Source organism: Rubellimicrobium rubrum (assembly GCF_006152115.1).
Classification (GTDB): domain Bacteria; phylum Pseudomonadota; class Alphaproteobacteria; order Rhodobacterales; family Rhodobacteraceae; genus Rubellimicrobium; species Rubellimicrobium rubrum.
In genome coordinates this window covers 57,672-113,834 of record NZ_VDFU01000007.1, presented here as the reverse complement: position 1 = coordinate 113,834, position 56,163 = coordinate 57,672, and the positions used below count along the sequence as shown (strand labels likewise).

53 protein-coding genes and 1 tRNA gene (2 of these 54 running past the window's edge) are annotated in these 56,163 nt (G+C 65.3%); 32 read left to right on the top strand and 22 right to left on the bottom strand.

Annotation, left to right across the window (positions count from 1 at the left end):
- From bmt to FHG66_RS08225, 3 genes are all read right to left on the bottom strand, one after another.
- Positions 1–75 carry the 5' end (the start) of a betaine--homocysteine S-methyltransferase gene (gene bmt / locus FHG66_RS08235; protein ID WP_139076271.1) on the bottom strand. Its footprint begins 939 nt before the window's first position, so only the first 75 of its 1,014 coding nucleotides appear in the window; its start codon is at positions 73–75; its stop codon lies off the left edge, out of view.
- A gap of 12 nt (positions 76–87) precedes the next feature.
- Entirely contained in the window at positions 88–1,200 is a 1,113-nt protein-coding gene (locus FHG66_RS22870; RefSeq protein ID WP_139076270.1) for a DUF2156 domain-containing protein, read from the bottom strand.
- Between the two features lie 114 nt (positions 1,201–1,314).
- Positions 1,315–1,632, bottom strand: coding sequence for a DUF1476 domain-containing protein (locus tag FHG66_RS08225; protein WP_139076269.1), 318 nt, complete (start codon positions 1,630–1,632; stop codon positions 1,315–1,317).
- Positions 1,633–1,789: 157 nt separating this feature from the next.
- Between FHG66_RS08225 and purC the strand changes: the two genes are divergently transcribed.
- The 7 genes from purC to FHG66_RS08190 all read left to right on the top strand — a co-directional run bounded on the left by purC (position 1,790) and on the right by FHG66_RS08190 (position 11,027).
- The gene (gene purC, locus FHG66_RS08220) at positions 1,790–2,554 is read left to right on the top strand and encodes a phosphoribosylaminoimidazolesuccinocarboxamide synthase (RefSeq protein WP_139076268.1); all 765 of its coding nucleotides are present in this window, start codon (positions 1,790–1,792) and stop codon (positions 2,552–2,554) included.
- A 10-nt stretch (positions 2,555–2,564) separates the two neighbouring features.
- On the top strand, positions 2,565–2,804 hold the full coding sequence (gene purS, locus FHG66_RS08215) for a phosphoribosylformylglycinamidine synthase subunit PurS (RefSeq protein ID WP_139076267.1): 240 nt from the start codon (positions 2,565–2,567) through the stop codon (positions 2,802–2,804).
- 148 nt (positions 2,805–2,952) lie between these two features.
- A complete protein-coding gene (locus FHG66_RS22200) occupies positions 2,953–3,366 on the top strand; it encodes an alcohol dehydrogenase catalytic domain-containing protein (protein ID WP_246082515.1) in 414 nt (137 codons plus the stop codon).
- 527 nt (positions 3,367–3,893) lie between these two features.
- Positions 3,894–4,562 (top strand): phosphoribosylformylglycinamidine synthase subunit PurQ, encoded by a 669-nt coding sequence (gene purQ, locus FHG66_RS08205; protein ID WP_139076266.1) that lies wholly within the window; start codon positions 3,894–3,896, stop codon positions 4,560–4,562.
- A gap of 47 nt (positions 4,563–4,609) precedes the next feature.
- Positions 4,610–6,364, top strand: coding sequence for a sensor histidine kinase (locus tag FHG66_RS08200; RefSeq protein ID WP_139076265.1), 1,755 nt, complete (start codon positions 4,610–4,612; stop codon positions 6,362–6,364).
- A gap of 18 nt (positions 6,365–6,382) precedes the next feature.
- Positions 6,383–7,717, top strand: coding sequence for a sigma-54-dependent transcriptional regulator (locus FHG66_RS08195; RefSeq protein ID WP_139076264.1), 1,335 nt, complete (start codon positions 6,383–6,385; stop codon positions 7,715–7,717).
- A gap of 400 nt (positions 7,718–8,117) precedes the next feature.
- The gene (locus FHG66_RS08190) at positions 8,118–11,027 is read left to right on the top strand and encodes an Rne/Rng family ribonuclease (protein ID WP_139076263.1); all 2,910 of its coding nucleotides are present in this window, start codon (positions 8,118–8,120) and stop codon (positions 11,025–11,027) included.
- 37 nt (positions 11,028–11,064) lie between these two features.
- Here the strand turns inward: FHG66_RS08190 and FHG66_RS08185 are convergent, their stop codons facing one another.
- The 6 genes from FHG66_RS08185 to FHG66_RS08160 form a co-directional block, all read right to left on the bottom strand.
- The gene (locus FHG66_RS08185; RefSeq protein ID WP_139076262.1) at positions 11,065–11,307 is read right to left on the bottom strand and encodes a sulfurtransferase TusA family protein; all 243 of its coding nucleotides are present in this window, start codon (positions 11,305–11,307) and stop codon (positions 11,065–11,067) included.
- Positions 11,304–11,711, bottom strand: a complete 408-nt coding sequence (locus FHG66_RS08180) for a cupin domain-containing protein (RefSeq protein ID WP_139076354.1) — start codon at positions 11,709–11,711, stop codon at positions 11,304–11,306. Before FHG66_RS08180 ends, FHG66_RS08185 begins: the two co-directional genes overlap by 4 nt.
- 252 nt (positions 11,712–11,963) lie before the next feature.
- On the bottom strand, positions 11,964–13,238 hold the full coding sequence (gene eno, locus FHG66_RS08175; protein WP_139076261.1) for a phosphopyruvate hydratase: 1,275 nt from the start codon (positions 13,236–13,238) through the stop codon (positions 11,964–11,966).
- A 44-nt stretch (positions 13,239–13,282) separates the two neighbouring features.
- On the bottom strand, positions 13,283–14,185 hold the full coding sequence (locus FHG66_RS08170) for a DMT family transporter (protein WP_139076260.1): 903 nt from the start codon (positions 14,183–14,185) through the stop codon (positions 13,283–13,285).
- Positions 14,182–14,604 (bottom strand): Fur family transcriptional regulator, encoded by a 423-nt coding sequence (locus FHG66_RS08165; RefSeq protein WP_139076259.1) that lies wholly within the window; start codon positions 14,602–14,604, stop codon positions 14,182–14,184. The genes FHG66_RS08170 and FHG66_RS08165 overlap by 4 nt, the downstream gene beginning before the upstream one ends.
- 36 nt (positions 14,605–14,640) lie before the next feature.
- Positions 14,641–15,489 (bottom strand): GNAT family N-acetyltransferase, encoded by an 849-nt coding sequence (locus tag FHG66_RS08160; protein WP_139076258.1) that lies wholly within the window; start codon positions 15,487–15,489, stop codon positions 14,641–14,643.
- 47 nt (positions 15,490–15,536) lie between these two features.
- On the opposite strand from FHG66_RS08160, the gene FHG66_RS21520 reads away from it, so the two are divergent.
- Positions 15,537–15,674 carry a hypothetical protein gene (locus FHG66_RS21520; RefSeq protein ID WP_176556167.1) on the top strand — a complete coding sequence of 46 codons (138 nt, stop codon included), beginning with the start codon at positions 15,537–15,539 and terminating at the stop codon, positions 15,672–15,674.
- Positions 15,675–15,690: 16 nt separating this feature from the next.
- Here the strand turns inward: FHG66_RS21520 and tyrS are convergent, their stop codons facing one another.
- Positions 15,691–16,938, bottom strand: coding sequence for a tyrosine--tRNA ligase (tyrS, locus tag FHG66_RS08155; protein ID WP_139076257.1), 1,248 nt, complete (start codon positions 16,936–16,938; stop codon positions 15,691–15,693).
- A gap of 62 nt (positions 16,939–17,000) precedes the next feature.
- Here tyrS and FHG66_RS08150 point away from each other — a divergent pair, with 62 nt between their 5' ends.
- Positions 17,001–18,125: an anhydro-N-acetylmuramic acid kinase gene (locus FHG66_RS08150; protein WP_139076256.1), complete on the top strand. Its 1,125-nt coding sequence runs from the start codon at positions 17,001–17,003 to the stop codon at positions 18,123–18,125.
- Positions 18,126–18,232: 107 nt separating this feature from the next.
- Here FHG66_RS08150 and FHG66_RS08145 read toward each other — a convergent pair whose 3' ends face one another.
- Positions 18,233–19,450, bottom strand: a complete 1,218-nt coding sequence (locus FHG66_RS08145) for a pyridoxal phosphate-dependent aminotransferase (protein WP_139076255.1) — start codon at positions 19,448–19,450, stop codon at positions 18,233–18,235.
- Positions 19,451–19,482: 32 nt separating this feature from the next.
- A complete protein-coding gene (locus FHG66_RS08140) occupies positions 19,483–19,737 on the bottom strand; it encodes a hypothetical protein (protein WP_139076254.1) in 255 nt (84 codons plus the stop codon).
- Positions 19,738–19,961: 224 nt separating this feature from the next.
- Between FHG66_RS08140 and cysS the strand changes: the two genes are divergently transcribed.
- The 3 genes from cysS to FHG66_RS08125 are packed head-to-tail and all read left to right on the top strand — an operon-like array spanning position 19,962 to position 23,754.
- Positions 19,962–21,371 (top strand): cysteine--tRNA ligase, encoded by a 1,410-nt coding sequence (cysS, locus tag FHG66_RS08135; RefSeq protein WP_139076253.1) that lies wholly within the window; start codon positions 19,962–19,964, stop codon positions 21,369–21,371.
- On the top strand, positions 21,368–22,996 hold the full coding sequence (gene cimA / locus FHG66_RS08130) for a citramalate synthase (RefSeq protein WP_139076252.1): 1,629 nt from the start codon (positions 21,368–21,370) through the stop codon (positions 22,994–22,996). The genes cysS and cimA overlap by 4 nt, the downstream gene beginning before the upstream one ends.
- Entirely contained in the window at positions 22,993–23,754 is a 762-nt protein-coding gene (locus FHG66_RS08125) for a squalene/phytoene synthase family protein (protein ID WP_139076251.1), read from the top strand. Before cimA ends, FHG66_RS08125 begins: the two co-directional genes overlap by 4 nt.
- A gap of 5 nt (positions 23,755–23,759) precedes the next feature.
- Here FHG66_RS08125 and FHG66_RS08120 read toward each other — a convergent pair whose 3' ends face one another.
- Genes FHG66_RS08120 through cobA form a run of 3 tightly spaced genes read right to left on the bottom strand, consistent with a single transcriptional unit; the run spans position 23,760 to position 27,120 of the window.
- Entirely contained in the window at positions 23,760–24,992 is a 1,233-nt protein-coding gene (locus tag FHG66_RS08120; RefSeq protein ID WP_139076250.1) for an MFS transporter, read from the bottom strand.
- Between the two features lie 9 nt (positions 24,993–25,001).
- Positions 25,002–26,294, bottom strand: a complete 1,293-nt coding sequence (locus tag FHG66_RS08115) for a cobyrinic acid a,c-diamide synthase CobB (protein ID WP_139076249.1) — start codon at positions 26,292–26,294, stop codon at positions 25,002–25,004.
- 4 nt (positions 26,295–26,298) lie between these two features.
- Positions 26,299–27,120 (bottom strand): uroporphyrinogen-III C-methyltransferase, encoded by an 822-nt coding sequence (gene cobA, locus FHG66_RS08110; RefSeq protein WP_139076248.1) that lies wholly within the window; start codon positions 27,118–27,120, stop codon positions 26,299–26,301.
- Positions 27,121–27,212: 92 nt separating this feature from the next.
- Here cobA and FHG66_RS08105 point away from each other — a divergent pair, with 92 nt between their 5' ends.
- The 8 genes from FHG66_RS08105 (at position 27,213) to pgi (ending at position 35,434) form a co-directional block, all read left to right on the top strand.
- Entirely contained in the window at positions 27,213–28,304 is a 1,092-nt protein-coding gene (locus tag FHG66_RS08105; RefSeq protein ID WP_139076247.1) for a cobalt-precorrin-5B (C(1))-methyltransferase, read from the top strand.
- Complete coding sequence (locus FHG66_RS08100) at positions 28,301–29,044, top strand: cobalt-precorrin-6A reductase (RefSeq protein WP_139076246.1); 744 nt, start codon at positions 28,301–28,303, stop codon at positions 29,042–29,044. The genes FHG66_RS08105 and FHG66_RS08100 overlap by 4 nt, the downstream gene beginning before the upstream one ends.
- A 14-nt stretch (positions 29,045–29,058) precedes the next feature.
- Positions 29,059–29,682: a DNA-3-methyladenine glycosylase family protein gene (locus tag FHG66_RS08095; RefSeq protein ID WP_139076245.1), complete on the top strand. Its 624-nt coding sequence runs from the start codon at positions 29,059–29,061 to the stop codon at positions 29,680–29,682.
- A gap of 60 nt (positions 29,683–29,742) precedes the next feature.
- Positions 29,743–30,420 (top strand): alpha/beta hydrolase, encoded by a 678-nt coding sequence (locus tag FHG66_RS08090; RefSeq protein WP_139076244.1) that lies wholly within the window; start codon positions 29,743–29,745, stop codon positions 30,418–30,420.
- 137 nt (positions 30,421–30,557) lie between these two features.
- Positions 30,558–31,142, top strand: a complete 585-nt coding sequence (locus FHG66_RS08085; protein ID WP_139076353.1) for an HNH endonuclease — start codon at positions 30,558–30,560, stop codon at positions 31,140–31,142.
- A gap of 507 nt (positions 31,143–31,649) precedes the next feature.
- A complete protein-coding gene (zwf, locus tag FHG66_RS08080; protein ID WP_139076243.1) occupies positions 31,650–33,104 on the top strand; it encodes a glucose-6-phosphate dehydrogenase in 1,455 nt (484 codons plus the stop codon).
- 53 nt (positions 33,105–33,157) lie between these two features.
- Positions 33,158–33,829, top strand: coding sequence for a 6-phosphogluconolactonase (gene pgl / locus FHG66_RS08075; protein ID WP_139076242.1), 672 nt, complete (start codon positions 33,158–33,160; stop codon positions 33,827–33,829).
- Positions 33,830–33,832: 3 nt separating this feature from the next.
- The gene (gene pgi, locus FHG66_RS08070; RefSeq protein WP_139076241.1) at positions 33,833–35,434 is read left to right on the top strand and encodes a glucose-6-phosphate isomerase; all 1,602 of its coding nucleotides are present in this window, start codon (positions 33,833–33,835) and stop codon (positions 35,432–35,434) included.
- Between the two features lie 189 nt (positions 35,435–35,623).
- Here pgi and FHG66_RS08065 read toward each other — a convergent pair whose 3' ends face one another.
- The 4 genes from FHG66_RS08065 to FHG66_RS08050 form a co-directional block, all read right to left on the bottom strand.
- Positions 35,624–35,971 carry a RidA family protein gene (locus FHG66_RS08065; RefSeq protein WP_139076240.1) on the bottom strand — a complete coding sequence of 116 codons (348 nt, stop codon included), beginning with the start codon at positions 35,969–35,971 and terminating at the stop codon, positions 35,624–35,626.
- Between the two features lie 68 nt (positions 35,972–36,039).
- On the bottom strand, positions 36,040–36,279 hold the full coding sequence (locus FHG66_RS08060) for a hypothetical protein (RefSeq protein WP_139076239.1): 240 nt from the start codon (positions 36,277–36,279) through the stop codon (positions 36,040–36,042).
- A 54-nt stretch (positions 36,280–36,333) separates the two neighbouring features.
- Positions 36,334–36,407: transfer RNA gene (locus tag FHG66_RS08055), tRNA-Gly, on the bottom strand.
- A gap of 46 nt (positions 36,408–36,453) precedes the next feature.
- Positions 36,454–38,478 carry an ASKHA domain-containing protein gene (locus FHG66_RS08050; RefSeq protein ID WP_139076352.1) on the bottom strand — a complete coding sequence of 675 codons (2,025 nt, stop codon included), beginning with the start codon at positions 38,476–38,478 and terminating at the stop codon, positions 36,454–36,456.
- Positions 38,479–38,659: 181 nt separating this feature from the next.
- Here FHG66_RS08050 and guaB point away from each other — a divergent pair, with 181 nt between their 5' ends.
- The 3 genes from guaB (at position 38,660) to FHG66_RS08035 (ending at position 43,760) form a co-directional block, all read left to right on the top strand.
- A complete protein-coding gene (gene guaB, locus FHG66_RS08045; protein ID WP_139076238.1) occupies positions 38,660–40,108 on the top strand; it encodes an IMP dehydrogenase in 1,449 nt (482 codons plus the stop codon).
- A 2-nt stretch (positions 40,109–40,110) separates the two neighbouring features.
- Positions 40,111–41,271, top strand: a complete 1,161-nt coding sequence (locus FHG66_RS08040; RefSeq protein ID WP_139076237.1) for an RsmB/NOP family class I SAM-dependent RNA methyltransferase — start codon at positions 40,111–40,113, stop codon at positions 41,269–41,271.
- 359 nt (positions 41,272–41,630) lie between these two features.
- Positions 41,631–43,760 (top strand): hybrid sensor histidine kinase/response regulator, encoded by a 2,130-nt coding sequence (locus FHG66_RS08035; protein ID WP_246082513.1) that lies wholly within the window; start codon positions 41,631–41,633, stop codon positions 43,758–43,760.
- Positions 43,761–43,963: 203 nt separating this feature from the next.
- Here the strand turns inward: FHG66_RS08035 and FHG66_RS08030 are convergent, their stop codons facing one another.
- A complete protein-coding gene (locus FHG66_RS08030; protein ID WP_139076236.1) occupies positions 43,964–44,953 on the bottom strand; it encodes a glucokinase in 990 nt (329 codons plus the stop codon).
- 162 nt (positions 44,954–45,115) lie between these two features.
- Between FHG66_RS08030 and FHG66_RS08025 the strand changes: the two genes are divergently transcribed.
- Positions 45,116–46,786, top strand: a complete 1,671-nt coding sequence (locus tag FHG66_RS08025) for an alpha-glucosidase (RefSeq protein WP_139076235.1) — start codon at positions 45,116–45,118, stop codon at positions 46,784–46,786.
- Positions 46,787–46,810: 24 nt separating this feature from the next.
- On the opposite strand, the gene FHG66_RS08020 is transcribed toward FHG66_RS08025, so the two are convergent.
- Entirely contained in the window at positions 46,811–47,920 is a 1,110-nt protein-coding gene (locus tag FHG66_RS08020) for a Ppx/GppA phosphatase family protein (RefSeq protein ID WP_139076234.1), read from the bottom strand.
- A gap of 157 nt (positions 47,921–48,077) precedes the next feature.
- Between FHG66_RS08020 and FHG66_RS08015 the strand changes: the two genes are divergently transcribed.
- The 7 genes from FHG66_RS08015 (at position 48,078) to FHG66_RS07985 (ending at position 54,777) form a co-directional block, all read left to right on the top strand.
- Positions 48,078–48,374: a virulence factor gene (locus FHG66_RS08015; RefSeq protein ID WP_139076233.1), complete on the top strand. Its 297-nt coding sequence runs from the start codon at positions 48,078–48,080 to the stop codon at positions 48,372–48,374.
- Positions 48,375–48,400: 26 nt separating this feature from the next.
- Positions 48,401–49,330, top strand: a complete 930-nt coding sequence (locus FHG66_RS08010) for a methylenetetrahydrofolate reductase (protein ID WP_139076232.1) — start codon at positions 48,401–48,403, stop codon at positions 49,328–49,330.
- Positions 49,331–49,333: 3 nt separating this feature from the next.
- On the top strand, positions 49,334–50,383 hold the full coding sequence (locus FHG66_RS08005) for a methyltetrahydrofolate cobalamin methyltransferase (RefSeq protein WP_139076231.1): 1,050 nt from the start codon (positions 49,334–49,336) through the stop codon (positions 50,381–50,383).
- A 559-nt stretch (positions 50,384–50,942) separates the two neighbouring features.
- Positions 50,943–51,671 carry an RlmE family RNA methyltransferase gene (locus tag FHG66_RS08000; protein WP_139076230.1) on the top strand — a complete coding sequence of 243 codons (729 nt, stop codon included), beginning with the start codon at positions 50,943–50,945 and terminating at the stop codon, positions 51,669–51,671.
- A gap of 44 nt (positions 51,672–51,715) precedes the next feature.
- Positions 51,716–53,191 carry a glycerol kinase GlpK gene (gene glpK, locus FHG66_RS07995; RefSeq protein ID WP_139076229.1) on the top strand — a complete coding sequence of 492 codons (1,476 nt, stop codon included), beginning with the start codon at positions 51,716–51,718 and terminating at the stop codon, positions 53,189–53,191.
- A gap of 39 nt (positions 53,192–53,230) precedes the next feature.
- A complete protein-coding gene (locus FHG66_RS07990; RefSeq protein WP_139076228.1) occupies positions 53,231–53,971 on the top strand; it encodes an SDR family NAD(P)-dependent oxidoreductase in 741 nt (246 codons plus the stop codon).
- A 176-nt stretch (positions 53,972–54,147) separates the two neighbouring features.
- The gene (locus FHG66_RS07985) at positions 54,148–54,777 is read left to right on the top strand and encodes a nucleoside/nucleotide kinase family protein (RefSeq protein WP_139076227.1); all 630 of its coding nucleotides are present in this window, start codon (positions 54,148–54,150) and stop codon (positions 54,775–54,777) included.
- Between the two features lie 3 nt (positions 54,778–54,780).
- On the opposite strand, the gene FHG66_RS07980 is transcribed toward FHG66_RS07985, so the two are convergent.
- Entirely contained in the window at positions 54,781–56,001 is a 1,221-nt protein-coding gene (locus FHG66_RS07980; protein ID WP_139076226.1) for an ROK family transcriptional regulator, read from the bottom strand.
- A 154-nt stretch (positions 56,002–56,155) separates the two neighbouring features.
- Between FHG66_RS07980 and FHG66_RS07975 the strand changes: the two genes are divergently transcribed.
- A protein-coding gene (locus FHG66_RS07975; RefSeq protein ID WP_139076225.1) for a Gfo/Idh/MocA family protein crosses the window boundary here: on the top strand, positions 56,156–56,163 show its start. 1,069 nt of this gene lie beyond the right edge of the window; the window shows 8 of its 1,077 coding nt (coding positions 1–8); it begins with the start codon at positions 56,156–56,158; its stop codon lies off the right edge, out of view.

Sequence of the window (56,163 nt, the reverse complement as noted above, 5' to 3'; positions counted from 1 at the left end):
GAGGTTGGTGCCCGTCGCGCCGTCGGCTAGGAGCCAGTCACGGGTTTCGAGCAGGCGGGACAGGGCGTCGGTCATCCTTGAAACTTTCTACGAGGGCGGGCGCCGGCCGGAAAGCAGGAAGGCCACCGGCCGCAGTTTCGCCGGCTGCGCATCGCATGGCACGCGCGCGGGATCAAACCCAAAGTGGGGCCACCGCCGTCGTCTTTCCAGCCGCCTGCTCCTGAGGCGAGCGGCTGGCAGCGCAGGATCTCGCATCTCTGATTCAGGAATGGGGGGCTGTGGCCGATGGATGGCCAGGGCTACGGCGAGCAAACCCATCACAAGGGACGGTACATCCGGAGCCGCGGCATATCGCGGTACGAGAACTGGACCGAAGGACTTCTTGAACTGAGCTAGGCCGAGACAAGGTTGCCAGCGTGTCAGCCGACTTGCCCAGTCGGGCAGGGGTCGCGGAATGGCTGCAAGACTGAGTCGAGCACACCCCTCTGCGCGCGCTTTGGACGCTGCGGCGGCAATGAGCAGGTGCATCGTGCCGCTAGGGGTGTCCTCGACATGCCGCATCAGGTCGAGCGTCCACTCCTCCTGTGTGGCATGGAAGGTCGCGAAGGCGACAAGGCGTCCTTCAAGGTGAGCCAGGAAAGTGCGCTGGCGCCGCAGGTACGTGGGTTCGAAACGGCCCATGGAGAACCCTTTCTCGCCACCGTGCCTCTCGGACCAGACGCGGTTCACGGCCTCCATTTCCGCCAGAGGCAGGTCGGAGCCGGTCGAAACCCGGATGCCAGCCTTTTCGGCGGTACGGATCTTCCGGCGGAGTTGTCGGCGGGACGGACGTTCCTGGCTCCATTCCGCCAAGTCGAGCATAGCCTCTTGGCCAAGGCGAACCACACGCCACTTGTTCTGGCGTGCCGTCAGTGCCGTGGCCCTGTCACACTTGTAGAGCAGCGGCCGCCGTCCAGCGACATTGGCCGTGTGAAACAGCTCCTGCAGGCCGGCTCGTCCCAGGGGAAGACCAAGGGCCACCAGGCACGGGCCCGCGGTCAGGGTTAGCCAGCCTGCATTCTGGTCCGAGGTCAGGAGCACCTTAGCCCCTTGATGGACCAGTCCCCATTCGGCCTGAGGAGCATGCGCGAGCGCCCGATCCCGTGAAGCGCCTGTCGCCTCCTGCAGAAGCGGCAGGCGTGGTTTGGCCTGTAAGAACATTGAGCCTCCGGGTGCGGGCCGGGAACCAGTTCCCCAAGCCGCAGCAGTGTCCCCGGAAGGTCGTGAAAGTCGGGTTAACAGATCCGGCTTTTCGGAGATCGGTGCCCAAGGTCCTTAGTCGGCCTCGTTCATCAACTGAGCTTTCGCCTCGGCCATCAGGGCCCGCATGCGTTGGCGAATAGTGGCGTCGTCAACCGTTCCGTGAAGGTCGGACCTGATCTTCTCGAACACGTCCTCCTCGCCAGGCTGCTGGACGTCCGACTTGACGACGGCGCTGGCATAGGACGATGCTTCGTCTCCGGACTTTCCGAGCAGGCCGGCTGCCCACAGGCCCAAGAGCCGGTTGCGCCGGGCTTCGGCTCGGAACTGCATGTCGGCATCATGGGCGAACTGGGCCTCGAAGGCGCGCTCGCGGTCGTCGAACGTGGTCATGGCCGTGACCTTTCCTCCTGGAATGTGGCAATCCCCGATCGGGCTCGCCGTGGCTGCGCGTGGTATGACCCTGGGGTGACTTGCCCGCAAGGGGGCCTTGCCGTATGAGGCCAGCAACCTCATAGGAGCGGGTCCCCCGACCCCCAGGAGCCCCTTCATGGCACCACGTCGCAAGAAGATCTACGAAGGCAAGGCGAAGATCCTCTACGAAGGGCCGGAGCCGGGGACCATCGTCCAGTATTTCAAGGACGATGCGACGGCCGGCAATGGCGCCAAGAAGGAAGTTTTCGAGGGCAAGGGTGTCCTGAACAACCGCCTGAGCGAGTTCTTCATGACCGGCCTTCAGCAGATCGGCGTGCCCACCCATTTCATCCGCCGCCTCAACATGCGCGAGCAACTCGTTCGTCAGGTTGAGATTATCCCTCTCGAGGTGATCGTCCGGAACTTTGCCGCGGGCTCGATGGCCAAGCGACTGGGCATGGACGAAGGCACGCAGCTTCCGCGACCCATCGTTGAGTTCTGTTACAAGGATGATCGGCTCGGCGACCCGCTGGTGCCCGAGGAGTATATCATCGCTTTCGGCTGGGCGGCGCAGCAGGACCTCGACGACATCGTTGCGCTTGCGCTGCGGGTGAACGACTTCCTGTCGGGGGTCTTCATGGGCGTCGGCATCAAGCTCGTGGACTTCAAGATCGAGATCGGTCGCATCTGGGACGGTGATTTCGCTCGCTTGGTTGTGGCCGATGAGATCAGCCCGGACTCGTGCCGCCTTTGGGACATCGAGACTGGCCGCAAGCTCGACAAGGATGTGTTCCGCAACGATCTGGGTTCGCTGACGGAAGCCTATACCGAGGTCGCGCGTCGCCTTGGCGTTCTGCCGTCGAACGTCACGCATCGCCCCAAGCCTACTCTGATCAATTGAAGGCTCGCTGATGAAGGCCACTGTCACCGTCATGTTGAAGAACGGGGTTCTCGATCCCCAGGGGGAAGCCGTTCGACGTGCCCTGGGCTCACTGGGCTTTGAGGGCGTGAATGGCGTGCGCCAAGGCAAGGTGATCGAGCTCGACCTCGCCGCATCGGACCGCCCGACCGCCGAGACCGAGGTGCGAGCGATGTGCGAGAAGCTTCTGGCCAACACGGTCATCGAAAGCTACCGGATCGAACTGGCCTGATGCGCGAGGCGGTGCTGGACAAGCTCCACACCGCTCGTCGTCCAGAACCAACCTGACCCGGGCTGCCCTGACGACGGGTCGCGCTTCGGGTTCTGTCCTGCGTGGTCTCCCGCTCGGACTGGCACGGCGGGGTGGTGAGCATTGGCTCGTGAAGCCGGGGCACATCCTCGGCAAGGAGTATTCTGGAGAGCTCGTTGACGCTGGAACCCGGTCTCGCTGGAGGCTGGCCGATCAGGTCATAGCCCCATTCACTCTGGCTTGCGGCGAGTGTCCCTGCTGCCTAGCCGGGGAGTCGACCACCTGGGTCGATCAGGTGATTCCGGGCTTCACTACACAGGGAGCATTCGCCGAGTACGTGTCCGTGCCGCGCGACCACAATCTTACTCCTTCGCCTGTGCGACTGTCGCCTGACCTTGTGGCAGGGCTGGGTTGCCGGGCTTCGACAGCCTGGCACGTACTGACCGGGCGCACTGCTTCGAAGCCGGGCGAGTGGCTGGCCGTCCACGGACCTGGGCTCTTGGTCGTCCTCGGCCAAGCGACAAGTGCCGCATCAGGGCTGTGAACATGGTGAGCGATCCTGCGTAAAGACTTGGGGCCAACGCGGTCGCCAATGCGCGGGATGATGAACCCGCCCAGGCAATCCGGGATCTGAACGGCGCCGCCGCGCATGCGAGCTTGGAAGCCTTGGGCTCCCCTGCGCCCTGGATGCCTCGAGCCGCTGCCTACGACCCCTGGGGCGTCACGTCCAAGTCGGGCTGCCTGCCATTCACGGTCTCGGATCGAAGTGGACGTCATGTCCGTCTATTCGGGCCACCTGACCGGTCTTGGCAACCATGGGACGCCTACTGGGCAGCATCCTCCGCTTCTTGGGCTGATCGAGACCGGCCGAAGGGATCTGGCTCCGCTGGCTTCCAGCGAGACAGGACTTTCTGGTGTCTCGGCCGAAATCGCCGGCGATGGACGCCGGGACTCCTCTTGGCACGGCTGTGGCGGCCAGTTTCTTGACTTGGCTCTTGCGACACACCGCAGGGTTGACGGCGAAAGGCACGCAGGTCTTAAGGACCCTGCCCATCCTGAGGAGGTGTCACGATGAAGGCTGCCGTTGTCGTCTTCCCTGGTTCGAACTGCGACCGGGATCTCGCTGTCGCTCTCCGCCATGCGGGCGCAGATGTGAGCTTGGCTTGGCACAAGGATCATGCCCTGCCTGCGGGAACCGACCTCGTGGCCGTTCCGGGCGGGTTCTCCTTCGGGGATTATCTACGTTGCGGAGCCATCGCGGCGCAGTCTCCGATCGGCGCGGCCGTACAGGCCCATGCCAGGCGGGGAGGGTATGTGCTGGGAATCTGCAACGGCTTCCAGGTCCTCACCGAAATGGGTCTTCTGCCCGGGGCTCTCATGCGGAACGCCGGTCTGAAGTTCATCTGCCGCACGGCCACCCTGCATGTGGGTACGTCGGACTCGGCCTTCACCGAAGGCTACGCCACGGGTCAGGAGGTGCAGTTTCCGATCGCGCACCATGACGGGAACTACTTCGCTGACGACGAAACGATGGCCCGTCTCCGGGGCGAAGATCGGATCGCATTCACCTATGCCGCTCCGCTGAATGGTTCCCTGGAGGACGTGGCTGGCGTGCTTTCCGCCAATCGCCGGGTTCTCGGCCTGATGCCGCACCCCGAACGGGCGGCAGATCCCAATCACGGCGGCACGGATGGGCTGGCGCTTTTCCGCGGCCTCGTCGGCCAGTTTGCGACTGCCTAGGTCCGCCTTCCTTGAGGGCGGATGCGGCAAGGCTTAGACCACCAGGCATGAGCGACGTCCGAGACACCCCCAACGCTGGACTTGGCCGATCCTGGTGGCCGCGCATCGCGCTCGCGCTGTTCTGCCTAGCCGCTGTCGCGATCATCTGGATCACCAACCAAGTCCTGACCCAGCGTTTCACCGAAACGGTGAGAAACCGGGCCGAGGTCCGCTACACGCTCTATGTCGGTCAGCTCGTCTCAGAGCTTCAGCGCAATTCCATCGTGCCCCAACTGCTCGTACGTGATCCCGAGCTGATCAACGCGCTCCAGATCGGGGACTTCTCACGATCCACCCAAAGGCTCCTCGGTCTCGTGGACGAGATCGGGGCCGCCTCGATCATGCTCTACAATCGCGAAGGCCGTGTAGTGGCTGCCACCGAGCGCAGGCGGCTAGGCGAGGTGCACGCGGCCACGGCTTACTTCACCGAGGCTCTGCGGGGAACCGGAACGGAGTTCACGGTCGTCGAGCAGCCCACCGGCGCCTTTGGATTCCTCTACTCCCGCCGCGTCGAGGAGGGCGGCGAGGTCTTAGGCGTAATCTCCGTTGAGGTGAACCTTGCGCGCCTGGAGCAGAGCTGGGCCGGAACGCAGGACGCCGTCATGGTGACCAATGCCAGCGGGGACGTCCTCCTTGCCACCGAGCGGCGCTGGCGTGGCCTGACCGAGACCGACGCCCTGCAACTCACATCGGCGCCGTCGTCGATCGAGCGGGCCCTACGGGTCACTCAGGATTGGACCACCTTGCCCGTCGATGCGTATGTGAGCGGTGAGGCAGTGATGCGGCGCGAACTCCGCATCCCGTTCCAAGGCTGGCGGCTGATCGGGTTCACAGCCTATGCCAGCGTGCGCGAACGGGTGAACGGCGTCCTCGCCCTCGAGATCATGGGCTTCGCGATCCTGCTGGCGCTCGCATTCTGGCTATCGTCCCGAAAGACGGCCTCGCGCCTGATCACGTTTCAGAAGGAGTCGGCCGAATTGCGGCTGCTCAACGCGCGGCTCAGCCGGGAGATCGCAGAGCGGGAGCGCATGGAGAAGACACTCCAGGTCGCCGAGCAGACCCTGGCGCAGTCGTCCAAGCTCGCCGTCCTTGGGGAGATGTCGGCTGCCGTGAGTCATGAGCTTAACCAGCCCCTAGCGGCCATGAAGACATACCTTGCCGGCGCCCGGCTCCTCATCCAACGCAAGCGGCCAGAGGAAGCGCTCGCCTCGTTTCAAAGGATCGACGATCTGATCGATCGCATGGGCGCCATCACGCGACAGCTCAAGAGCTATGCGCGGAAGGGCTCGGATGCGTTCGAGCCGTTCGACGTCCGCGATGCCGTGTCTTCGGCGCTCGCCATGATGGAGCCGCAGCTCAAGGCGCGCCGGGTGGCCATAACGCGAACGATGTCGGACGGCCCAGCCGTGATCCTCGGTGACCGGCTGCGCCTGGAACAGGTCATCATCAACCTGTTGCGCAACGCTCTTGATGCGACGCGTAGTGTGAAGGATCCTGCAGTCGAGATCCTGCTTGCGGCCGGCCAGACCGTCAGTTTAACAGTCCGCGACAATGGCCCGGGAATCGAAGACCTAGACGCGCTCTTCGAGCCTTTCTATACCACTAAGCAGCCCGGAGACGGAGTTGGCTTGGGACTTGCCATCTCCTCCGGCATTGTGAACGACCTAGGCGGGCGGTTGACCGCACGCAATGGTGCGGATGGAGGAGCGGTTTTCGAGGTCGTCCTCCCTGCGCTCGACGCCAAGGTCGCTGCTGCCGAGTAGGTTTAGGAAGGACCGTGAATGTCCAAGACCATGAAAATCGCGATCGTCGATGACGAGAAGGACATGCGACAGTCCATCAGTCAGTGGCTGGCCCTTTCGGGGTTCGACACCGAGACCTACGGCTCTGCCGAGGATGCCCTGAAGGGGATCAACGCAGACTATCCGGGGATCGTGGTCAGCGACGTGCGGATGCCGGGGATGGACGGCATGCAATTTCTCCGCAAACTTAAGAGCGTCGACTCCACGCTCCCGGTCATCATGATCACCGGTCATGGCGACGTGCCGATGGCGGTGGAGGCGATGCGTGTGGGGGCGTTCGACTTTCTCGAGAAGCCCTTCAATCCCGATCGAATGACGGAGTTGGCGAAGAAGGCGACGCAGGCCCGGCGGCTCGCCCTGGACTCGCGCGCCCTGCGCCGCGAGTTGTCGGACAAGGACGCGCTCATGCGCAAGCTTATCGGGGCGTCCCCGACGATGGAGCGGCTGCGTGAGGACATACTCGATCTCGGGCAGGCCGAGGGCCACATCCTCATCGAGGGCGAGACGGGGACCGGCAAGACGCTTGTCGCGCATGCCCTTCATGCGGTCAGCGCCCGCTCGTCACGAAAGTTCGTCCTGCTGAGCTGCTCAGCCTATGACGACGATACGCTCTCACGGCGACTTTTCGGCCCACCGCAGCAGGATGAGCCCATGCCGGCGGTCGAGGAGGCCAGGGGAGGAACCCTGGTTCTCGAGGATGTCGAGGCCTTGTCAGGACCGCTGCAGGCACGGCTCCTCACGGCCATCAACGACCAGGGCAGTCCGGCCGAGACCCGCATCATCGCGATCTGCAACCTGCAGGACGAGGGGAAGACCTGCGAATCGGTCTTGCGGCCGGATCTGTTCTATCGGTTGGCGGCCCTTCGAATCACAGTCCCTCCCCTGCGCCAGCGTGGCGAGGACATCCTGACCCTGTTCACCCGTCTGAGCGAGCAGTTCGCTGAAGAGTATGGCTGCGACACGCCCGAGATCTCGGCGCAGGAAGCGGCACAACTGCTGCAGGCACCCTGGCCCGGGAACGTGCGGCAACTGATCAATGTGGCGGAGCGCGCGGTCCTCCAGAACCGGCGCGGGACCGGCACCATCGCCTCACTGCTTATGGCCGACACGGACGACTCCGCCAAGCCCGCCATGACCACCGAAGGCAAGCCGCTCAAGGAGTTCGTGGAAGCCTTCGAGCGAATGCTGATCGACAACACCATGCGCCGGCACAAGGGCTCCATCGTCGCCGTCATGGAGGAGCTATGCCTTCCCCGGCGCACCCTCAACGAGAAGATGGCCAAGTACAACCTGAGCCGGTCGGACTACCTCTGACAGGCATGACGTAGGGCATTGTGCATCCCGCCCCGCCTTCGCTATGAAGGTGGGAACGGATGCGCTCGGTCTTGGGCGCGCCGTCAAAGGATTTCCGGGTCTCCGCCAAGTGGTCCATGTCGGCCACGGATGATTCGGACTGGACTGGGCCGCCTTGGCCTGACTGAGATCCCCAGCCGCGCGGCCTACGGGCAGCGTCAAGGGGTCGTGAAACGGGCGCCGCGGATCCCTGCGGCGTCGGAGAAGAACCCGCGATGTTGCGCGCGCTTGATGAAGGTTGGCAGGGTCGGGTCCCGAGGGATCTTGGCCCCGCTTTCATGCGCGCCGTCGCCAACCATGGACATGACCGACCCCCAAGCGCCCCTCAGTGGGCGCCGCCAGGTCGCGCATGCAGGATCAAATGGCCAAGAAAATGCTCATCGATGCCACCCACCCCGAGGAGACTCGGGTCGTGGTGGTGGACGGCAACCGCGTCGAGGATTTCGATTTCGAGTCCGCGTCCAAGCGCCAGATTGCCGGCAACGTCTACCTCGCCAAGGTCACGCGGGTAGAGCCCTCGCTGCAGGCCGCTTTCGTAGATTACGGCGGAAACAGGCACGGTTTCCTCGCTTTCGCCGAAATCCACCCGGACTACTACCAGATCCCCGTGGCGGATCGCCAGGCGCTGCTCGCCGAAGAGCGCGCCCTCGCCGAGCAGAGCGAGGAGGAAGAGTCCTCTGACGAAAGCGTCGAAGCCAAGGCCGACGACCGTGGCGCGGACCGGCGGCGGGACGGGCGGCGCCAGAGGGTCCGTGGACGTGGCCGCTCCAAGCCTCTTAGCTGCGAAGGCGAAGGGGATGCTGTCGCGACTCGCGAGTCAGGCCTGGATCCCGCAGGGATGGAAACCATCGACCTGACGGTCGAGGAGGGTTCGGAGGGCGCGGAAGGCTTGTCCCCGATGCTCGCCGTGCAGGACACGCCCGTCGAGGTCCCAGCCTTTGGCAGCGCGCCGGCCGTCGGTGAAGCGTCTGACACCGAAGAAGCATCCGAAGAGGATGGCGTCGAGGTCGTCGAGAAAGACGAAACGATCGAGGTCGTGGCCGAGGAGGAGGATCATCTGGACCTTCGTCCGGCCCGCAAGACCTCTCGCGTCCGGCGTTACAAGATCCAGGAGGTCATCAAGGTCCGGCAGATCATGCTGGTCCAGGTCGTCAAGGAAGAGCGTGGCAACAAGGGCGCAGCTCTGACCACCTATCTATCCTTGGCGGGCCGCTACTGCGTCCTGATGCCGAACACCGCCCGAGGAGGTGGCATCTCTCGTAAGATCACCAACGCCGTCGACCGCAAGAAGCTCAAGGAGATCGCGGCCGAACTGGACGTGCCGGAAGGAGCGGGCCTGATCATCCGCACGGCCGGCAGCCAGCGCACCAAGGCCGAGATCAAGCGGGACTACGATTACCTGCAGCGCCTTTGGGAGCAGATCCGCGAGTTGACGCTGCGTTCCATCGCGCCGTCGAAGATCTACGAGGAAGGCGACATCATCAAGCGCTCGATCCGGGATCTTTACTCCAATGAGATCGACGAGGTCATCGTGGAAGGGGCCGAAGGGCATCGGAACGCGCGCGAGTTCATGCGCATGATCCTTCCTACCCAAGTGCAGGAGGTGGTGCATTACCGCGACCCGATGCCTCTGTTCGCGCGTTATCAGGTCGAGAGCTACCTGGCTTCGATGTTCAACCCCGTCGTTCAGCTTCCATCGGGCGGGTACATCGTCATCGGCGTCACCGAGGCCTTGGTTGCGATCGACGTGAACTCGGGTCGGGCGACCAAGGAAGGGTCCATTGAGCAGACGGCTCTGAAGACCAACCTCGAGGCTGCCGACGAGGTGGCGCGCCAGCTTCGGCTTCGCGATCTTGCTGGGCTCATCGTGATCGACTTCATCGACATGGAGGAGCGCAAGAACAACGCATCCGTCGAGAAGCGCTTCAAGGACAAGCTCAAGACCGATCGCGCCCGCATCCAGGTGGGCCGCATTTCGGGCTTCGGCCTGCTGGAGATGTCCCGTCAACGGCTGCGTCCGGGGATGCTGGAATCGACGACCCAGCCGTGCCCGCACTGCCACGGGACCGGCCATCTCCGCTCGGACGATAGCGTGGCACTCGCGATCCTTCGTCAACTCGATGAGGAGGGCGTCCGCGGCCGGACCAAGGAGGTTCTGGTCCGCGTTCCGGTGGGCATCGCCAACTACCTCATGAACCACAAGCGGGAACACATCGCCGGGATCGAGCAGCGCTATGCCATGGCCGTGCGCGTCGAGGCCGACGGCCGCCTGATCTCACCGGATTTCGCGATCGAGAAGTTCAAGACCGCGACCCGTGCGGTTCCGGAACCGCAGGCCATTGTCATGGCCGGTTCTGCCGCCCTCATGCCTGACGAGGAGGAGTTCACCGAGGAAGAGGGCCTGACCGAGGCAGGCGACCTCGGCGAGGTGGAGACCGAGGCCGAGGCCGTCGAGAGCGAAGCCGCCGACGTCACTGCGGAGGCTGTCGTGTCCGAGGATGATCGGCCGCGGAAGAAGCGGCGGCGCCGGCGCCGGCGGCGGAACGGCGACCGTGTCGAACTCACGGGTGCGGAGTCCGACACCGAGGAGGCGGACGACGAAGAGGGTGATGACGGCGAGGAGGCCGAGGAAGCCGACGACGCTCCTGCGGCATTGGCCGAAGCTGTTGAGCAACCTGAACCTGTAGCCCCACAGCAGCCGGTCGAGAGCGTTGCGGATCTGGCCCCCGAGGCTCAACCAGCGGCCGTTCCGGTCGAAGAGCCAGTTGCCGCGACCGAAGAGGTCGGTGCCGAACCGCAGCCTGCTCCGAAGCGGCGCACGCGCCGTAAGGCGGCCGAGGAGCCCAAGCCGGTCGACGTCGAGCCGGCGGAACCGGCCCCGAAGCGGCGAAGCCGTGCCCGCAAGGCGGACGCAGCTTCTCCCGACGCTGCCCCCGTTGCCACGCCTACCAAGGAAGAGGCACCCAAGCCGGCCAAGCCTGCTCGGGCGCGTCGTCCCCGTGCCGGAGCAGCGGTCACAGAGCAGGTGGATGTCCCGACGCCCCCTCCTGCTGACCCGGACGATGCAGTGGATGCAGCCGTGGCTCTGGACGACGAACCGGCGCTCGACGTTCCAGTTCCGGCTGGCGATGCGCCCGCAACGGCCCAAGAGGCCCGCGAGCAATTCGAGCAGATTGTTCAAGGGGGTCAGCTGGAAGGCAGAGATGCTCCTGCGGACGGGGCCGGCTCTCAGGCTGAACGGCCCAAGCGGCGTGGCTGGTGGGCCCGCTGACCAATAACGAGAAGGGCCCTGTCGCGAGACGGGGCCCTTAAGCTTTCTGGGCTGGACCACGCCGGATCAGGTGAACCTGAACTCCGTCCTCCAAGGTCTGACCTAGATAATCGTGACCGGTTTCGGCGCAGAAATGCGGCAGGTCGATCGCGGCCATCGGATCGTCGGCCAGCAGGCGCAGCACGTGGCCCGACGTCATGCCAAGGAGGACCTTTCTGGCCCGGAGGACGGGAAGCGGGCAGATCAGACCCCGAGCGTCAACTTCGCGATCGGGGATCATGGCGACCTCTTTATATCAAAACCGGGTGCCGCGAGTTCGAACCCTTCGAATCGAAACCCCGGGCTGACGGTGCAGCCGGCCAGGGTCCAGTCGCCGAAACTTCGCGCGGCCTGCCACCATCCAGGGGACACGACGCTTTGGGGTGACTGCCCGTTGAAGAGATCGGGTCCGAGAATCCGCTCCACCGCCGGACCATCTGTCGAGACTGAGGCGGACAGCACGAGCGGCGCTCCGGCGTAGTAGTGCCAGATCTCGGCTGCATCCACACGGTGCCAGTGGCTTCGTTCGCCCCGCTGCAACAGGAAGTAGATGCAGGTGCCTGCTGGACGGTCCCCTGGTTCGGCCTCCGCTACCCAGGTCTGTCGATACCAGCCCCCTTCGGGATGCGGCCGGAGGTCGAGCATGGCGATGATGCGTTCCGGATCTGTCACGATCACTCTCCAGCGCCGCTTGTTTCGTAAGGAGTGAGGCTTTCCGGACTCCCGCAACCGGGATTCCGGCAGGTTCGTGGTCCGACCAGGCGTCCTGTCCGAACAGGACGTCTGCGAGGACTGTTGCACGACCCAGCGAAGACGGTTCGTCGTTTCGCAAGCGGCCTCGCATCATTGCGAGGCCACAGAGGGGCAGGGATCTGATCCCTCTCAGGAGCAGGCTGCTTACCGCAGGATCGAGCGGCCCGCGTACTCGGCCATATCGCCCAGCATCTCCTCTATGCGGATGAGCTGGTTGTACTTGGCCAAGCGGTCCGACCGTGACAGCGAGCCGGTCTTGATCTGCCCGCAGTTGGTCGCCACGGCGAGGTCGGCGATGGTGGCGTCCTCGGTCTCGCCGGACCGGTGGGACATCACACAGGTGTAGCGGGCGCGGTGGGCCATATCGACCGCCTTGAGGGTCTCGCTCAGCGTGCCGATCTGGTTGACCTTCACGAGGAGCGAGTTGGCCACGCCCTGGGCGATGCCGTCCTTCAGCCGGCTAGGATTGGTCACGAAAAGGTCGTCACCCACGAGCTGGACCTTGTCGCCCAGGGCTTGGGTCAGCATCGCCCAGCCGTCCCAATCATCCTCGCCCATGCCGTCTTCGATGGAGATCAGCGGATAGTCGGCCACGAGCCCTTCGAGGAACCGGACGTTCTCTTCGGAGGAGAGCGACTTGCCTTCTCCCACCATCTCGTACTTGCCGTTCTTGTGGTACTCGGTGGCCGCGCAATCGAGTGCGAGGTGGATGTCCTGGCCAGGCTGATACCCTGCCTTCTCGATCGCACGGAGGATGACGTCCAAAGCCTCGCGCGCCGAGTTGAGGCCGGGTGCGAAGCCGCCTTCGTCGCCGACGCCGGTAGCCAGGCCCTGGTCGTGCAGTTCCTTCTTCAGGGTGTGGAAGACCTCGGAGCCCATGCGCACGGCATCGCGGATGTTCTCCGCCGACACGGGCATAATCATGAATTCCTGAATGTCGATCGGGTTGTCGGCATGCTGGCCACCGTTGATGATGTTCATCATCGGTACGGGCAGGATGCGGGCGGCCGTCCCACCCACATAGCGATAGAGCGGCTGAGAGGTGAAGTCGGCCGCAGCCTTGGCCACCGCCAGCGAGACGCCAAGGATGGCATTGGCGCCAAGGCGGCCCTTGTTGGGCGTTCCGTCCATCTCGATCATCATGGCGTCAATGCCGGCCTGCTCTGTCGCGTCCAGCCCGATCACGGCTTCGGCGATCTCGCCGTTGACGGCGGCCACGGCTTCAAGGACGCCCTTGCCCTTGTAGCGGGCCTTGTCGCCGTCCCGCTTCTCCACGGCCTCGTGTGCGCCGGTCGAGGCGCCCGAGGGCACTGCGGCGCGTCCCGTGGTTCCGTCTTCCAGGGTCACATCGACCTCCACGGTCGGATTGCCGCGGCTATCGAGGATCTCGCGGGCGTGGATGTCGATGATCGTGCTCATGGGCAGTCCCTTTTCGATGCGGGGGCGTTGCGGTTGGGCAGTCCCTAGCGCGCGGCTGGCGCCGGGGAAAGACTTTCGCGCGCGCTGCGGGCGCGCTGCCGCTCGCGCAGAAGACTGTAGATGCCCGAGCCGACGATCAGGAGCGCGCCACCCAGGGTCCACCCATCGGGCCGCTCGGAGAACACGGTGATTCCGACCAGAAGGGCGAACAGCAGGCGGGTGTAGCGGAAGGGGGTGATGACCGAGATTTCCCCGGCCCGCATCGCCTCAGTCAAGGCCCAGTAGCCCACCGCGCCTGTCACCAGGGCCCCAAGGAACCAAGCCGTCTCGGGCCCTGTCGGAACCGCCGCGCCTCCTGTGACTGCCAGTTCGACTGCACCCACAACACCCACGGCCGCAAAGCCCCAGGCCACGAGCAGCATCGAGTCGATCGCCTGGGGAATGCGGCGCGTGAACAGATCGCGACCACCCAGACCGACGACAGCCAGCAGGGCAAAGGCCGAGGCAGGGACGAAGGCTTCGGACCCCGGCCGGACGACCATCATGACGCCGGCGAACCCCACCAGAATGGCGATCCAGCGCCGCCATCCTACGGACTCGCCAAGGAAAAGCGCCGCTCCCATGGTCACGGCCAGCGGAGTGGCTTGGAAGATCGCCGTGGCAGTGGTCAGCGGCGAGAGCGCGATGGCCAAAACATAGCCGAACGTGCCGAGCATCTCGCTCAGGTTGCGGCCCAGGACTGCGGGGTGGAAGAACTGCGGCGCCCAGAACCGCAGCCCACGACGCCGGGCGACCAGGCCAAAGACGATGGCCCCGGAAACCCCGAGGGCCAGGAGGATCTCGCCGACCGGCAGCCGGGCGGCCAGGAGCTTGATGAACATGTCCTCAAGGGCAAAGCCGGCCATGCCTCCCACCATGAGGACGATGCCGCGCTGGTTCGCGGTCATTCGCGCGGCTTCCGGGTCGCAGGCATGCCGTAGAGCTCCAGCCGATGTCCCACCAGCCGGTAGCCCAGCTTCTGGGCGATCCGCTCCTGCAACTCCTCGATGTCGGGATCGACGAATTCGATGACCTCGCCCGTGCTGAGGTCGATCAGATGGTCATGATGGTCGCGGTCGGCCGTCTCGTAACGCGCGCGCCCATCAAGGAACTCGTGCCGCTCTAGGATGCCGGCCTCTTCGAACAGCTTGACTGTCCGATACACCGTGGCGATCGAAATCCGCGAATCCTCCTTGACGGCGCGGGCATGAAGTTCCTCGACGTCAGGGTGGTCTTCGGACTGTTCCAGCACGCGCGCGATGGTCCGGCGCTGGTCGGTCAGCCTCAGGCCTTGGGCCTCGCAGCGGTCGAGGATCGACTGGGGCATGGCGGGCCTTTTGTCCGGGTCGCGTCTTGGTGCCGCTTAGCCCCTCGTGCCAGCGAAGGGAAGCCGCAGCCAGCTTCCTCCAAGAGCGCGGACCGTCGCACCGGCGCCGATCTTGAACCGGGCCAAGCCCGGACTGGCCTCGGTGTCGACGGTCCCCAGATCGAGCCGGATGTATCCTTCGGCCGCCAGGTCGTCGGCGGCCCGCATCAGGAGAAGATGATGCGCTGACAGAGCACGGCCCCGATCACCGCTCCAGCCGATGTGATAAGTCGCAACCGGGGGGTGCAGCAGGAATAGCATCCCAGCGACCGGCTCGTCGGCGGCCCAGGCTGCAAAAATCCGGCCCGAATTTGGATTAGCCTTGGCAAAGGCGCAGGCGACCGTGAGAGGAAGAGCGCGGTAGCGCCTACGGGCTCGCATGGCGGCCTCTTGGCGCAAGAGCCAGTGCGATGGGTCGCCGTCGAACGACTCCCATACGACGCGCAGGTTCGATCTCTCGGCCACTTTCAGACTGCCGCGCCATTTGGGTGCCACTCCGTGCCGCCTTGATTTCGGAGTTTCCGACAGGGAAAGTTCCGCGACATGCGTCGGTGTGACCACCTGGCGGAAGCCTGAGCCAAGCAGGGACGGGCAGCAGCTCTCGGCATCGACCATCCGCACCCCTTGGTCAGAGAGCCGGGACAGGGCCGCTCGTCGGAGTCCGGGATCACTGATCTCCCAGATCGGACCGCGAGGCACATAGCCGATCTCGCCCAAGATCGGCACGGTGCGACGGATGACCTGGGCGTGTCCGGCTCCGGACAGATCCGCCATATCCACCTTCTGGCCGAGGGATATTAGGGCCTTGGCAAAGCGAGGATGCTGCTGCAGGGGCAGGGGGCTCATCCCAACTGTTTAACACCATGGAAACCTAATCCGTGGTTAACGGCTCCATGAAACCGTCAGCTTTCACCGTGATGGGCGTGACCGCGCCGTCCGCACGTCTCACCCGTCTGGGGGCGGCGCTCCTCGCCATCGTGATCGCGGTGCCCGGGGGCGTGGTGATCGGACTAATAGGTTGGTGCCTGTAGCCCCCGAGCCGCCGCGTCAGCCCAAACGCACCAGCACATGGCGCTTCTTACCGGCGGTGAGCTTCAAGCCGGCCTGCACCTCGTCGACGGTCAGGAGGCGGGATTCCGTTACGACCTCGTCGTTGATGCGGGCGCCCCGTTCAGAAAACAGGCGCTTGGCCTCTTTTCCCGAGGCTGCAAGGCCCGCCTGCACGAACAGCGCCGTGTTGGCGAGGCCCGCCTCCACTTGGGCCGAACTGACGACGATGGTGGGCAGGTCGTCGCCCACGCCGCCCGACTCGAACACCTCCCGCGCCGTGCGCTCGGCCGCCTTGGCGGCGTCCGCGCCGTGAAGCAGCGTCGTCACCTCGTTCGCGAGGACAATCTTGGCCAGATTGATCTCTGCTCCTCCCAGGTTGCCTAGCCGCTCGCATTCCCGGACGGGCAACTCCGTGTAGAGCTTGAGAAAGCGTTCCACGTCGGCGTCCGTCGTGTTGCGCCAGAACTGCCAGAACTCGTAAGGGCTCAGCATCTCGCCGTTCAGCCACACGGCCCCGCCCTGGCTCTTGCCCATCTTACGGCCGTCCGAGGTCGTCAGCAGCGGAGTCGTCAAGCCGAAGATCTCGGTCCCGTCCACCCGGCGGGTCAGGTCGATCCCGTTGACGATGTTGCCCCACTGGTCCGAGCCGCCCATCTGGAGCAGGCATCCGTAGCGGCGGTTCAGCTCCAGAAAGTCGTAGGCCTGGAGGATCATGTAGTTGAACTCCAGAAACGACAGCGACTGCTCGCGGTCGAGGCGGGACTTCACGCTCTCGAAACTCAGCATGCGGTTGACCGAGAAGTGCCGCCCGATGTCCCGCAGGAAGTCGAGGTAGTTGAGTTGGTCCAACCATTCGGCGTTGTTGAGCATGAGAGCGTCAGTCGGCCCGTCGCCATAGGCGATGAGCCTGTCGAAGACCCCCTTGAACCCCTGAATGTTGCGGTCGATCTGATCGGGCGTCAGCAGAGGGCGCTCTTCGGACCGGAAGGACGGGTCGCCCACCTTGGTCGTGCCGCCCCCCATGAGCGTGATCGGCTTGCCGCCGGTCTTCTGCAGCCAGCGGAGCACCATGATGTTCATGAGGTGCCCGACATGGAGCGATGCGGCAGTCGCGTCGTAGCCGATGTAGGCCGGCACGACACCATCCAGCAACGCCTTGTCGAGCGTCTCGAGGTTCGTGCAGTCGGCATAATAGCCACGCTCGATCAGCACGCTAAGAAAGTCGGACTTGGGCTGATGTGTCATGGCCTTGTTCCCTTGCAAAGGTCGCGGCAGTCTATAGGCCGCAGCAGAGCCGAGGAAAAGCGATGTCGGAGGTGGTGACCGCGCTTGGCGCGATGTCGGGAACGTCGCTAGACGGCGTGGACGCCGCGGTGCTCCGAACCGACGGCGAGCGGATCGAAGGCTTTGGCCCCGCAGGCTATCGGCCGTACTCTTCCGAGGAACGCGCCATCCTGCGCTCTGCCCTCGGACGCTGGAACGGACCCGAGGTCGATGCCGCGACGCGCGTGGTCGAGGATGTTCATGCCGAGATCCTTTCAGGCTTCGCCGAGGTGGACCTGATCGGCTTCCACGGCCAAACCCTGGCGCACGAGCCACGCGGGCGCGGGACACTCCAAGTCGGCGACGGGACCCGGCTTGCCCAGGTGCTGCACCGGCCCGTCGTCTGGGACTTCCGGAGCGAGGACGTTCGGAAGGGCGGTGAGGGAGCCCCGCTCGCGCCATTTTACCATTTCGCGCTGACCCGCTGGATCGGTGCCTCCGAGCCTCTTGCCGTGCTCAACCTTGGTGGCGTGGGGAACCTGACTTGGGTGGATCCTCGCCGCGAACGGCCGGAGGAGGATGGGGCTCTCATTGCATTTGACACCGGCCCCGCGAATGCCCTGATGGACGATCTGATGTTGCGGCGTCGGGGCGTCGCCCGGGACGAGGGCGGCGGACTGGCGGATGCCGGTCGCGTCGATGAGAGCATCGTGAACGCCTTCCTGGCACTCCCGTTCTTCGCGCGGCAGCCACCCAAATCCCTTGATCGCGATCAGTTTGCGGCCTTGGGGCGAGCGGTCGAGAACCTGCCGGATGCCGATGCGGTTGCGACCCTGACCGCTTGTTCGGCGCGTGCCGTAGGGCAGGGCCTGCTGCACTGCCCGACAGCGCCGACACGCCTACTGGTGACAGGCGGCGGACGGCACAACACGACGCTTATGCGGTGGATCGCCAAGGAAGCCCGGTGCGCTGTCGAGCCCGTCGAGGCGCATGGCCTCGACGGCGACATGCTGGAAGCGCAGGCCTTTGCGTTCCTGGCCGTGCGGGTTCTCCGAGGCTTGCCGACCTCTGCCCCAGGAACGACCGGAGTCGGAGCGCCACTCGTTGGCGGGATCGTCAGCCAGCCCGAAATGTCGACGAGGTCGGCTGGATCGGGAAGGGCTCTTTGAGTCGACGATTCCTTGGTTTGCTGGGCGGCGACCAGCACGGCGTCTACCGTCTGAATCGAACGTGCCTGGCCAGGGCGCACGCGACAGGACGGAAGCAGGCGCCCCGATCAGCCGACCTGAGCGGGGACGTGTCGGTCCGCCAAGTCGGCCTCCCTCCTGAGGCGCGCGGCAAGATCCATCAACCGCCGAAGGGCATCCTCGTAGGCGCTGTCCTCGATGGTCATGGCCAGGCGCACGTGACCCCGGGACGCCGATCCGAAGCTTTCGCCGGGCAGGACGGCGATTCGTTCTCCGTCCAGGAGGCGAGTGGCAAAGGCCTCGCCGGAAAGACCGGTCGCCCGAATGTCGAGCATGGCATACATCGCGCCGTTCTGAGGGGCCGCCCGCACGGTCTTCTGACCTGCCAAGACACGCTGGGTGATCTCGCGCCGCCGTCTGAACGGCTCTGCGATACGGGTCTCGTAGTCCGGTCCTTGGGCGAGGGCGAAGACGCCCGCGTCCTGGATGAAACCGGGGATGCCGTAGTTCGACACCGTGGACAGATCCCAGAGCAGGTCGATGGCTGGTGCCGGACCGATCACCCAACCCAGGCGGCTGCCGGTCATGGCATGGCTTTTGGACAGGGACCCGATCACAAGGGTTCGCTCTGCAAGGCCGGGCAGAGCGCGTGGCGATAGGTGCTGACCGCTCCAGATTTGGCTGTCGTAGACTTCGTCCGAGACGATCCAAAGATCGTGCCGCTCTGCGACACGGCCGATCCCGGCAAGCGTCGCTTCGGAATAGACTACGCCAGTCGGGTTGTTGGGGGAATTGACCAGCACCGACCGCGCGCCCGCTGCTGCGGCCTCCAGATCATCCTCCAGAGGTTCGAAACCGGCTTCGGCTCGCGCGGTCACCGACGATGGCTGAAGACCGGCAGCGCGGATCGTGCCGGGATAGGTTGGATAGTAGGGATCGATGTGCAGCGCCCGGTCCCCTGGATCGCCTACGAACTGATGAACGGCAAAAAGGGCCGCCTGACCGCCCGGCGTGACGATGACGTTCTCGGGGCCGGTAGAGACGCCCGTCAGGCGCTCGGCACGTTTGGCCACCGCGGCCCGTAGTTCCGGGATGCCAGGGATCGACGCATAGCCCGTATGTCCAGCCTTGGCCGCAGCGTGCATGGCGTCCAAGATGGAGGTGTCGGTCTTGATGTCGTGCTCGCCGATGGTGAGTTCGGTGACAGGAACGCCTTGGCGGATCAGGTCCTTGGCGCGATAGAACAGGTCCCATCCGTCCGAGCCGTCGCCGGTGATGCGCCTGATGCGGTTCGATGCTGTAGCCATGGGCCGGGCAGTGCTGGAGCCGCTTCGGCTTGTCAACCGCTCGTGCGGTCGAGCGTGACCTGCACATCGCCCGGCAAAGAGCGGCGAACGTCCTCGTAGGCGGCCACGATCCGCTCTCGCAGGTCATGGTCGGACAATGGGGTCACGGTTGACCACGAACCGTGGTCAAGGACCTCGATCGTCTTGCCCAGACGGGCGAACGGCTTGTGCGCCAGGGTCCACACGTCCCTATCGCCAGATCCCGCGACCTTTTCGGTTCCGGGCAGCTCGGCGCAGATCAGGTTCACGGTTTCGCGGCTCATGCCGAAGAAGGATGGGGCGCTGCGACCCGGCGTCCAGAGGAATTGCGTGGACGCCGGGCGGGTGCGCTGTTATGGAACGGCCATGACGACCAGTGGCATCATCATCCGTTGCCTCATTACCTGCTGACACACGTCACGCGGGCAACATCGTCGCACTTCCCTGGTGAGATCGAGAGGCGCCCGCGGGCCAAAACCTGCGCGAGGCGACCATGACGACGATCCGCCTGACCAACACCAGAACCCGCCGCAAGGAGGTGTTCGAGCCCTTGGATCCCAAGAACGTCCGCATGTATGTCTGCGGGCCAACGGTCTACGACCGTGCGCATCTGGGAAATGCACGGCCCGTGGTCGTCTTCGACGTCCTGTTCCGCCTGCTGCGGCATGTGTACGGGGCGGATCATGTGACCTATGTCCGCAACTTCACCGACCTCGATGACAAGATCAACGCCCGGGCGGCGGAGACCGGCCGCCCCATCCGCGACATCACCGACGAGACGATCGGCTGGTATCACGATGACATGGACGCCGTCGTTGCCCTCCGACCCACCTCGGCGCCCCGGGCGACCGAGTGGATCGGTGCCATGGTCGGGATGATCGAGGAGTTGATCGCCAAGGGGCACGCCTACGAGGCTGCGGGCCACGTGCTGTTCCGGGTCCGCAGCTACACGGACTATGGCGCACTATCCGGCCGGTCCGTCGATGACATGATGGCCGGGGCCCGCGTGGAGGTCGCACCCTTCAAGGAAGACCCGCTCGACTTTGTCCTTTGGAAGCCTTCGGACTACACCCTACCCGGTTGGGACTCTCCTTGGGGGCGCGGCCGCCCCGGCTGGCACATCGAATGCTCGGCCATGGCGCGCGAGCTGCTGGGGACGAGCTTCGACATCCACGGTGGCGGACTGGACCTGCAATTTCCGCACCACGAAAACGAGATCGCGCAATCCTGCTCCGCCGATCCGGGCGCAGGGTTTGCCCGGGTGTGGATGCACAACGAGATGCTGCAGGTGGAAGGCCGAAAGATGTCCAAATCGCTGGGCAACTTCTTCACCGTCCGCGACCTGCTGCAACAAGGCATTCCGGGGGAGGTGATCCGCTTCGTCCTTCTTGGGACGCATTACGGAAAGCCGATGGACTGGACCGAGAGGAAGCGACAGGACGCAGAGGCTACCCTCCGAAAATGGCGGGACAGGACCAGGGACCTCGTGGCTGGCGATCTCCATGCGCCGGTCCTCAATGCCTTGGCCGACGACCTGAACACGCCTCAGGCGATGGCGGAACTCCACGACCTCGCGAATGCGGGCGACTACCGGACGCTGCTGCGAAGCGCACAGTTCATCGGTCTTCTGACCGAGGAGGCGGGCGGCTGGGAGCAGCAGGACGGCTTGGAACCCGGTGACCGGGAACTGCTGCATCAACTTGAAGCCACTCTGATCCGTGCTCGCGACGAAGCCAAGGTCAGCAAGGACTTTTCTCAGGCCGACAGGCTGAAACTCGCCCTGGCCGAAGCCGGCATCGAGGTTCGCATGTCCCGCGACGCAATCGAACTCAGGCCCACTTCCCGCTTCGATGCTGGCGCGCTCTGGGCCATTCCAGGCCATGAGAGGGCGGAAACACGATGACCACCTCCCGGCTTTACCTTTATGACACGACCCTCCGCGACGGTCAGCAGACCCAGGGCGTTCAGTTCTCCACAACTGAGAAGGTGCGCATCGCGCAGATGCTGGATGCGCTGGGTGTGGACCATATCGAAGGCGGCTGGCCCGGAGCGAATCCTACCGATTCGGACTTCTTCGACGCAGCGCCGCAGACGCGCGCCACCATGACGGCCTTTGGCATGACCAAGCGGTCGGGCCGGTCCGCCGCCAACGACGATGTCTTGGCCGCGGTGCTGAACGCGGGCACGCCATCCATTTGCCTCGTCGGCAAGAGCCACGTTTTCCATGTCCGGACCGCCCTTGGCATTCCACTGGACGAGAACTTGGACAACATCAGCGCTTCCTTTGCCCATGTCCGGGAGAAGGGGCGCGAGGCGATCTTCGATGCCGAGCACTTCTTCGACGGGTATCGCGCCGATCCGGCTTATGCCCTGGCCTGCCTCCACGCAGCCTACTCCGAAGGCGCGCGCTGGGTCGTCCTGTGCGACACCAACGGCGGAACCCTCCCGAACGAGATCCGCAGGACGGTCGAGGCTGCTATCGCCTCCGGCATTCCGGGTGACAACATCGGCATCCATACTCATGACGACACGGGGCAGGCCGTCTCCAACTCTCTGGCCGCTGTCGAGGCCGGCGCTCGTCAGATCCAGGGCACGCTGAACGGCTTGGGCGAGCGCTGTGGGAACGCGAACCTGACGACCATCATCCCTACACTTCTGCTGAAGGAGCCTTTCGCGTCCGATCTTCGGACCGGAGTGTCGGAGGACGCCCTGAAAGGGTTGCTGAGGGCATCCCGTACGCTTGACGACATCCTGAATCGCGTGCCGGCCAAGCAGGCCCCATATGTCGGCCACTCGGCCTTTGCCCACAAGGCCGGGCTCCACGCGAGCGCCATCGCCAAGGATCCCACGACCTACGAGCATGTGGACCCCGCGACCGTGGGCAACGAACGGATCGTTCCCATGTCCAACCAGGCGGGCCAGTCCAACCTCCGCCAACGCCTGCGCGAGGCAGGGCTGGATGTGGAGCCCGGTGATCCGCGCCTTGGCCGCATCCTGGACTCGGTCAAGGAAAGGGAGGCCCGGGGCTATGCCTACGACACCGCGCAGGCGAGCTTCGAACTGCTCGCCCGCCGTGAGCTGGGCCTGCTGCCACGCTACTTCGACGTGGATCGTTACCGGGTGATCTCGGAGCGTCGACGGAACGCCAAGGGGCAGGTCGTCACCGTGTCTGAAGCCGTGGTGACGATCCAGATCGGACCGAAGCGCATCACCAGCTTCTACGAGAACGCCCATGCCGCCACCGAGCCCGATGCCGGGCCGGTCAACGCACTGTCCCGTGCCTTGGCCGCCGACCTTGGTGAGCTCCAGGCCTATATCGACGACCTTCGCCTGACGGATTTCGCGGTGCGGATCACCGATGGCGGCACCGAGGCTGTGACCCGCGTCGTCATTGACAGCGAGGACGGGCAGGGGCGTCAGTGGACGACCGTGGGCGTGTCCGCGAACATAATCGATGCCAGCTTCGATGCCCTAGTGGACGCGATCACCTGGAAACTGGTCCGCGACGGCGCGCCGGTGCCCGCATGACCTTTGAAGCCTGCGCGGCGCTGGTCGAGCGTGGCGACCCGGACCGTTTCCGCGTCGCGATGGCGGCCCCTCCAACCGCGCGGCGGGTGCTGTTCCCGCTGTTCGCCTTCAATCTGGAGGTGGCCCGGGCGCCTTGGGTGACCCGGGAGCCCATGTTGGCCGAGATGCGCCTGCAGTGGTGGCGGGACGTGGTGGAAACCTCGGCCGCCGGCGACCCCCCTCCAGCCCATGAGGTCGCGGGTCCACTGGGCGCGCTTATCCGCGAGGGCAGGCTGGACCCCGCGACGCTCGACGCCATCGTCCAGGCGCGACGACGCGACATTGAGGCGGAGCCTTTCCGACCCGACGACCTCCGCGCCTATTTGGAAGGCACGGCGGGCAATCTTCTCTGGGCCTCAGCCGCAGCCTTGGGCGAACCTTCGGTCCACCGGGACGCCGTTCTACAGGCTGGCTACGCCGCCGGGCTTTCGGCTTGGCTGCAAGCTCTTCCAGAACTGGCAGCCACTGGGCGTGGGCTCGTCGATGAGAGCCTGCCCGCAATCCGGGCCTTGGCAGAGGATGGGCTGTCCGTCTTGGCGCAAGCGCGACGCATGCGTTTTGGCCCCGGCATCCCCGCTTTGCGCGCGGCGTCCCTGGCCGGGACGTTTCTGTTCAGGGCGAAGCGCGATCCGGAGGCCGTGCTTGAGGGGCGGCTCTCACTGGCCGAGGTCGCCAAGAGTTCGAGGCTGCTTTGGGTAACCCTGAAAGGAAGCTGGTAAAGCGCTCAGCGCGCGGCTCTGGGGCGCATGGCCAGCCAGATCAACGCCCCGCCCGCCAGGACGATAAACGGTGCCATTGCAAGGTTCACGAGCCGCCAACCCTCGGCCGCGCTGCCGCCGACACAGTTCATCAAGCCTCCCGAGGCCAGCGACGCCACGGTCACGCATCCCATGACGATGGCGTCGTTCATCCCTTGGACCCGGCCGCGTTCGGCCGGAGCATGAGCCGAGGTCAGCATCGCGGTCGCACCGATGAAGCCGAAGTTCCAGCCGAGGCCTAGCAGGACGAGCGTTCCAAAGAAGTTGGTAAGCTCCACCCCCGAAAGACCTACGCCACCCGCAATCCCGAGGATCGCAAGGCCCGCCATCACGATGCGCTGTGCGCCGAAGCGGGCGATCAGATGACCCGTGAAGAACGACGGCACGAACATCGCAAGAACATGGGCCGAGATCACATCCGCCGCGTGGTTGGGGGAGAACCCGCATCCCACGATGGCCAAAGGGGTGGACGTCATCACGAGGTTCATCAGGGCATAGGACACCATGGCACAGATGACGGCCACAAGGACGGCCGGACGGGAAAGCAACTCTCCCCACGATGGGCCTTTGAGGGGCTGGGATGTGGTCCGGGCGGGGCTCGGGAGGTCGAGCAGGAGAAAGACCCAAGCGCCCGCCAGCGTCACCGCCATCGCGGCAAGATAGGTTCCCAGGAAAGGCACGGCGAAGAGGTCGTTCGTGAACTTGACGAGTTGCGGGCCGGTCAGCGCCGAGACCAGCCCCCCCGCCATCACCCAGGAGATGGCCTTGGGCTTGAAGGCGTCCGAGGCCGCATCGGTCGCAGCGAAGCGATAAAAGCCCTGTGCGGCCATGTATGTGCCGGTGAGAAAGCTCCCTGCCAGGAAAACGGGAAAGCTGCCCAGGGACAATCCCAGTGCCGCGAGGCCGGAGCCAAGGAACCCTCCCGTTGCGCCGACGAAGAAGCCTGCGCGGCGCCCATGCCGTTGCATGAACCCCGACAGCCATGGCGCGGACAGCATCGCGCCGGCCACGATCATCGAAATTGGCAGGGTGGCCAAGCAGTGGATCGGTGCCAGCATGTTTCCGGCCAAGCCGCCCACGACAAAGACCATGGTGACCTGACTGCCCAGGATTGCCTGCGCCGCCACGAGGACAAGCACATTGCGTCGGGCGCGCCGGTCATCCGGCAGGGGCAGGTCGGTCGCGGCATGATCGGTCATGGTCGTGGGTTAGACCTCCGACTTAGCTGTGTCCATCTGCGACTCGATGAGGTGCGCGAAGGACCCCGACACCCGTCCTTGACTAAGGCCCATCGGCTCGAGGGCCACACCCTCCGCGTCCCACGCCCGGAACAGTGGGTAACCAGTGGCTCGAGTGGTTGTGGCGTAGTGGAATTCGTGGGCGGCCCAACGGCCGGGGAAGAGCCCGCCCAAGGCTTCGACCATGCGATAGCCCAAGTGGAGTCGCCGCATGGCGAAGGACGTCTCCAGAGGAAGGAGCCCCGCCATCTTGTGAGCCACGCCTTCAGCGTCGGTCAACACCTCGCCCAGGGCCATGTAGCCACCGCATTCTCCGTAAATGTCGGAAACCTGCGACGCCTTGCGGATCGAGGCCATGAACACCTCTGCGGCGGCCAGTCGGCCCGCGTGCAACTCCGGATAGCCGCCGGGGAGGATGATCAGGTCGGCTGGCGGAACGGCTTCGTCGGCCAGCGGTGAGAAGAAGGTTATCTCCGCGCCGCCTATGCGCCAGTCGGCCAGCAGATGCGGATAGGTGAAGGCAAAAGCGGCATCGTGAGCAACCGCGATGCGCTGCGCCGGGGGCGTGCGGCGTGTCAGGGAGACAGGCGGGCATGAATGCTGCCCAGCAAGATGCAGCAGCGCCCCGATATCCATATGCCTCTCCACGAGGTCGGCTGCGTCGTCCAGAAACCGTTCCAGGTCAGGCCGTTCACCGGCCTGCATCAGACCGAGATGACGGGACGGGTGCGCCAGCGCGGTGCTACGCGGCAATGCGCCAAAGACCGGCAGCCCGAGCGCCCCGACCGCCTTGGTCAGCATCTGGAGATGCCTGTCCGATCCGATACGGTTCAGGACGACGCCCGCCACGTTGACCAAGGGGTCATGCCGGGCAAAACCGGCGACCAGCGGCCCGATGGACTGCGCCATGCGGCCGGCATCCACGACCAGCACAACAGGAAGCCGCAGCAGGCGCGCAAGGTCCGCCGTGGCCCCTCGTCCGTCAGGCGGGGCGCCGTCGAACAGGCCCATAGCCCCTTCGATCACCAGCACGCCTTCGCCACCGGCGAGCCCCATGATCCGCGTCGGGCTCATCGCCCAGGCATCAAGGTTGAAGCAAGTCTTACCGCAAGCCGCGTCGTGGAAACGGGGGTCGATGTAATCCGGCCCTGACTTCGCCGCGCGGACCGATACGCCGCGGCGCTTCAGCGCCCGCAGCAGGCCGAGGGTGACCGTGGTCTTGCCCGATCCGGACGCCGGAGCCGCAATGATGAGCCCGCCCACTCGGTCACGCGCTCTCGGGGCGGGAGCGATTGCCGAGCGGGTCCAGATGCTTTGGGCCAGCCTGCCAGTCCAGCGTGTGCCGAAGAAGCACGTTGCGCCCGATGCAGATGATGCCCGGCGGCTCGACCTTGGTTGCGTCCTCGGGGAGGCGGGCCAGGGTCGTTTCCAGAACGGCCTGACGCGGTGTGGTGGCGTCGGTGACGATGGCGACCGGCTCGGAGGCGTCGCGCCCGGCCGCCAGTAGCTCGCCCGCGATCTGTCGGGCGTGCTTGAGGCCCATGTAGATCACGATGACCTCGGACCCGCGGGCGATCGCACCCCAGTCCAGGGCGGACGGCGCGGCCCCGGTCTGGTCGTGCCCGGTCACGAAGGTGACCGACTGGTTCACGTCGCGGTGGGTCACTGGGATGCCGGCATAGGCCAAGCCCCCGATGCCGGCCGATATGCCGGGAACCACGCGGATCGGGATCCCGTGCCCGACCAGCGTCTGCGCCTCCTCGCCTCCCCGGCCGAACACGAACGGATCGCCACCTTTGAGACGCAGCACCCGCCTGCCCGCCCGCGCGAGGTCCACGAGCCTTAGGGAGATGTCGCGCTGGAGGGGCGATGGCTTGCCGCCACGCTTGCCCGCATAGATGGCTTCGGCCTGCGGGGCCCAGTCCAGGATGCGAGGTTCGACCAAGGCGTCGTAGACCACGACGTCGGCGTGCCGGAGGGCATGAAGCGCATGAAGCGTCAGCAGGCCCGGATCGCCCGGCCCGGCTCCGCAAAGCCAGACCCAGCCGGGCAAGAATGAGGGCCAGTCGAAATCAGGAAGGTCGGGCATGATGCCCTCTTAGGACGACCCGGGGCCGACTGGAAGCCGGGACGCGACCTCGGCATGGCCTGTCGCGACCCTATAAGGTCGGTCGCCCTTGCATGAACCGAATAGGAACCCCATCATCGGCGCCCGTGACCCATCCAGACCCCTCAGATCCACCGTTGCTGCGTCGTGGCTGGACTACGGGTGCCTGCGCGACGGCTGCGACCAAGGCGGCCCTCCTTCGACTTTGGGGCGGGAACTGGTGCGAGACGGTGACGATCACCCTGCCGCGTGGCGAGACGCCGACCTTCGACGTGATCCATCGGTCCGCCGGCGACGGATGGGCCGAGGCGGGAATCGTGAAGGACGCGGGCGATGATCCCGACGTGACGCATGGCGCGACTATCGTTGTCCGCGTGGGCCCCGGCTTCCATGGGGTAACGTTCCGCGCCGGCCCCGGCGTTGGCCTGGTGACCCGACCCGGGCTCCCGATCCCGCCGGGTGAGCCTGCGATCAATCCCGTCCCTCGGGCCATGATGGACGAAGTGGTGGCCGAACTGGCATCGGAGTTCGGGCGGTCGCCCGACGTGGAGATCACCGTATCGATCCCGGGCGGAGAGGAGATCGCCCGCAGGACCTGGAATCCCCGGCTCGGGATCGAAGGGGGTCTTTCGATCTTGGGCACGACCGGCATAGTGCGCCCCTTCTCCTGCGCGGCCTGGATCGCATCGATCCACCGCGGCATCGACGTGGCCCGGGCGTCGGGTGTGCCGCATGTGGCCGGCTGCACCGGAGCGACCAGCGAAGCCACGGTTCGTGCGCTTCATGGTCTGCCCGAGATCGCGATGATCGACATGGGCGACTTCGCGGGGGGCATGCTCAAATACTTGCGCCGCCATCCAATCCCGCGCGTCACGTTGGGCGGAGGCATCGGCAAGATCATAAAGTTTGCGCAAGGCGCGCAGGACCTGCATTCCGGGCGGAGCCAGATCGACATGGCGCGTCTTGCGGAATGGGCCGACGACCCGCGTGTGGCCGAAGCCCCGACGGCACTAGCCGCCTTGACCCTGGTCGGACCGGATCTGGCGGCACGCGTGGCCCGCGAGGCGCTGGTGCGGCTGGACGCCATGCTGGACGGGGCTGGGATCGCGTCGGACGTGGTCGTGATCGACCGCACCGGGAACATAGTAGGCAGTGCTGGGCCGTGAGGTTGCTGCTTCTTGCAGGGACTTCCGAAGCCCGCCAGTTGGCCGCGATCCTCGCTGCGGAGGGGTTCCCCGCGATCGCAAGCTTGGCTGGTGCCACGCGGACGCCCGCACCCCTCGCGCTTCCGACCCGCCACGCAGGGTTTGGCGGCATGGAGGGGTTCGAGGCCTTCGTGGTCGATCAACGGATCGGGGCGGTGATCGACGCCACCCATCCCTTCGCTGCCCGGATCACCCAACGCACTCACGACGTTTGCGTGAGAATGGGGGTTCCGCTTCTGCGACTGGAGCGACCCGCCTGGGTGCCAAGGGACGGGGATCGATGGACCTATCTCGGGGACGAGGCGCAAGGCATCGAGCGGATTCCCGAGGCTGCGGTCGTGTTCCTGGCGACCGGACGCCAGTCCCTGTCCGCATGGACCGGGCTGCGCGCAGGTCAGGTCTACCTGCGCGTAATCGACCGACCTGCCGAGCCGTTCCCGTTGCCAGGGAGCTTCGTGACGGGGCGACCTCCGTTCGACCTTGCGGCCGAGACCGAACTGTTCGAACGCCTCGGGGTGACCCACCTTGTGGCCAAGGACTCGGGCAGCGCGGAAGCACGGCCCAAGCTTGAGGCGGCGCGCAACCTTGGGATCGAGGTGCTGATCCTTGGGAGACCGGCTCGACCCTCCAGCCTCCTCGTGGTCGAGACGGTGGAGCAGGCCGCTGACTGGGCCCGAAGGTTGCCGTTTCGTTCTGGCTGATCTAGCATCTCGGTATGCGGATCATTCAATCCTACGCTTGCATCGAGGAAGGCGCCGCCTGGCTTGGCGCTCTGGAGCCTCGCTTTGCACAGGCCTATGCCATGGCCGCGCCAGTGAAGCTGCGCCGCTACCCCGACGGTTTCGACCGTCTCTTTTCGGCCATCGTGAGCCAGCAGGTCTCGACTGCGGCGGCCGAGTCCATCTGGGGACGACTGGAGAACCAGGGGCTGACCGCCCCCGAAGCAGTGCTGGCCGTCGAGGATGATCGCCTGCGCGCTGTGGGCCTGTCGCGCCAGAAGGTCCGCTACGCCAAGGCGCTGGCTGCGGAGGGGATCGACTATGTCGCCCTGCGTGGTCTCCCGACCGAGGAGGTGATCCAGAAGCTGGTCCATGTGCCCGGGATTGGCCGTTGGACAGCCGAAATGTACGCCATGTTCGCGCTGGGCCATGCCGATGTCTTTGCGCCTGGCGACCTTGCCTTGCAGGAGGGCGTGCGGCTGCTCTTCGACCTTCCCGATCGGCCCAAGGAGAAGGAATTGCGCGACATGGCCGAGGCATGGTCACCCTGGAGGGCCGTCGCCGCACGCATTCTCTGGGGCTACTACCACGTCATCAAGTCCCGGGAGGGCGTCCGCTGACCCTTTCTCCCTGCGGCTGCGGGCGCTATCTCGCTACAAGTCACGCAAGGGGAGACGGACATGGCCAAAGGCACACGCGCGCTGCGCTCTGAACGGGTGGAGCCGCTGTCGGGCGAGACGCGGTCCTGCGTCGTCTTCCTCCATGGCTACGGAGCGAACGGCAAGGACCTGATCGGCCTGGCAGAGCCGCTGGCCGAGCATATGCCCGACACATTGTTCCTGTCGCCCGATGGCCCAGAAACCTGCGTGGGCTCACCCCTGGGGCTTCAGTGGTTCCCGATCCCCTGGATCGACGGCTCGTCCGAGGAGATGGCCCGGAACGGCGTCCTTCGCGCGGCCGAGGATCTCCAGTCGTTTCTGGACGGCGTGATGGTGGACGAAGATCTGCTGCCCGAGCAGGTCATGCTGTTCGGGTTCTCGCAAGGGTCCATGATGGCGCTGCATGTGGCCCCGCGTCGCGAGGACCCGGTTGCAGGGGTGGTGGCCTTCTCCGGCCGCCTGCTGGAGCCCGAGCTCTTGACCGATGAGGTGACGAGCCGCCCGCCCGTCCTTCTGGTACATGGCGACCGGGATGACGTCGTACCGGTGCAGGCGTTGCCCGAAGCCGCGCGGGCCCTGGAAGCGGCAGGCTGGAGCGAGGTTTATGCGCATGTCATGAAGGGGACAGGCCATGGCATTGCCCCTGATGGGCTGTCGGTGGCGCTGGCCTTCATGCGCGAACGTCTGGGCGTGTCCTGATCGTCACGCCTGCGTCATAACCCCCTGCCAAAGCTGAGCCAGATATAGCGAGTCTTGCCGCATGGTTGGCCCGATATATAGTGCATCGGGACGGACATGCGTGGACAGGAGGTCTGGCAGGCATGACGGCACTGGCGATGGAAGAAGATTTCAGGACCACTTTCGTGCGCGATCCGGCGTCGCTGCGCCATCATCCCGCACTAGTCCTGAACGCCGACTATCGGCCTCTCTCCTACTATCCCTTGTCGCTCTGGCCGTGGCAGGAGGCCGTGAAGGCCGCGTTCCTGGACCGCGTTGAGATCGTCGCAACTTACGACGAATGCGTGCACTCGCCCTCAACCAGTCTTCGGATCCCGTCCGTGGTCGTGCTCAAGGACTATATAAAGCCGCAGAAAAGGATCGCGTTTACCCGGTTCAACCTGTTCCTTCGCGACGAGTTCTGCTGCCAGTACTGTGGGGCCAAGGGGGATCTGACCTTCGACCACGTGGTGCCGCGCTCCAAGGGTGGCATCACCAGTTGGGAGAACGTCGTCGCGGCCTGCTCGTCCTGCAATCTCCGAAAAGGGTCGCTGTCGCTCCGGCAGGCCGGGCTGACACTGCGGCGTCCGCCGCGTCAGCCGGGGTCCGAGGAGCTTCGGAACGTCGGTCGGAAGTTCCCGCCGAACTACCTGCACGGGTCTTGGACGGACTACCTCTACTGGGATGCGGAACTGCAGCCCTGAGGCAGTTTGCAAGGCAGAGCCGTCCTATGCGGGCCTGCTGGTCCGCTGAATCGCGTGAAGATCCATGGTACCGGAGCCTCAAGTCCCATCCGGGACAAGCAACTTGATTTCGGCCCGCATCCAGTGTGAGGAGTGCGTGGACGCTGCCGACCAAGGCGCTATTTGGCCGTCGCTCTCTGCCTTTGCCCGAAGCAAGAGGGGTGGGGTCGATTTCCCAGGACTGAAGGTTCAGGCAGCCTTGCATCGTCTGAAAGCGGAGAGTGTTGAACACACGGCGCACTGATCTTCTGCCCTGGGGCGCTTGACATCACCGCGACAGTGGCCGGAGAAGAAGTGCGTGATGCGGCAGTCTGAAGCGTTCCCTCCCAGGCCAGCAGGCTGGCTTGGCCAGGACTGCAACAGGCTGAAGGCTGTTGACTAAGACTGGCGGGGATCGCTGGACGCGCCCCACGGTTAGGGGTAGGTGCGGCACCGTTAGCGCTAACTGTTGAAGCAGGAGTGTCGAAGATGGTCTCGCGCGTGATACCGGTCGAGCCGTTCGACCTCGTGATCTTTGGCGGCACTGGTGATCTGGCTCGCCGGAAGATCCTGCCCGGCTTGTTCCGGCGGTTTCGGGCCGGCCAGATGCCTGAAGGATCGCGGATCATCGGCGCTGCCCGCGGGAACTTGGAGACGTCGGCGTATCGGGACTTGGTGCGCGGCGGCATCCAGGAGTTCGGAGGTTCTGAGAGCAGCGATGGCGACAGCCTCGCGGCTTTCCTCGACAGCCTGCAATACGTCTCGATCGATGCGACCGGCGAAGGGGGCTGGCAGAGCCTTGCCGGACTGGTGCGTCCCGACGTCATCAAGGCCTTCTACTTCTCGGTCGCCCCGAGCCTTTTCGGCGCCCTAGCAGAGCGGCTGCATATGCACGGCATTGCTGATCCCGAGTCCCGGATCGTGGTGGAGAAGCCGTTCGGCCGCGATCTCGATTCGGCGCGTGCCCTGAACCACACCCTCGCGGAGCATTTCCGCGAAGAGCAGATCTACCGAATCGACCACTATCTCGGGAAAGAGACGGTGCAGAACCTGATGGCGGTCCGCTTCGGAAACATCCTCTTCGAGCCGCTCTGGAACAATCATTACGTCGATCACATCCAGATCACCGTGGCCGAGACGGTGGGTGTCGAGGGGCGGGGCGAGTACTACGACAAGTCGGGCGCCATGCGGGACATGGTGCAGAACCACTTGATGCAGCTTCTTTGCCTGATCGCCATGGAACCCCCGGCGCAGTTCGAGGCCGGGGCCGTGCGAGACGAGAAGCTCAAGGTCATTCGAGCGCTCAGGCCCGTTCCCGCCCACCATATTGTGCGTGGCCAGTACGATGCGGACGGAGATCAGCCATCTTACCGGGAGGAGGCGGGCAATCCCCGCAGCTTCACCGAAAGCTTCATCGCCATTCGCGCCGAGATCGCCAACTGGCGCTGGTCCGGCGTACCGTTCTACCTGCGCACCGGGAAGAAATTGCGCGCTCGGCATTCCGAGATCGCTGTCGTGTTCAAGGACCTGCCGCATTCCATCTTCGAGGGGGATCAGGCGCGCCATCGGAACATCCTGTCGATCCGATTGCAGCCCAACGAGGGCATCGATCTCACGGTCACGATCAAGGAGCCCGGACCCGGAGGAATGCGTCTGGTCGATGTGCCCCTGGACATGACCTTTGCCACGGCGCTTGGCGAGGACGGCAAGGATGTCCCCGACGCCTATGAGCGGCTCATCATGGATGTGATCCGTGGCAACCAGACGCTGTTCATGCGGGGCGATGAGGTCGAGGCCGCCTGGGCCTGGACCGATCCGCTGATCGCTGGATGGGAACGGCGCAACGACGTCCCGAAGCTGTACGATCCCGGATCGGCGGGACCCGACGACTCCCTGATGCTGCTGCACCGCGAGGGGCGGCGCTGGCGCGAGATCAAGGGCTAGGCGCGCCCGCTGCGCCGCCTATGCTCTGCCCCGCGCCTTGAAGGATCTTGACCATGGAACTAGTGACCTATCCCGACTCGGAGATGATGATGATCGAGGTAGCCCAGCGTCTCGCGGGCGAGCTTCGGCAGGCTCTCCAGTCGGCCGAGGCGGCTTCGATCGCGGTGCCGGGTGGGACGACGCCGGGACCGATCTTCGACTCGCTTTGCGGGGCGGACCTCGACTGGGAGCGTGTGTCGGTCATGCTGACCGATGAGCGCTGGGTACCAGAGGATTCGCCGCGTTCGAACACGCGCCTGCTCAAGCAAAGGCTTCTGGTCGGCAAGGCTGCCGTGGCCCGCTACCTTCCTCTTTATGCTCCTACGGAGACCCCGGAGGAGGGCATTCCCGATCTCGCGCAGGCCATATCGGACGTGCTGCCGCTGAGCACCTGCCTTCTTGGCATGGGAACCGACATGCACACGGCGTCGATCTTTCCAGGTGCCGATCGTCTGGAGGAGGCGCTGACCGGCGACCTCATCCTTGTTCCGATGCGCGCCCCCGGCGCGCTCGAGCCTCGGATCACCTTGTCGGCCCGGGTTCTGAGTGGTGCCATCGCCCGTCATGTCGTCATCACCGGACCTGAGAAGCGCGAAGCGCTCGACCGGGCCCGGACCCTGACCCCCGAAGAGGCCCCGGTTGCTGCGGTCCTCAAGGGTTCCATCGTTCACTGGGCGGAGAGCTGAATCATGTGGGATGCCCTGCGTGCGCATCATGAGGCGGTCAAGGATCGCCCCATCCTGTCCCTGTTCGACGCGTCCCGAGCCAAGGAGTTCTCGGTGCGTCTGGGCGACATGCTGCTTGATTACAGCAAGACCAACCTTGATGACGAAGGGCGCCGTCTCCTGATCGACCTTTTGGAACAGGCCGAGGTCGCCCGCAAGCGCGACGCCATGTTCGCCGGCAAGCCGATCAACGAGACCGAGGGGCGAGCCGTCCTCCATACGGCTTTACGCAACCTCGATGGCGGACCTGTTCTCGTGGACGGGCAGGACGTCATGCCAGGGGTGCACCGGACGCTTGAACGGATGCGGGTTTTCGCGTCAGCCGTGCGTGATGGCCGCGAGGCAGGGCAGGGTGGCCGCTACACCGACGTCGTCAACATCGGCATAGGAGGCTCCGACCTTGGCCCCAAGATGGGAGCCATTGCCCTGGCTCCCTATGCCGATGGGCCGCGCATCCACTTCGTGTCGAATGTCGATCCGGCCGACATCGCGGACGTTCTGCGCGCCTGTGATCCCACGACCACTTTGGTGATCGTCGCGTCCAAGACCTTCACCACTCAGGAAACGATGGCCAACGCCCAGACTGCCAAGGCCTGGATGTCGGAAACCGTGCGCGACCCTGCGGCCCAGTTCGCTGCCCTGTCCACTGCCAGCGACAAGACTGCCGCCTTCGGCATCGCGCCGGATCGGGTCTTCGGCTTCGAAGACTGGGTCGGCGGTCGCTACTCCATGTGGGGCCCCATCGGCTTGTCGCTGATGATTGCGATTGGGCCTGAGGCGTTCCGGGCTTTCCTTCGGGGGGGGCAGGCCATGGACCTGCACTTCCGCACCGCCGATTGGCACGAAAACATGCCGGCCCTGCTGGCGCTGGTCGGGATCTGGCACAACCAGATCTGCGGCCACGCCACGCGGGCAGTGCTTCCCTACGACAACCGCCTCATGCGCTTACCAGCATATCTTCAGCAACTGGAGATGGAGTCGAATGGCAAGGGTGTGACGATGGACGGCAAGCCCCTGCAGATCGAATCCGGTCCGATCGTCTGGGGCGAGCCCGGCACCAACGGCCAGCATGCCTTCTACCAGCTCATCCACCAGGGCACCCGCGTCGTGCCGTGCGAGTTCCTCGTCGCCGCTCGGGGGCATGAGGATGATCTCCACCACCAGCATCAGCTTCTGGTCGCGAATGCCCTTGCCCAGTCCGAGGCGCTGATGCGGGGCCGCACGATGGAGGAAGCGCGCGAGATCATGGCCAAGCGCGGCCTGTCGGGCGAGGAGTTGGAGCGACAGGCGGCCCACCGGGTCTTTCCGGGCAGCCGCCCCTCGACGACCCTGGCCTATCCGCAACTCGACCCTTTCAGCTTGGGCCAGATCGTTGCGCTCTACGAGCATCGGGTCTTCGTAGAAGGCGCGATCCTCGGCATCAACAGCTATGACCAATGGGGCGTAGAACTGGGAAAGGAACTGGCGGGCGCTCTGGCCCCCATGGTTCAAGGGCAACAAGGGACCGAGAGCAAGGATGCCTCCACGGCCGGCCTCGTGGCCTTCCTGCGGAGCCATGGGGCCTGACTTGTCTCACAGACCCGGATCGTTCCTGTCGCAGATCCGAGGCTGTCCTTAGCTCATGGGCGGCCTTGGTCTGCGGGCGCGGCCTAAACTGATATGCGTTCCTCTGACGTCGGAGCCGGTGCCCACGACTGGCAGAAGGACGATGCGAGGGAGCCTCCCGCGGCTCCCCCGACCTGAACTTATGCTGGGTTAGACCGCCGCCATGACAATGATTTCGACCTTGTAATCCGGCGTGGCGAGCTTGGCCTCGCCGGTCCAGCGGGCCGGCGGGTTTTCACGATCCACCCAGGCATCCCAGACGGCGTTCATCTCTGAAAAGGTGCCGATGTCGGCAAGCCAGATCTGGGCCGTCAGGATGCGCGCCTTGGTCGTCCCGGCTTCGGCCAGAAGGCGATCGACCTCGGCCAAGACAGCCCGAGTCTGGACCGTGACGCTCTCACCCGGCGCGCCCACCTGACCGGCGAGATGCACGACGCCATTGTAGACGACGGCCTCGCTCATGCGCGGCCCCGGGCCGATGCGGCGGATGTCGGTCATATCGTTCTCCCTTGTTCCGAATGGCGCCTGCCTAGAATGGCAGGCGTCAAAGGGAAAGGGCGGTCGGTCTATTGCCCCAGCAGAGCCAGAGCCTCGTTCAGCTTGGCCTCGGAGGTCGCGTGGTCGCCGGCCTCGTGGGCGGCCCGACCTTCCTCAAGCAAGGTTGTCGCCTGCGACTTGATGGCCTCGTCGGTCGAGGAGGTCGCCATTGCTTCCTCGATGCGGCCCATCAGCATCGGGCATTGGTTGGCGAACGCGGGCGCAGCCAAGGTCACAGCCAGCGTCGCCCATAGAAGCGTCTGTCTCATCTGGATCCCTCCCATACCTGTCGGTAGGGCGAGGCTAACACAGTTTAGGAGAACTGGAGCGGGTAACGGGAATCGAACCCGTAACTGAAGCTTGGGAAGCTTTCGTGATACCTTTTCACCATACCCGCGGTGATGCCGCCGGAGGTAGCCGTTGCCCCTGGCGGCGTCAAGCTGTCAACGCCCGCGCCGCCGCCGCCCTTCACCACCGGCGAGGTTGAAGGACACATGCGGAAGGGTTACCTCGGTCAGAAGGTTCGGGAACGGATCCGACGCATGGGGAATGGCGTTCGCGGCCACGAAATGCTCCTGGAAGCGGGGCTCGATGGCGGTCTCGATCTTGGTGATACGGCTCACCAGCCCTTCGACCTCGCGCCGTGCTGCCACTGAGCAGAGGGCGATCCGCGCCCCGGTTCCGGCCGCGTTTCCGGCGCTGCGTACCCGGTCCAGGGGCACGTCCGGGATCATGCCCAGCACCATGGCGTGCTTGGAGCTGATATGAGCGCCAAAGGCTCCCGCCAGGGTCACGCGGTCCACATGGTCCACCTGCATCTCGTCCATCAACAATCGCGCTCCGGCGTACAGCGCCGACTTGGCCAACTGGATAGCACGGATGTCGCCCTGGGTGATCAGGATGCGAGGCCCGCCGTCGGCCGTTCCATCGTGCAGAAGATAGGCGCTGGTGCGGCCCTGCAACTCGCAGCGCGCCGTGCCGGTCTGCTCGGCCGACCCGATCAGCCCACCGGCATCCAGCAGCCCGGCGAGTCTCATCTCGGCCACGACCTCGATAATGCCCGAGCCGCAGATTCCCGTCACGCCGGTGGTGCTGATGGACTCGGCGAAGCCTGCCTCGTCCGACCAGAGCGAGGACCCGATCACGCGGAACCGAGGCTCCTTCGTGATGGGGTCGATCATGACCCTTTCGATGGCGCCGGGCGCAGCCCGCTGGCCCGAACTGATCTGCGCACCCTCAAAAGCCGGACCGGTGGGCGAGGAACAGGCGAGGACCCGCGACCGGTCGCCAAGCAGAATCTCCGCATTGGTTCCGACATCCACGGTCAGCACCAGGTCATTCGACCGGTCAGGCCGTTCGGCCAGGGCCACCGCGGCCGCATCCGCACCCACATGGCCCGCGATGCAGGGAAGAACGTAGATCTGGCAGCCCTCGTTCACCTGAGCGAACCCGAGGTCTCGTGCTTCCAGGGACATGGCATCCGACGTCGCCAGCGCGAAGGGCGCCTGGCCCAACTCCACAGGATCGACGCCAAGCAGCAGGTGGTGCATCACGGGATTGCACACAAAGACGATCTCGACGATGTCCCGTGCCCCGATGCCGGCCTCGGTTGCAAGATCCCGGGCCAAGCCGTCGATGGCCGCGCGGACCGCTTGGGTCATCTCCTGATCTCCGCCGGGGTTCATCATGGCGTAAGAGACCCGGCTCATCAAATCCTCGCCGAAGCGGATCTGGGGGTTCATGGCTCCGGCGCTGGCCTTGACGGTCCCGTTCCGAAGATCGGTCAGATGAGCAGCGATAGTGGTCGATCCAAGATCAATGGCAAGGCCGTAGATCCGCCCCTCGTGAAAGCCGGGCCAAATGTCGATGATCTTGGCCACCCCCTCGTCCCCACGCCAAAGCGCCACGGTGACCTGCCACCCACCCCTGCGCAACGCAGGCTGCAGCCGGGCGAGGACGGGCAGGGATGCCGTGACCTTCTCAACTTGCCACTGCTCCCTTAGGGCCTCGCAGAGGCGCTCGAAGTCCCCGCGCGGCTCGTGCATGTCCGGCTCGGCCACCTCCACGAAGTGAAGGTGGGTGGCGGGATCCATGATCATTTCGACATCGGACGCGGCCTTGCGCACCACCTGGCGGTGCACTTGGCTTTCGGGCGGCACGTCGATCACAACATCCCCCTCGACCTTGGCCTGACAGCCGAGCCGCCGTCCTTCCCTGAGGCCGCGGATGCGATCGTAACGCTCCTCGACGGCGTTCCACGGGCTCAGGGCATCCGCCGAGACGGTCACTCCGTGCTTGGAGAACTCTCCTACCTGGGGGGTGACCTGACACTTGGAGCAGATGCCGCGCCCGCCGCAGACCGAGTCGAGATCAACGCCCAGTTGCCGCGCGGCGGTGAGCACGGGCGTGCCCAGCGGAAAGCGGCCGCGTTTGCCGGACGGGGTAAAGATCACGAGGGCATCGGCGATTGCACCTTCGGATTGGGACAGGGGCCTGATCTCGGTCAACGGAATGCTCCATGAAGGCTGGTCTCGCGTACACCCCGAAGACGATCCACGATCGACCGGCTGCGGCAGCCTTGCGGCGGTTTGCGTCAGCGCGCGATCCATGACAAGAGGCGCTGATTCCGCACCAACCAGGAGTCCGATCATGAACATTCGCGAAGCCCTCACCTTCGACGACGTTCTGCTGGTTCCTGCCGCCTCCTCGGTCCTGCCGTCCACAGCCGACACCCGGACCCGCGTCACGCGCGGCATCGCCATGAACATCCCCCTTCTCAGTTCCGCCATGGACACGGTCACCGAAGCACGCATGGCCATTGCCATGGCGCAGGCAGGGGGCATGGGGGTCATCCATCGCAATCTCGACATCGAAGCCCAAGCCGCCGAGGTCCGGGCCGTCAAACGCTTCGTGTCCGGCATAGTGGACACGCCGATCACGCTTCGGCCCGACCAGACATTGGCGGACGCCAAGGCGCTCCAGGCCCGGCACGGCGTGACGGGGTTCCCCGTCGTCGATGATCAGAACCGCGTCGTCGGCATTGTGACGAACCGGGACATGCGCTTCGCCTCGGACGATCGCACGCCCGTCCGGGTCATGATGACGGCCGACGACCTTGCCATCCTTCACGAACCGGCCGACCTCGAAGCCGCGCGCAGCCTCATGAAGGCGCGCCGCATCGAGAAGCTTCTGGTGACCGACGGGCAGGGCAAGCTGACCGGTCTTCTAACGCTCAAGGACAGCGAACAGGCGGTTCTGAACCCGGTCGCCTGCAAGGACTCCTTGGGGCGTCTGAGGGTAGCTGCGGCTTCCACGGTCGGGGATGCGGGCTTCGAGCGGAGCGCGGCGTTGGTCGAGGCCGGTTGCGACATCGTGGTGATCGACACGGCCCATGGTCATTCCGAAGGCGTAGGCAAGGCGGTGAGCCGTCTCAAGGCCATGTCGAACGAGGTTCAGGTGATCGCCGGCAACGTCGCGACCGCCGAAGGGACGCGAGCCCTGATCGACGCGGGCGCCGATGGGGTGAAGGTAGGCATTGGTCCCGGCTCCATCTGCACGACGCGAATGGTGGCTGGGGTGGGCGTCCCGCAACTGACAGCCGTGATGGACGCGTCCGGTGCAGCAGGCGACGTTCCGGTAATTGCTGACGGGGGCATCAAGTATTCGGGGGACTTCGCCAAAGCCATCGCGGCCGGGGCGTCATGCGCCATGGTCGGCTCCATGATAGCAGGCACGGATGAAAGCCCGGGCGAGGTGATCCTTTACCAAGGCCGCAGCTTCAAATCCTACCGTGGAATGGGTTCGCTGGGGGCCATGGCCCGCGGCTCGGCCGACCGGTACTTCCAGAAGGATGCCGCCTCGGACAAGCTGGTTCCTGAGGGCATCGAGGGACAGGTGCCCTACAAGGGTTCGGCCCATGCGGTGATCCACCAGTTGGTCGGAGGTTTGCGCGCCGCGATGGGCTACACGGGCAACGCCACGGTCGAAGACATGCGCCGGAACAGCCAATTCGTGAAGATCACGAGCGCCGGCCTGCGCGAAAGCCATGTCCACGACGTGCAGATCACCCGGGAAAGCCCGAACTACCGGGCAGGCTGACGGTGACCCCCGCCGCTCGCATCGCCGCTGCCGCAGCGCTTTTGGACACCGTCCTGGCCGGAGCGCCGGCCGAGCGAACCCTGACCAACTGGGCGCGAGGGGCTCGTTACGCAGGCAGCAAGGACAGGGCAGCGGTCCGCGACCTGGTTTATGATGCGCTGCGGCGGCGGCGCTCTCTGGCCTGGGTCGGGGGCGCGGAAAGCGGGCGCGGACTGATGCTGGGGGCCTTGAGGCTCAGCGGCACGGACCCGTCGCTTCTCATGACGGGAGAAGGGCATGCCTTGTCGTCGCCCCTCGAGGATGAGGGGGGCCGATCCTTGGCCGAGGCCCCCGACGGCGTTCGCTTGGACATGCCGGACTGGCTCCTCCCGCGCCTCTCCGCGGCGCTGGACGAAGATCTCGAGGCGGTCTGCGGAGTGCTTGCCCTGCGCGGACCTACCACTTTGCGGGTGAACCTGCTCAGGGGCGACCGCCCGATGGCCCAGGAGGTCCTTGCCGAGGACGGTATCGAGACCGAACCGGACAGCCAAGTTCCCACGGCGCTTCACGTGAAGACCGGGGCGAGCAAGGTCGCCAACTCCCGTGCTTACCTGACGGGTTTGGTCGAGCTTCAGGACGCATCCTCCCAGGCGGCGGTACTTCGGCTTCCGTTCCGGGGTGGCATGACCGTTCTCGATTACTGCGCCGGAGGCGGGGGCAAGACACTGGCGATGGGAGCGCTGGCGCGTCTTCGGCTCGCGGCTCATGATGTTGATCCCCGCAGGATGGCGGATCTGCCTGCTCGTGCCCATCGTGCCGGTTTGGCGGTCAGCCTTCTTGATGATCCGGCAAGCCTCGGGCCGTTCGATCTCGTGCTGGTGGATGCGCCGTGCTCGGGCAGTGGGACGTGGCGACGGACGCCCGATGCCAAGTGGAGGCTGACGCAGGATCGGCTGAACGATCTCTGCACCTTGCAGACGACCATCCTGACCGAGGCGGCCGCGCTCGTCGCTGCGAACGGGTGCTTGGTCTATGCAACCTGCTCCATCCTGACCGAGGAGTGCGATGGCGCCGTGGCGGAGTTCATGTCCCGGAACACCGGATGGGCGATGGAGGACAGGTGGAAGGCCCTCCCGACGCCTTTCGGCGACGGTTTCTTCCAAGTTGTTCTTAGGAGGCTTTGAAACCACCCGAAGTTGTGGCAGTAGCGCTGTCGCAGTCGGTCCAGCCTTCATGACCTGTCAAGTGAACCTTGCCGGGTGCGCTGGCGCAATGGGAGGAGAACGCCTTGGTGCATCAGGCGGCACAAAGGACGGGGAGCCACGCCACCGGCAGACGCTCCGCGGCGGAGACCCCTTCCTCGCCAAACGGTGGGTGGGGGTGGACCTCCCTGGGCTATCTCCTGTTCGTCACGGCCCTTCCGATCTTGGCTGCCTCGACCCTGTCGGCCGGGTCCTGGTTGCAGCATGTATTTGCCATGATGGCGGCCATGCTCTTCCTGATGTCGGCTGTTTGGTCCGTTCGCGCCATCCGGCAGAGCGCCATGAGCCGGCGCATCCTTCGGACCATGACTCCGCTCCTCGAACGCGAGATCCCGGGGTGCTGCTTTGCGGACGAGCAGGGTCGCGTGCTGCGCGGGGACGGTTCGGTCGCCCTGGACGGACTGGGGGATCCTCTCTCTGTCGCCGACTTCCTAAGCGGTCATTTCGCTGATGCGGACGCCGTGGTGGAGCGGCTCTGGGCACGGGCTCAGCAGGGCGGCCTCGCCCAAGAGGATCTGCAGACGCGTCGGGGGGACTACCGCTTGGCCGTCAGTCAGATCACCCGCCGACTGGCGCTCTGGCGGTTGGAGCGTCGGGACGACTCGGTCGGGACGGCTCTGGACTCCCATGACGTACCGATTGCCAAGGTATCCTCGATGGGCACGATCCTCTCGGCCAACGATGCGTTTCAGCGCCTGGTCGGGTCGGTCCCCCAGTACATCGAGCAGATCGCTGCCGTGCCCCCTCTCGTTCCGGGCCGCACTCAATCCGTCGCAGCTGCGCAGGGCGCCATCGACCGCTTGGTGGTGCAGGTGGTCGAGGTGGATGGCCAGCGCCGACTGTACTTCCTTCCGACCGAGGCCGGTGGCGTCGGCCGCGTGAAGGAGTGGGATGCCATTGAGGATCTGCCGGTTCCACTCATGAAGCTGTCGCGGTCAGGGGTGATCCTGGCCGCCAACCGCCACGCCCGCGCGCTGCTGCCTTTGGCCGGTGAAACAGGAGTGCGGTTGTCGGACCTTCTGGAGGGGCTCGGGCGCCCGGTCGGTGAATGGGTGGCCGACATCGCCGAGGGGCGTCCGACCACCGGCCCGCAGGTGCTGCGCGGCACGGGCGCCCACCATGACACGGTGGTGCGGGTGACGCTGAACCTTGCCGGACCTTCGGAGGAGCCGCACCTGATTGCCGTCTTTGATGACGTGACCGAATACAAGGCACTCGAGGCGCAGTTCGTCCAAAGCCAGAAGATGCAGGCGCTGGGTCAACTGGCCGGTGGCGTGGCCCACGACTTCAACAACCTGCTCACAGCGATCTCGGGACACTGCGACCTGCTCCTGCTGCGCCACGACCAGGGTGATCCCGAATATGCCGACCTGATCCAGATTCGGCAGAACGTGAACAGGGCGGCAAGCCTCGTCGGGCAGCTTCTCGCGTTCTCGCGCAAGCAAAGCATGATGCCCGAGACCATCGACCTGCGCGAGTCCCTGGCCGATCTTACCCATCTCCTGAACCGCCTCGTCGGCGAGAAAGTACGGTTGCAGCTTCGGCATGACCCGTCGCTTCTGCATATCCGGACAGACAAGAGGCAGCTCGAGCAGGTCATCATGAATCTGGTGGTTAACGCCCGGGACGCCATGCCGGATGGCGGAGAGATCCTGATCGAGACAGGAAACTGCCACCTTGGCGAGCCGCAAACCTGGGGTCGGGCGATCATTCCCCCTGGGCGATATGTTCAGGTCAAGGTCATCGACCATGGAACGGGCATCCCTCCCGAGCGCCTTCACAAGATCTTCGAGCCTTTCTACACGACCAAGAAGCCGGGCGAGGGCACGGGTCTCGGGCTGTCCACCGCCTATGGCATCGTGAAGCAGAGCGGGGGCTTCATCTTTGCCGAAAGCACCGTGGGCCAAGGCTCTACGTTCACTCTCTGGTTCCCGGCTCACGACAAGCCCAAGGAGCAGCCTGCACCGGTGAAGCGGACCGGGGCCGTCGCTCGCCGTGCCGATGGGGTGGTCCTTCTGGTCGAGGATGAAGCGCCGGTCCGGGCTTTTGCCGGACGGGCGTTGCGAATGAGGGGGTACACGGTCCTGGAGGCCGACTGCGGGCGGGCCGCCCTGGACCTGCTTGCCGATCCCGGACTTCAGGTCGATGTCGTCGTGTCGGACGTCGTGCTGCCGGACATGGATGGTCCGACTTGGATCCGGATCGGATTGTCCGATCGACCGGATGTCCGGGTGATCTTTGCATCGGGCTACGCGGAAGAGGCTTTCTCCGAGCACAAAGCCGAGATTCGGGGATCGGTCTTCCTGCCCAAGCCGTTCTCGCTTGTGGAGTTGACCTCCATCGTGGAGGAACAGATGGCTTTGGGGGCCCGGTCGGCGGACGGCGGAAAGGCTGGGGAGGCCAGCGGGTAGCTCCAGGGACGAGCGGAAGGCTAGGCTGCCGCCACCGTCGGAAGCGGATGAGAAGGCTGACCTGATCTGCCTGTCAGATTCATCATGGCCTGCTCAGGAATCTCGCTCTCCTTGCGGACGTTAGCTGTGGCTGGTCTGCCCAGTTCATGACCCCCTGGAGGTACTTGGTTCCGCCCCTACGCCAGCGGGTTTGCCGGGGTCGCTCAGGCGGGCGAATGTCCCATTCGCAACAGTCCGACAAGATGAGACGCACATCCAGTCAAGGCGGCGTTGTCGTCCTCTACGACCCCGACGCCGAAGCTTTCCATGAATCCCGAGAAGCGGCCCTTGTCACGGAACGCCTCGACAAAGCCGAATGTCTTCAGATGCGGAGCAAAGGCTCGCGCCAGCCCCCCCACGAGCCATACGCCTCCGAACGGCAGGGTCGTCAGGGCCAGATCGCCTGAAACCGCGCCCAGGGTTCGCACGAAGACTTGCCCGGCCCTGACGGCCCGGCTGTCGCCACCCTGGGCAATGGCAGACATGATCTCGGCCGAGGTGGCGACGGACGGGTCAGCCTCTTCCTGCCCGAGCCAGTCGTGGACCTGAACGATTCCGCGGCCGGACAGAACCTCCTCGACCGAGGCAAAACCATGCGCAGCCCCCACGAAGCGGGCGAGGCGGAGGTCGGCCTCGGACCGCACAGGCAGTGTGACGTGTCCGGCCTCGGCCGGCGGCACGAGCCGACCCCCTTCGGTGTCGAAGACCTGCGCTATGTTGAAGCCCGTGCCCACATTGATCACGAGCTTGGCCGCATGGGGGTTCGGGTCGGCGAAAGGGATGATGGTCGGGGTCTTGACCGGGTCGAGGAAGCCCAGCGCATGACCCTGTGCCTGAAGATCGTTGAGGATCGCCGTGACCTCGGCCCCCGTGGCTGCTGCAAGAGTGTCCTTGTCGATGGCCCAGTCGAGATTGGTAAGAGTTCCCCGGCCGTCCTTGACCGGCCCGGCAACCGCGACGCAGGCCGCGTGCACGCGGACGCCACCCTGCTCTGAGAGGAACTGGCGGAGAGCGGCCTCAAGGCTGGGCTGCTCGGCATTGCTGTAACGTCGGCCAGTCCCATCGAGCACCGCGCGACCGCGTGCCAGGGCGACGCGGGTGTTGGTCCCACCGATATCGGCGACGAGCATGAGCGGATCGGTCGAAGTGGACATGAGTACCTCGTCGGAGTGGTCCCGTGGTCATAGGCCCGTTCGACAGCGGGCATCAAGGCTCCCTTGCAGGCCTGGAGCCCCGGGTTGCACCGGGCCCGACTCTGGACGGAACGGTGCGGCTCTGCCATAGGCCCGGACCATTCGTAGAAGGAGGGTTCCCCGATGCAGTCTTCGCCTCAGCTTGGCCCGGACTACCTGCCGGGAGTCACTCCGCTGCCCATCGACCCAGAATGGTGGCGCGGTGCGGTGATCTACCAGATCTACCCGCGGAGCTACCAGGACTCGGACGGCGACGGTATTGGCGATCTGGCCGGGATTGCCCAGCGACTGCCCCACATCGCGCGCCTTGGGGCCGACGCGATCTGGATCAGCCCGTTCTTCACCTCGCCCATGAAGGATTTCGGCTACGACGTCTCGGACTACTGCGACGTCGATCCCATGTTCGGGACGCTTGCAGACTTTGATCGTGTGGTCGCGGTGGCCCATGAGCTTGGGTTGCGGGTGATGATCGACCTTGTGCTGTCCCACACCTCGGACCGGCATCCCTGGTTCGTGGAAAGCCGATCCTCACGCGACAACGCCAAGTCGGATTGGTATGTCTGGGCTGATCCCAAGCCCGATGGAACGCCGCCCAACAATTGGTTGTCCATCTTCGGCGGTCCGGCCTGGCACTGGCATCCGGGGCGGGAGCAGTACTATTTGCATAATTTCCTGGTCTCCCAGCCTGACCTGAACCTCCATGCGCCTGCGGTTCAGGACGCACTTCTGGACGTGGCGCGGTTCTGGCTGGCGCGCGGTGTGGACGGGTTCCGGCTGGACACCATCAACTTCTACTTCGCCGACAGGCACTTGCGGGACAATCCTTCCCTTCCGCGGGAACTGCGGAACGACTCCATCGCCCCGTCGGTCAATCCCTATAACCACCAACTGCATCTGTTTTCCAAGAACCAGCCCGAGAACCTCGAGTTCCTGCGCCGGTTCCGTGCGGAGTTGGTCCCCTACGGAGCCGCCGCCGTGGGCGAGGTCGGGGATGCACAGCGTGGGCTGGAGATCATGGCCGAGTACACCTCGGGCAACGACAAGGTGCAGATGTGCTACCCGTTCGAGCTGCTGCAGCCCTCTCGGGCCACGGCCGGCTTCATGGCCGCGGCCTTCGACAGGCTGTCCCGTGCCGCGCCGGACGCATGGCCGTGCTGGTCCTATTCCAACCACGACACGGTGCGACACATCACCCGGTGGAACCTCTCGGATGCGGGGGCGCGGGCCTACACGAACTTGCTGATGTGCCTGCGCGGCTCGGTCTGCCTTTACCAAGGCGAGGAGCTGGGCCTTCCGGAAGCGGATGTCGCCTTCGAGGATCTGCAGGACCCCTACGGAATCGCCTTCTGGCCCGAGTTCAAGGGGCGGGACGGCGCGCGTACGCCGATGGTGTGGGACGTGTCGAACCAGGCCGCGGGATTTTCGACCGGCAAGCCTTGGTTGCCGGTCTCGCCGGTTCATCAGCCCCTGGCGGCTGCGGCGCAGGAGCAGGACGACGCATCGATGCTGGCGCACTACCAGCGGGCGCTGGCCTTTCGCCGCCGGCACCCGGCACTACGGTCGGGGGCGCAGTCGCCCATGATCGCCACGGGCAACGTGGTCCAGTTCGTCCGTATCGGCGGCGGTGAGCAGGTCTTCGTTTCGGTGAACCTGGGAGACGGATCTGCAACGGTGGCCGTTCCGCAGGGGTCGTGGCGGGTGGCAGGGCAGGGACTCGGGATCGATGTCTCCGAAGATGCCACCGAGGTGACCCTGGGGCCCTGGCAGAGCTGCATTCTCGTCAAGCCGGACTGATCGGCAGGCCCGCGCGGCGCGTTCTCAGAGCGTGTCTTCCAGAACCCCGTCCGCGCTCATCTGCGCATAAAGCAGGCCCTCCCGCAGCCCGCGGTCGGCGACCGACAGTCGGTCCGTGGGCCAGAGCCGCATCAGGGCCTGCAGGATGGCCGAGCCGGACATGATCAACTCGTGCCGGTCCTTCCCGATCCGGGGATCGGTCCGGCGTCCCTCCGGACCCAGCGAAAGATAGTCCCGCACCACCGTGTCGATCTGGTCCGATGTCATACGCAGCCCGTCCACCTTGGCCCGGTCGTAACGCTTTAGCCCAAGATGGCTTGCCGCGACCGTCGTGACGGTGCCGGATGTGCCGATGATCTGGAAACCCTCCCTCGCTTGCTGTGTCGCCGAGGGTGCGAACGCGGCTAGGTTCTCCTCGAAGTACCAGCTCATCAGGGCGAAACGGGCTCCGTCATCCTCCACGTCCTCGAACTGGTCGCGAAGGGTCGCGACGCCGAGCGGCACGCTGATCCAGTCCACCACTTTGGCGACCGGGAAGGGCCCGGGACTTTGCCGGAAGCCCGCATGCAGGCGCATGATGGCGCGGGGGCGTTCGCGCCGTGGGACGTTGGTCAGGTCGATCCAAACCAACTCGGTCGAACCCCCTCCGATATCCACCACAAGCAACTGTTCCGTCCGTGTCGACACCAGCGGCGCACAGGAGATCACGGCCAGCCGCGCCTCCTCCTCGGGCTGAATGATCTCGAGGGCCAAGCCGGTCTCGCGACGGACCTGCTGAAGAAACTGCGCGCCGTTGCGGGCCCGGCGGCAGGCTTCGGTCGCGACAAGCCGCATTCGCACGACGTCATGACGCTGCAGCTTCTGCTTGCAGATGCGAATCGCGCTGATCGTCCGAGCCATGGCAGTGCGCGACAGCCGACCGGTCGCTTCCAGCCCCTGCCCGAGCTGGACCGACTTGGAGAAGCTATCAACCACATGGAACCCGCTGCCCTTGGGCTGCGCGATCAGCATGCGACAGCTGTTCGTGCCCAGGTCCAGCGCAGCATAAAGCGTGGCCGGATCGGGTATTTCTGGCGCGGGCGACTCGACCGCGATTGGGAATGCGCCCGCGCTGTCGGGACGCCTGGGCGCCATGTTCGCGCCCTCCAATCTGAACTTAAGGGGAGAGTAGCGGCAGGAGCCGTCCCTGCGCAAGCCTGTCGCGGTCGCAGCCAACGCGGGACATGTCGAAAACCGGCGTTGCCCGTGTCGCGGATTGGCCTAGAAGAGCCTGGAGCGAGCAGAGGACCCCATGCCCGAAGTGACCATCGTCTATTGGCGCGACATCCCGGCCCAGGTCATTGTGGGCTCCGGTCGGCGGGGCGTCAAAATCCAGTTGCCCGAACGGTTCGAGCAGGCCATCGACCGCGCCGCCATGAAGGCAGGGGCGCGCGACACCGACGCCTATCTTGCCGAATGGCGCAAGGCGCCGTCCTACACGGTCGAGGGCGAAGCCGCCGAAGTGGCGAACGCCGAGGCCGCGCGCATCGAAGCCGAATACGACACCGCGCGCCTCAGGGCGCTTATCGAAAACGACGGCCGGGCTTGACGCCCCTGCGCCTTCCGGAGGTCTTCATGTCGCTTCTTCCCTTCTTGCGCCGCAAGTCCGAGCCGCCGGTGGTGCCTGCGGTCGCCACCCCGCAATTCCTCCGTGGCTGGTCGATCGAGGTCATGCCGCGCACGGCCGAGAAGGTGGAGGATTTCCGCGCCATCCTGCCGCCCGGCACGAGAGTCTACATCGCTCATATTGACGGCACACCCATCGAGGACATGGTCTCGACCGCTAAGCGGATCGCGGGGCAGGGTTTCGAGGTGATGCCCCACTTCCCGGCGCGCTCGATTCCTGATCGCCCGACGCTGTCTGACTGGATTGACCGCTACCAGAGCGAGGCGGGGGTCACTCAGGGACTTATCCTCGCGGGAGGACGCAAGGATCCGGTTGGCGAGTTCGCCTCCTCCATGGATCTGCTGGAGACGGGGCTTTTCGACCATCATGGGTTCAAGCGGCTCCATCTCGCCGGGCATCCGGAAGGCAACAAGGACATCGACCCGGACGGCTCGGACCGTCTGGTGATGGAAGCGTTGCGTTGGAAGCACGCCTTCGCCGAGCGTACCGGCGCCAAGCTGGCGCTTGCCACGCAGTTCTGCTTCGACGCACAGCCGGTCATCGCTTGGGTGGACCGCCTTGCGGCCGAGGGAATCGACCTGCCGGTCCATATCGGCATCGCGGGACCCGCGAAGCTCCAGACGCTCATCAAGTTCGCCATTGCCTGCGGGGTCGGTCCTTCGCTCCAGGTCCTGCAGAAGCGCGCGATGGACGTGACCAAGCTCCTGCTGCCCTATGAGCCCGACGAGGTCGTGGACCAACTGGCGGCCCACAAGTCCGCCAACCCTTCCTTCGGCATCGAGCAGGTGCATATCTTCCCGCTGGGTGGAATCAGCGCCGCCGCCACCTGGGCCAACGCCCGCACCGGGCAGTCGCCCGCCCTCGCAGCCAACGGATAATCAATGACCCGCACCATCGTCGAATCGCAGACGAAAACCGCGATCATCGGCTTCGACCAGCCTTTCTGCGTGATCGGTGAGCGCATCAATCCAACCGGTCGAAAGAAGCTCGCCGCCGAGCTCGAGGCAGGTGATTTCTCGACCGTGGAGGCTGATGCGGTGGCGCAGGTGGCCGCAGGGGCCACAATGCTCGATGTGAACGCGGGAGTGGTCTACAACTCCAACCCCAACCCGAACGAAACCGAGCCGCCGCTCATGACCCGCATGATCGAGCTGGTCCAAGGGCTGGTTGACGTCCCGCTTTGCATCGACAGCTCCGTGCCGGCCGCACTCGAGGCCGGGTTGCAGGCCTGCAAGGGCCGCCCGTTGCTCAATTCGGTCACCGGCGAGGAGGAACGGCTCGAGTTCGTTCTGCCGCTCGTCAAGAAGTACAACGTGCCGGTCGTGGCGATCTCGAACGACGACACCGGGATCAGCGAGGATCCGGACGTGCGGTTCGCGGTCGCGAAGAGGATCGTGCAGCGCGCCGCCGATTTCGGAATTCCGGCGCATGACATCGTGGTGGACCCACTGGTGATGCCCGTCGGGGCCATGGCAACGGCGGGGTTGCAGGTCTTCACCCTGGTGCGGCGACTGCGCGAGGAGTTGGGCGTCAACACCACTTGCGGGGCGTCCAACATCTCGTTCGGTCTTCCCAATCGGCACGGGATCAACAACGCCTTCCTGCCCATGGCGATCGGGGCCGGCATGACATCGGCCATCATGAACCCGGTTGCTCTTCCCGTGACCCAGAAGGCCATTGCCGAGAAGAAAGCCGAGATCGCCGCGGCAGGGATCGTGCTCCCCGACGACATGGAGGACGAGGTGTTCGTGCAGCTCTTTGGCCTTGGGTCGACCAAGCCGCGTGCTGGCAAGGAGATGGAGGCCATCCGCGCCGCCAACTTCCTCATGAACAACGATCCGTCGGGAGGGGAGTGGATCCGCTTCAACCGCGCTCCCGTGGCTGAAGGTGAAGGCCGCCAGCGGCGCGCGGGCGGACGCAGGCGCGGCTGAGCCTCGTCCCGGAATGGTGCCTCTGGCACCTTCACGGGCCGGTTGTCGCTGGCCGGCTCCGGGCTCAGAGCATCGCCGTAGGCCGCCCACCCGCGACAAGCCGGTGTCGTTGGCTTGGCAGGTGGTGCCGTCCTCGCGCATCCCGCAATATGGGCGACTTGAGTTGCCCGACCACGCGACGGGTGCCGTGCTGTTGAGAGGGCGCGGGCGCGCCTTGCTGCCGCTCCGCATCGTGAGCGCTCATTTCCTGCGTATCCAGAAAGGGATGCGAAGCGATGGTCGATCCTAAGCCGGGCCGCCTTGGGCAGTGACGTGTCGCCAAGGTCGTTGCCTGCGCGATCCTGCTCCCGATCTGTCTCCGTAGGGGAGGCGCCGAATGGTCATCACCTCTCGCATAAGCGGTATGGACCATGCAGGAGTTCATAGCCCAAAACGACGCTCCCTTGCATCGCGGCACCGTCCCAAGCAGGCACGTGGCCCATCACTTGTCACCTTTCCAGGCGGGTTCCCTTTCTCGGCGGCGCGGCCCATATAGCGTCTTTGGAGAACGGGGCATGACATGGGCAAGACACCCGTAAAGGGCAGTTCGGGACGCGGCCAGCGGGACCTCACGGTCAAGGTCAAGACTGCCAAAGGGCGCAAGTTGTCCTCGACCCTTTGGTTGGAACGGCAACTGAACGACCCCTACGTGAGCCGGGCCAAGTCCGAAGGCTATCGCGGCCGCGCCGCGTTCAAGCTGATTGAACTCGACGACAAGTTCCGTTTCCTCGTTCCGGGTGCTCGGGTAGTTGATCTCGGTAGCGCGCCTGGAGGGTGGGCCCAGGTGGCCGTTCCACGCGTGAACGCCTTGGGCGAGAAGGCGAACAAGCCGCGGGGCCGTGTGCTCGGCCTCGACCTGCAGGAGGTGGATCCCGTGCCGGGGGCCGAGATCCATCAACTGGACTTCCTGAGCGACGACGCCGACGAGAAGGTCAAGGAATGGCTGGGTGGGCAGGCCGACGTGGTCATGTCGGACATGGCCGCCTCTGCATCCGGTCACAAGCAGACCGACCACATACGGATCATCGCGCTTTGCGAAGCCGCAGCCGAGCTGGCCTTCGATGTGCTGTCTCCGGGCGGCACCTTCGTCGCCAAGGTTCTTGCCGGAGGGGCAGAAGGCGACCTTCAGAAGCGGCTCAAGCAGGCTTTCACCAAGGTCGAGAACGTGAAGCCGCCGGCCTCGCGCTCGGACTCGTCCGAGAAGTTCGTGGTCGCCAGCGGCTTTCGCGGACGCCCCGCTCAAGCGTGAGCCCTTGCGCGAGGGTTGTGTGCCGCGCCACAGTCGCGCTCACCATGACCCATATCCTCGCCCTGGACCAAGGCACGACCTCCTCACGCGCTCTGCTGTTCGACGGCAGCCTGCGCCCTGTCCGCATCGCCCAAAAGGAGTTTCCGCAGCATTTCCCACAGCCGGGCTGGGTGGAGCACGACCCGGAGGCAATCTGGGCCACCACGCTATTCACGGCCCGCGAGGCGCTTGACGGTACTTCGCCAGGCGCTGTGGCCGCCCTGGGCATCACCAACCAGCGCGAAACGACTCTGGTCTGGGACCGCACGACCGGCCGGCCCATTCACAATGCAATCGTGTGGCAGGATCGGCGGACAGCGCCCTTCTGCGAGGAACTCGCCGCCGAAGGCTGGTCCGAGCCCGTCGCCGACCGGACCGGACTGTTGCTCGATCCCTACTTTTCAGGAACCAAGCTCGCCTGGCTGCTCGAGCACGTCGATGGTGCACGCGAGGCTGCCGAGGCGGGGCAGCTCCTGTTCGGGACGGTGGACAGTTTCCTCATCTGGCGGCTGACCGAAGGCCGCGTTCATGCGACGGACGCCACCAACGCGGCTCGGACGATGCTCTATGACATTCGCCGGGGATGCTGGGACGAGGAGATCTGCCGACGACTTGGTGTGCCGCTCTCCATGCTGCCCGAAGTGCGGGACTGCGCCGGCGATTTCGGGACCACGACGATGCTGGGGGGTCACCTAGCCATTTGCGGTGTCGCGGGCGACCAGCAGGCAGCGACCATCGGGCAGGCCTGCTTTGCTCCGGGCATGATGAAGAGCACCTACGGCACCGGTTGCTTTGCCCTGCTCAACACGGGCTCCGACTTCGTCCGTTCGCGATCGAGACTTCTGACCACCATCGCATACAAGCTCGATGGCCGGGTCACCTATGCTCTCGAGGGATCGATCTTCATCGCCGGCGCGGTTGTCCAGTGGCTTAGGGACGGGCTGCACCTGATCGGTACCGCTGCCGAATCGCAGGCGCTGGCCGAGGCCGCCGACCCGGAGCAGGACGTGGTGCTCGTGCCGGCCTTCACAGGTCTGGGCGCACCCTACTGGGATCCCGATGCCCGGGGGGCCATCTTCGGCCTGACCCGCGCCACCGGACCGGCCGAGTTCGCGCGCGCTGCGCTCGAGAGCGTGGCGTACCAGACGCACGACCTGTGGGAGGCCATGCGGCGCGACTGGCCCGGGGCGACCCGGGCCGTGCTGAGGGTCGATGGCGGCATGACCGCTTCGGACTGGACCATGCAGCGCCTGGCTGACCTGCTGGGCGCGCCAGTGGATCGCCCCGTTGTGCGCGAAACCACGGCCCTGGGTGCGGCTTGGCTCGCCGGCCATGCGGCGGGCGTGGTGCCAGGGCCGGAGGAGTTCGCCCGAACCTGGGCTCTCGACCGGCGCTTCGACCCTTCTATGGGTGACGTCGAGCGGGAACGCAGGATCGCATTATGGGACGACGCGGTGCGCCGCACCCTGAGCCACCGCTGAGGGGGATCGGGTCATGAACGAACAGAACAGGGACGGCGCATGAATCGGTATGACCTGCAAGGACGCGTCGCCGTGGTGACGGGCGGTGCCCAGGGGATCGGGTATGCGGTGGCCGAACGCTTAGCCGCTTCGGGCGCGCAGGTCGCTCTCTGGGACCGGGATGCGGAACGCGCGGCGGAGAGCGCGCAGCGCATCGGAGGCAGGGCCTATGGGGTGGACGTGACGGACACCGAGGCGGTTTCGGCTCTGGCCGAACGAACCGAAAGAGATATGGGACCCATCGCCGTGCTCGTCACCTCGGCCGGCATCGCAGGGGCGAATGGGACCGTGCTGGATTATGATCCCGCCGAGTGGCGGCGCGTCATCGAGGTCAACTTGACTGGAACCTACAACTGCTGCCGGGCGGTGCTGCCTCAGATGAGGGCCCAAGGATATGGGCGCATCGTCACCATCGCATCCATCGCTGGGAAAGAGGGAAATCCTAACGCGGCTGCCTATTCCGCCTCCAAGGCTGGGGTCATCGCTTTCACCAAGTCGCTTGGCAAGGAGCACGCGGGCGAGAACATCGCCGTCAACTGCGTCACGCCTGCGGCGGCGCGCACCCGCATCTTCGACCAGCTTTCCGAAGAGTTCATTGCCTACATGCTGGCCAAGATTCCCCGTGGCCGGTTCCTGGAACTCGACGAGGCCGCTTCGATGATCGGCTGGCTCTGCTCGGAGGAGAACAGCTTCACAACGGGCGCAGTCTTCGATCTGTCGGGCGGCCGCGCGACCTACTGACCGCTGAGCGGCCCCATCATCGTCCGAACAGCGGATCGTACGCAGCGCGCGAACCGGTGCACCGCAACAGAGAACCCATTTATCTCTGTGGGCAGCCGTCCTTCAGCGAACGTGTTGCTGCGCCGAACCTAAGAATGCATGCTCGCCGGAAACATCATCCGCATGGACACCCTTCAATGGACGTCATCGACGCCGAATTCCTGACCAGACACCTTGCCCAGCTGGGAAAGAGCGGTCGCACGATCTGCGCCATCGTCGGCGCTCCTGGATCTGGCAAGTCCACACTGGCTGAACGCATGGTCGAAATGCTGAACGCCGACGATCCCGGCACGGCGGCGCTGCTGCCCATGGATGGGTTCCACTATGACGACCTGCATCTCGTTCCGGCCGGGTTGCGGCCTCGCAAGGGTGCTCCAGACACCTTCGACGTCGGTGGACTGCGCCAACTGCTGCTCCGGCTGCGCGCCAACGACGAGGCTGCCGTGGCGGTCCCCGTCTTCGATCGCGACATCGAGATCGCGCGGGCAGGTGCCCGCCTGATCCCGGCCTCAGTTCGTGTCATCGTCTGCGAGGGCAACTACCTCCTGCTCGATCAAGAGCCGTGGGACAGCCTGAGGCCACTATTCGACACGACCGTGATGATCGACGTGCCGGAGGAAACCTTGAGAGCACGCTTGCGCAGGAGGTGGGAAGGTTACGGTCTCAATGAGGAGGAGATCGCCTGGAAGCTGGATGGCAACGACCTCCCCAACGGCCGCATGGTCCGGTCGGCCAGCGCACCGGCCCAGTTCGTGCTGCGGCCCTGACACTCATGCGATGGTCAGGCCAGCCCGGGGGATGCTGGGCGCCACGTCCAGACTGGCCGGATCGAACACCCTGTGATGGGCTAGGCAGGCCGCCCCGATAGCGCATTCTTTTTCGTCCAAAGGAGACAGGAGTATGTCCGGCGTGATCGTGCCAGGGATGATGCGGTCGGCTACGATCTCGCGAAGGTGGGGTAGGGTCATAACCAACAACGGGCGCATGAGGCCGCCCAGCACGATCATGGTCGGGTTGAACAGGTTCACGAGGCTGACGAGCCCCAGCCCGAGGTGATGCGAGAGGTGCTCGATGGCCGCCTTGGAGCGCCCGTTACCCTGCTTGGCCTCGGCCGCAACCTCGGCAGGCAGCCGCGCAAGTTCCGCAGCATCCAGATCGTCACGCCCTCGGGCAGCACGCGCCAGCGCAGCCACGTTCACCCGCGTTTCCAAGCATCCGCTTTGACCGCAGTGGCAGCGCGGTCCCTGCTCGCTCACCCGCAGGTGGCCGACCTCCATGCCGGTCCCGTGCGCCCCCCGCAGCAGACGGCCGTTAACGACGGCTGCACCTCCACATCCAACCCCGAGTTTGAGGAAAAGCGTGCACACCGTGGGCAGGGACGGCTGAGCGTATAGCGCGCCGAAGGCGGCCGCGTTGGCGTTGTTCTCGACAGTCACGGACAGGGGAGTGACCTTGGCCAGCAGCAACAGGAGATCGACCTGGGACCAGCCCAGGATCGGCAGGTTGACGACCTGGCCTCCGTGGGCGACCAGCCCTGGTACGGTGACTCCGGCGGCCCGGACCCGACCTGCGAAAAAGGGATCGGCCTCAAGGGCATGGATGCGTTCTCCGATCAGCCTCACCACGTCCTGCGGAGAGGCCCGAGATGGCACCGGATGCTCCTCCGACCGAGCGAGCTGGGCGGCGAAGTCGACGATGGCAAGGCGCAGGACACCCACGCCGATCTCGATTCCGAGAAAGTAGGACCCCCGCGGATCAAGGGCCACCTGCACGCCAGGGCGACCAGGCTCGCGCGCCTGGGCCTTGGCCGGTCCATGTCCGATTTCGCGAACCAGTCCGTTCTTTGCCATATCCGCCACCAGACGCGTTATCGTAGCGGGCGTCAGCGACAGTTCACGCGCGATGCCAGCTCGACTGAGGGATCCACGGAGGCGCAACAGAGTGAGGATGCTCCGTTCATTGATCGACCGGGCTATGGTCTGGTCTGCCATGTCGCTCCTGTTTGCTGCTGCCTGACTCGAGGTGCTGCGCGATCCGCATACCCCGGGGTAGCTCGAAACCTATTGTGCCATTACTTTCTTTTTGTAAGATAGAAAACAAAGGAGGTCCTTGGTCCTCCTTGCTACGGATCTTGGGAGGGGGCTGATGGACGC

What these genes read in the sequence shown, in the direction of transcription:
- zwf (WP_139076243.1), top strand. Translation starts at nt 31,650, where the DNA reads ATGGTCTCGCGCGTGATACCGGTCGAGCCGTTCGACCTCGTGATCTTT.
- FHG66_RS08000 (WP_139076230.1), top strand. Translation starts at nt 50,943, where the DNA reads ATGGGCAAGACACCCGTAAAGGGCAGTTCGGGACGCGGCCAGCGGGAC.
- purC (WP_139076268.1), top strand. Translation starts at nt 1,790, where the DNA reads ATGGCACCACGTCGCAAGAAGATCTACGAAGGCAAGGCGAAGATCCTC.
- FHG66_RS08190 (WP_139076263.1), top strand. Translation starts at nt 8,118, where the DNA reads ATGGCCAAGAAAATGCTCATCGATGCCACCCACCCCGAGGAGACTCGG.
- FHG66_RS08015 (WP_139076233.1), top strand. Translation starts at nt 48,078, where the DNA reads ATGCCCGAAGTGACCATCGTCTATTGGCGCGACATCCCGGCCCAGGTC.
- FHG66_RS08150 (WP_139076256.1), top strand. Translation starts at nt 17,001, where the DNA reads ATGTCGGAGGTGGTGACCGCGCTTGGCGCGATGTCGGGAACGTCGCTA.
- FHG66_RS08120 (WP_139076250.1), bottom strand. Translation starts at nt 24,992, where the DNA reads ATGACCGATCATGCCGCGACCGACCTGCCCCTGCCGGATGACCGGCGC.
- cysS (WP_139076253.1), top strand. Translation starts at nt 19,962, where the DNA reads ATGACGACGATCCGCCTGACCAACACCAGAACCCGCCGCAAGGAGGTG.
- purS (WP_139076267.1), top strand. Translation starts at nt 2,565, where the DNA reads ATGAAGGCCACTGTCACCGTCATGTTGAAGAACGGGGTTCTCGATCCC.
- cimA (WP_139076252.1), top strand. Translation starts at nt 21,368, where the DNA reads ATGACCACCTCCCGGCTTTACCTTTATGACACGACCCTCCGCGACGGT.
- FHG66_RS08090 (WP_139076244.1), top strand. Translation starts at nt 29,743, where the DNA reads ATGGCCAAAGGCACACGCGCGCTGCGCTCTGAACGGGTGGAGCCGCTG.
- FHG66_RS08010 (WP_139076232.1), top strand. Translation starts at nt 48,401, where the DNA reads ATGTCGCTTCTTCCCTTCTTGCGCCGCAAGTCCGAGCCGCCGGTGGTG.
- FHG66_RS08095 (WP_139076245.1), top strand. Translation starts at nt 29,059, where the DNA reads ATGCGGATCATTCAATCCTACGCTTGCATCGAGGAAGGCGCCGCCTGG.
- FHG66_RS08170 (WP_139076260.1), bottom strand. Translation starts at nt 14,185, where the DNA reads ATGACCGCGAACCAGCGCGGCATCGTCCTCATGGTGGGAGGCATGGCC.
- purQ (WP_139076266.1), top strand. Translation starts at nt 3,894, where the DNA reads ATGAAGGCTGCCGTTGTCGTCTTCCCTGGTTCGAACTGCGACCGGGAT.
- FHG66_RS21520 (WP_176556167.1), top strand. Translation starts at nt 15,537, where the DNA reads ATGAAACCGTCAGCTTTCACCGTGATGGGCGTGACCGCGCCGTCCGCA.
- FHG66_RS08105 (WP_139076247.1), top strand. Translation starts at nt 27,213, where the DNA reads ATGAACCGAATAGGAACCCCATCATCGGCGCCCGTGACCCATCCAGAC.
- FHG66_RS08085 (WP_139076353.1), top strand. Translation starts at nt 30,558, where the DNA reads ATGGAAGAAGATTTCAGGACCACTTTCGTGCGCGATCCGGCGTCGCTG.
- guaB (WP_139076238.1), top strand. Translation starts at nt 38,660, where the DNA reads ATGAACATTCGCGAAGCCCTCACCTTCGACGACGTTCTGCTGGTTCCT.
- FHG66_RS22870 (WP_139076270.1), bottom strand. Translation starts at nt 1,200, where the DNA reads ATGTTCTTACAGGCCAAACCACGCCTGCCGCTTCTGCAGGAGGCGACA.
- FHG66_RS08145 (WP_139076255.1), bottom strand. Translation starts at nt 19,450, where the DNA reads ATGGCTACAGCATCGAACCGCATCAGGCGCATCACCGGCGACGGCTCG.
- pgi (WP_139076241.1), top strand. Translation starts at nt 33,833, where the DNA reads ATGTGGGATGCCCTGCGTGCGCATCATGAGGCGGTCAAGGATCGCCCC.
- FHG66_RS08185 (WP_139076262.1), bottom strand. Translation starts at nt 11,307, where the DNA reads ATGATCCCCGATCGCGAAGTTGACGCTCGGGGTCTGATCTGCCCGCTT.
- FHG66_RS07980 (WP_139076226.1), bottom strand. Translation starts at nt 56,001, where the DNA reads ATGGCAGACCAGACCATAGCCCGGTCGATCAATGAACGGAGCATCCTC.
- FHG66_RS08065 (WP_139076240.1), bottom strand. Translation starts at nt 35,971, where the DNA reads ATGACCGACATCCGCCGCATCGGCCCGGGGCCGCGCATGAGCGAGGCC.
- FHG66_RS08030 (WP_139076236.1), bottom strand. Translation starts at nt 44,953, where the DNA reads ATGTCCACTTCGACCGATCCGCTCATGCTCGTCGCCGATATCGGTGGG.
- FHG66_RS08180 (WP_139076354.1), bottom strand. Translation starts at nt 11,711, where the DNA reads ATGCTCGACCTCCGGCCGCATCCCGAAGGGGGCTGGTATCGACAGACC.
- FHG66_RS08225 (WP_139076269.1), bottom strand. Translation starts at nt 1,632, where the DNA reads ATGACCACGTTCGACGACCGCGAGCGCGCCTTCGAGGCCCAGTTCGCC.
- tyrS (WP_139076257.1), bottom strand. Translation starts at nt 16,938, where the DNA reads ATGACACATCAGCCCAAGTCCGACTTTCTTAGCGTGCTGATCGAGCGT.
- FHG66_RS08200 (WP_139076265.1), top strand. Translation starts at nt 4,610, where the DNA reads ATGAGCGACGTCCGAGACACCCCCAACGCTGGACTTGGCCGATCCTGG.
- FHG66_RS08125 (WP_139076251.1), top strand. Translation starts at nt 22,993, where the DNA reads ATGACCTTTGAAGCCTGCGCGGCGCTGGTCGAGCGTGGCGACCCGGAC.
- FHG66_RS08020 (WP_139076234.1), bottom strand. Translation starts at nt 47,920, where the DNA reads ATGGCGCCCAGGCGTCCCGACAGCGCGGGCGCATTCCCAATCGCGGTC.
- FHG66_RS08025 (WP_139076235.1), top strand. Translation starts at nt 45,116, where the DNA reads ATGCAGTCTTCGCCTCAGCTTGGCCCGGACTACCTGCCGGGAGTCACT.
- FHG66_RS08035 (WP_246082513.1), top strand. Translation starts at nt 41,631, where the DNA reads ATGAGCCGGCGCATCCTTCGGACCATGACTCCGCTCCTCGAACGCGAG.
- FHG66_RS08160 (WP_139076258.1), bottom strand. Translation starts at nt 15,489, where the DNA reads ATGAGCCCCCTGCCCCTGCAGCAGCATCCTCGCTTTGCCAAGGCCCTA.
- FHG66_RS08005 (WP_139076231.1), top strand. Translation starts at nt 49,334, where the DNA reads ATGACCCGCACCATCGTCGAATCGCAGACGAAAACCGCGATCATCGGC.
- FHG66_RS07985 (WP_139076227.1), top strand. Translation starts at nt 54,148, where the DNA reads ATGGACGTCATCGACGCCGAATTCCTGACCAGACACCTTGCCCAGCTG.
- eno (WP_139076261.1), bottom strand. Translation starts at nt 13,238, where the DNA reads ATGAGCACGATCATCGACATCCACGCCCGCGAGATCCTCGATAGCCGC.
- glpK (WP_139076229.1), top strand. Translation starts at nt 51,716, where the DNA reads ATGACCCATATCCTCGCCCTGGACCAAGGCACGACCTCCTCACGCGCT.
- FHG66_RS08060 (WP_139076239.1), bottom strand. Translation starts at nt 36,279, where the DNA reads ATGAGACAGACGCTTCTATGGGCGACGCTGGCTGTGACCTTGGCTGCG.
- FHG66_RS07990 (WP_139076228.1), top strand. Translation starts at nt 53,231, where the DNA reads ATGAATCGGTATGACCTGCAAGGACGCGTCGCCGTGGTGACGGGCGGT.
- pgl (WP_139076242.1), top strand. Translation starts at nt 33,158, where the DNA reads ATGGAACTAGTGACCTATCCCGACTCGGAGATGATGATGATCGAGGTA.
- cobA (WP_139076248.1), bottom strand. Translation starts at nt 27,120, where the DNA reads ATGCCCGACCTTCCTGATTTCGACTGGCCCTCATTCTTGCCCGGCTGG.
- FHG66_RS08165 (WP_139076259.1), bottom strand. Translation starts at nt 14,604, where the DNA reads ATGCCCCAGTCGATCCTCGACCGCTGCGAGGCCCAAGGCCTGAGGCTG.
- FHG66_RS08195 (WP_139076264.1), top strand. Translation starts at nt 6,383, where the DNA reads ATGTCCAAGACCATGAAAATCGCGATCGTCGATGACGAGAAGGACATG.